Consider the following 57671-nt stretch of genomic DNA (forward strand, 5'->3'; position numbering starts at 1 on the left):
CGATCCGACCCGGTTGCTGACCAACCTGGCCACTGCGCACACGATCGGCCTGCCCGTCGACCTGACGGGGGTCCTCGCCGCGACCGACACCGTCGACCTGCCCACCTACGCGTTCGACTACCAGCGGTTCTGGCTCGACGCCCCCGCCCACCAGGTGCGGGACGTCAGCGCCGCCGGCCTCCAGGACGCCGCGCACCCACTGCTCAGCGCCGCCCTGACCTTTCCCGACAGCGAGCGGATGGTCTTCACCGGGCGGCTGTCGGTGCGTACCCACCCGTGGCTCGGCGAGCACCGGGTGATGGACAACATCCTGCTGCCCGGCACCGCGTTCGTGGAGCTGGCGGCGTACGCCGGGGAGCAGTCCGGCTGCCCGAGGGTGGAGGAGCTGACCCTGCTCGCCCCGCTCGTCCTGCCCGACCTCGGCGCGCTCCAGGTGCAGCTCACCGTGGGCGACCGGGACGACGACGGCCGGCGCGGCGTGCAACTGCACTCCCGCCCGTACCGGGACGGCTCCGACGAGATCCTCGCCGACGCGGGGTGGACCTGCCACGCCACCGGCCTGCTCGCCCCGCACCCGGCCGACGTGCCCGCGTTCGACCTCGGGGTGTGGCCGCCGCCCGGCGCGACCCCCGTCGACAGCGACCACTTCTACGCCGGCATCGAGGCGACCGTCTTCGGGTACGGCCCGGCGTTCCGTGGCCTGCGCGCCGCGTGGACCCGGGGGGACGAGGTCTTCGCCGAGGTGGAGCTGCCAGCCGACCACCACGCCGAGGCGGGCCGCTTCGGCGTGCACCCGGCGCTGCTGGACGGCGCGTTGCAGGCCATGTCGATCGGCGGCTTCCTCGGCAGGATGGGCGACGGCGCGGACGCCAGCGTGCCCCGGCTGCCGTTCGCCTGGACCGGGGTCACCCTGCTCGCCGCCGGGGCCACCGCCCTGCGGGTGCGCGTCTTCCCGGCCGGCCAGGTCGGGGTGGCCTTCCAGGTGGCCGACGCCACCGGTGCGCCGGTGCTGCACGCCGATTCGCTGATCATGCGCCGGGTCTCCGGCGACGCCCTCGGCGCGGCCCGCTCCGGCCGGCACGAGTCACTGTTCCAGGTGGACTGGCCGGTGCTGCCGGTGCCCGCAGGCCCGGTGCCGGCGGCCACCCGCTGGGTGGTGCTCGGCGGCGATGACCTCGCCCTCAGTGCCGCCTGCGAGTCGGCGGGCGTACGAGTGCGCGCCGACGTCGACCTGGACTCCCTCGGCGACCTCCTCGCCGGGGATGAGCCGGCCCCCGAGGCGGTTGTGGTCCCCGTCGGCGGGACCACGGATGACGACGCTGACCCGGGCCTCGCGGTGTGGGCGCGCGCCACGACGCACCGTACCCTCGCGGCGTTGCGGACCTGGCTCGCCGACGACCGGTTCGCCGGGTCCCGGCTGGTGCTGGTCACCCGCGACGCGGTCGCGGCGGGGGAGCGGCCGGCGGTCAACCTGCGCCAGGCGCCGGTGTGGGGCCTGGCACGCACCGCCCAGCTCGAGCACCCCGGCCGCCTCCAACTCATCGACCTCGACGACGACCCGGGCAGCGCCGGCGTGCTGGCCGCCGCCGTCGCCACCGCCGAGCCGCAGCTCGCCGTGCGGGCCGGGCAGGTCCGCACCCCGCGCCTCGGCCGGGTCCCCGCCGGCACGGAACCGCTGCCCGGCGGCATCGACCCCGACGGCACCGTGCTGATCACCGGCGGCACCGGCGTGCTCGGCCGCCTCCTGGCCCGGCACCTCGCCACCACCCACGGCGTGCGGCACCTGCTGCTGGCCGGGCGGCGTGGCGCGGCGGCCGACGGCATCGGCGACCTGGTCGCCGAGCTGGCCGGCATCGGTACGGAGGTGACCGTCGCCGCCTGCGACGCCGCCGACCCGGACGCTCTCGCGGCGCTGCTCGCCGGGGTGAGCGCCGAGCACCCGCTGACCGCCGTGGTGCACGCCGCCGGCGTCCTCGACGACGGGGTGCTGGAGTCGATGACCCCCGAACGGATCGACGCGGTGGCCGTGCCGAAGATCGACGCGGCGTGGCACCTGCACCGCCTCACCGAGGGCCTCGGCCTCGCGGCGTTCGTGCTCTTCTCCTCGGCGGCGGCCACCCTCGGCAGCGCCGGCCAGTCCAACTACGCGGCGGCGAACGCCTTCCTCGACGCCCTTGCCGCGCACCGACGGGCCCGTGGCCTCGCCGGCATCTCGCTGGCCTGGGGCCTGTGGGAGCAGGCCAGCGGCATGACCGGCCACCTCGGCGACGGCGACGTGCGGCGCATCGCCGAGCAGGGCACGGCGGGGCTGACCACCGAGCAGGCGCTGCACCTGTTCGACGCGGCCTGGCGGCTCGACGCGGCGGCCGTGGTGCCGATGCGGCTGGACGTCGGGACGCTGCGGGCGCAGGCCGGGGCCGGCGCCGTCGCTCCGATGCTCCGCGCCCTGGTCCGGGTGCCGCTGCGGCGCTCGGTCGACGCCACCGGCGCCCGCCCCGGCGGGGTGCCGCTCACCCAGCGGCTCGCCGGCCTGGCCGGCCCGGAGCGGTTCAAGGTGGTGCTCGACGTGGTCCGGGCGAACATCGCCGCCGTCCTCGGCCACGCCGGCGTCGACGCCGTCGACGCGAACCGGCTCTTCACCGACCTGGGCTTCGACTCGCTCACCGCCGTCGACCTGCGTAACCGGCTCAACGGCCTGTCCGGGCTGCGGCTGCCGGCCACGTTGGTCTTCGACTACCCGACGCCGACGGCGCTGGCCGAGCGGCTGACCGACGAGATCGCCGCCGATGCCGCGCCCTCCACCCAGCCGCTCTTCACGGGCATCGACACCGTGGAGAGCCTGCTCAGCACCATCCCGCTCGATCCGGTGGCCCGAGACCGGTTCACCGCCCGGATGCAGGAGCTGCTCGCCAAGGCGTCCGACCTGGCCGCCGGGCCCGCCCCGGAGGCGGACCGGCCCGACCTCGACTCGGCCAGCGACGACGAGATCTTCGACTTCATCAGCAAAGAGTTTGGAATCTCCTGAGATGACCGACTTCCGGATCGAGGCAGGTGCGGCCCGATGAGCGACGACAAGCTTCGGTACTTCCTCAAGCGGGTGACCGCCGACCTGCACGACACCAGGCGCAAGCTGCAGACCGTCGAGGCGCGCGACACCGAGCCCCTGGCCATCGTCTCGATGAGCTGCCGCTTTCCCGGCGGAGTGCGCTCGCCGGAGGATCTGTGGGACCTCGTCGCCGACAGCCGGGACGCCCTCACCGAGTTCCCCGACGACCGGGGCTGGGACGTGGAGGCGCTCTACGACCCCGACCCGAACAAGCCGGGTAAGAGCTACACCCGGGTCGGCGGGTTCCTCGACTCCGCGGGCGCGTTCGACCCCAACCTGTTCGGCATCTCCCCGCGCGAGGCCCTGGCCATGGACCCGCAGCAGCGGCTGCTGCTGGAGACGTCCTGGGAGGCCGTCGAGCGGGCCGGCATCGACCCGCTGTCGCTGCGCGGCAGCTCCACCGGCGTCTTCGTCGGGCTGAGCACCTCCAACTACGGGATGGGCCTGCCGTACGTCCCCGAGGGCGTCGACATGTACCTCGGCACCGGCAACACCACCAGCGTCGCCTCCGGCCGGATCTCGTTCACCCTCGGCCTCAACGGCCCGGCCGTCACCGTCGACACCGCCTGCTCGTCATCCCTGGTCGCCCTGCACCTCGCCGTGAACGCGCTGCGCCGCGGCGAGTGCGACCTGGCCCTCGCCGGCGGCGTCACGGTGATGGCCACCCCCGGCGTCTTCGTCGTCTTCTCCCGGCAGCGTGGCATGTCCGTCGACGGCCGGTGCAGGGCGTTCGCGGCCGGCGCGGACGGCACCGGCTGGGGCGAGGGCGGCGGCGTACTCGTCGTGGAGCGGCTCGCCGACGCCGAGCGCAACGGCCACCCCGTCCTCGCCGTGATCCGGGGCAGCGCCCTCAACCAGGACGGCGCGTCCAACGGGCTCACCGCTCCCAACGGCCCCTCCCAGCAGCGGGTCATCCGGCAGGCCCTCGCCAACGCCCGGCTCGGCACGGCCGACGTCGACATGGTCGAGGCGCACGGCACCGGCACCACCCTCGGCGATCCGATCGAGGCGCAGGCCCTCATCGCCACGTACGGGCAGGACCGCCCCGCCGACCGGCCGCTCTGGCTGGGCTCGGTGAAGTCGAACATCGGCCACACCCAGAGCGCCGCCGGCGTCGCCGGGCTGGTCAAGATGGTGATGGCGCTGCGCAACGGCGTCATGCCGGAGACCCTGCACGTCGACGAGCCGTCCACGCACGTGGACTGGACCGCCGGGGCGGTGTCCCTGCTCACCGAGCGCAGGCCGTGGCCGGAGCTGGACCGCCCCCGTCGCGGCGGCGTCTCCTCGTTCGGGGTCAGCGGCACCAACGCCCACGTGATCCTGGAGGAGTACCGGCCCCGCGTCGCCGGCCCGGAGACCGTGGAGGGCGAGGAAGCCGCCGAGCCCGCGCGTCGCCCCGGCCTGGTCGCCTCCGACGTGACCGTGTGGCCGGTGTCGGCCCGGTCCAGGGCCGCCCTCGCCGGCCAGGCCGCCCGGCTCACCCGGCACGTGCGCCGGCACGGCGACCTCGCCCCGGCGGCCGTGGGCTGGTCGCTGGCCACCACCCGGTCCACGTTCGACCACCGCGCCGCCGTGGTCGGCGCGGACGCCGAGGAGCTGCTGGTCGGCCTGGAGGCCCTGGCCGCCGGCCAGCCGGCCGGCAACCTCGTCACCGGCGCGGTCACCGGCACCGGTGCCGGCCCCGTCTTCGTCTTTCCCGGCCAGGGTGCGCAGTCGGCGCGGATGGCTGCCGGCCTGGTTGGTCGCACCCCCGTCTTCGACGAGCGGCTCGCGGAGTGCGGGCGGGCGTTGGCTCCGTACCTGGATGTGGATTTGGTGTCGGTGTTGACCGGCGATGACGAGTCGTGGTTGGACCGGGTGGAGGTGGTGCAGCCGGTGTTGTGGGCCGTCGGCGTCGCCTTGGCCGCCGTTTGGCGGGCGGCCGGCGTTGTGCCGCAGGCGGTGATCGGTCACTCGCAGGGCGAGATCGGTGCGGCGTGTGTGGCGGGGATCCTGTCCCTGGGGGATGCGGCGAAGGCGGTGGCGTTGCGTTCGCGGGCGTTGGTGGTGTTGCGGGGTACGGGGGCGATGGCGTCGGTGGATCTGTCGGCCGAGGTGGTGGCTGAGCGGTTGGCTGGTTTCCCCGGGGTGGGGGTGGCGGCGGTGAACGGCCCCGGCACGGTGGTGGTGTCGGGTCCGCCGCAGTCGGTGGCGGATCTGGTGCAGGCGTGTCAGGCCGGGGACGTGCGGGCGCGGTTGATTCCGGTGGATTATGCGTCGCATTCGGAGTCGGTCCAGGAGGTCGCCGAGCGGCTGCGCTCCGATCTGGCGGATGTGACTCCGTTGGTCGGGCACACCCGGTTGGTGTCGACGTTGACTGGTGAGTGGGTCGAGCCGGAGAGCATGACCGCCGATTACTGGTATGAGAATTTGCGGCGGACGGTGCGGTTCGATGCGGCGGTGCGGGTGGCGGTGGAGGCGGGGCACACCACGTTTGTGGAGATTAGTCCGCATCCGGTGTTGATGATGCCGGTGACGGCGATTCTGGATGATGCGGGTGTCACGGGGCATGTCCTGGGCAGTCTGCGGCGGGGTGACGACGATCCGACCCGGTTGCTGACCAACCTGGCCACTGCGCACACGATCGGTCTGCCCGTCGACCTGACGGGGGTCCTCGCCGCGACCGACACCGTCGACCTGCCCACCTACGCCTTCGACCACCAGCAGTTCTGGCTCGACGGCAGCGGCGGCGTCGAGCTGGAGGCCCCGCCCCAGGGCGCGGCCGACCCGGGCGACGCCGGCTTCTGGGCCGCCGTGGAACGCGGGGACGTCACCGCCCTCGCCGAGACCGTCGCCACCGAGGACATCCCGATCGACCAGGCCCTCGACGCGCTGCTCCCGGCCCTGCCGCTACTCACCTCCTGGCGCCGGCAGCGCCGCCGCCAGTCCGACATCGACAGCTGGCGGTACCAGGACACCTGGAAGCCGCTGACCGGCGTCACCACCCGGGGCATGACCGGCACCTGGCTCGTCGTCCTGCCCACCGGCGACATCGTCGAGCCCTGGCAGGACGCCTGCGTCGAGGCGCTCGAGGCGGCCGGCGCGACCATCGTCGCGGTTCCCGTCGCCACCACCGACGTCGACCGTGACCTGCTCGGAAAGCTGCTGCGGGAGGCCCTCGTCGCCGCCCCCGGCCAGGGCGACGAGCCCGCCGAGGTGACCGGGGTGGTGTCACTGCTCGCCTTCGACGAGCTGGCCCACCCGCTGTACCCGTCCGTGCCCGGCGGCTTCGCCGCCACCGTCGCGCTCTTCCAGGCCCTCGGCGACGTCGGGCTGCGCGCCCCCATGTGGGCCGTCACCTCCGGCGCCGCCTCCGTCGGCCGGACCGACCTGCTGCGTTCCCCGGTGCAGGCGCTGGTCTGGGGCTTCGGCCGGGTCGCCGCGCTGGAGCACCCGCAGCGCTGGGGCGGCCTCGTGGACCTGCCCGAGGCCGTCGAGGAACGCTCCGCCGGCCTGCTGGTCGCGGCCCTCACCGCCGCCGGGGAGGAGGACCAGATCGCGGTACGCCCCGGCGGCCTGCTCACCCGCCGGCTCACCCGCGTGCCGCTGGGCGACAGCCGGCCCTCGAACCAGTGGGAGCCCTCCGGCACTGCGCTGGTCACCGGTGGCACCGGCGCACTCGGTGGGCACGCCGCCCGCTGGCTGGCCCGCATCGGGGTGGAGAACATCGTCGTCGTCAGCCGGCGGGGCATGGCCGCGCCGGGTGCCCAGCAACTCGTCGACGACCTCACCACGCTGGGCGCGCGGGCGAGCGTGGTCGAGTGCGACGCCTCCGACCGGGACGCGCTGGCCGACCTGATCGAGTCGATCCCCGCGGAATACCCGCTCACCACCGTCGTGCACGCCTCCGCGGTGCTGGACGACGCCCTGATCAACGACATCCGGATCGAGCAGATCGAGCGGGTGCTCCAGGCCAAGGTCGACGTCGCGTACCACCTGCACGAGCTGACCCTCGACCTGGACCTCTCCGCGTTCATCATGTTCTCGTCGTTCGCCGGCAGCGTGGCCAGCTCCGGCGTCGGCAACTACGCCCCGAGCAACGCGTTCCTCGACGCGCTCGCCCAGCACCGGCGGGGCCTCGGTCTGCCCGCCACCTCCGTCGCCTGGGGCGCCTGGGCCGGCGGCGGCATGGCCGAGGGGCCGTTCGGGGAGCTGCTGCACCGGCACGGCGTACCGGAGATGGCCCCCGAGGCGGCCATCGCGGCGCTGCACCAGGCCGTGGAGCACGGCGAGGCGTTCCTCACCATCGCCGACATCTCCTGGGAACGCTTCTCCGTCGCCTTCACGGCCACCCGGCCCGGCCCGCTGATCAGCGACCTGCCGGACGTGCGCCGGCTCGCCGCCGCCGAGACGGTCGCCGGCGTGGAGGCGGGCGACGGCCCGGAGTCGTTGCAGGACCGGCTCGCCGCGTTGCCCGCCGCCGACCGGCTCGCCGCGCTGCTCGCCCTGGTCCGCAACCAGGTCGCCGCCACGCTCAACTACCCCTCCGCCGAGTCGGTCGACGAGCACCGGGCGTTCCGGGAGTTGGGCTTCGACTCCGTCACCGCCGTCGAGCTGCGCAACCGGCTCGGCTCGGCCACCGGGGTGGCCCTGCCCGTCACCCTGGTCTTCGACTACCCGACGCCGACGACCCTCGCGGAGTACCTCTTCGCCGAGGTCGCCCACGACGACGTGGTCACCCCGACCGTCCTGCTCGACGACCTCGACCGGATCGCCGACAGCCTCGACGTCGTGGCGCGCGACGAGGCGGCACGAATGCGGGCCACCGTGCGCCTGCAGGCGATGCTCTCCCGCCTCGGCCAGGCCAGTGGTGGCGCGGACATCGGCCGGCACCTCACCGAAGCCACCGACGACGAACTGTTCGCCATGGTGGACAAGGACCTCGGCATCTCCTGACCCGCTCCGGCTCTGTCCCGTCCCTCCCGAGGAAGCGGCACCCCCCGATGGCCAATGAAGACAAGCTCCGCGACTACCTCAAGCGGGTCATGGCTGATCTCCACGACACCCGCCGCCGACTCAGTGAGGCACAGTCCCAGGAGCTGGAGCCGGTGGCGATCGTGGCGATGAGCTGCCGGCTGCCCGGCGGGGTGCGCAACCCCGACGAGTTGTGGGAGCTGCTGAGCGACGGTCGGGACGCGATCGCGCCCTTCCCCACCGACCGGGGCTGGGACACCGAGCGGCTCTACCACCCCGACCCCGACCATTCGGGCACCTCGTACGCCCGGGAGGGCGGGTTCGTCGACGGGGCCGGGGACTTCGACTCCGCCTTCTTCGGCATCTCGCCCCGCGAGGCGCTGACCATGGACCCGCAGCAGCGGCTGCTGCTCGAGACCTCGTGGGAGGCCGTCGAGTCCGCCGGGATCGACCCCGCCGTGCTGCGCGGCAGCCGGACCGGGGTGTTCGTCGGCACCAACGGGCAGGACTACGGCACGCTGCTGATGATGTCGCCCGACGGCGACGAGGGGCACTCGATGACCGGGGGTGCGGCGGCCGTCGCGTCGGGCCGGATCTCGTACACCCTCGGGCTGGAGGGGCCGGCGGTGTCCATCGACACGGCCTGCTCCTCCTCGCTGGTGGCGTTGCACCTCGCCGTGCAGGCGCTGCGGGCGGGAGAGTGTGACCTGGCGCTGGCCGGCGGGGTGACCCTGATGGCCACCCCCGGCCTCTTTGTCGGGTCGAGCCGGCAACGCGCACTCTCCCCGGACGGGCGGTGCAAGTCCTTCGCGGCCGGCGCCGACGGCGCCGGGTTCTCCGAGGGCGTCGGCTGGCTGCTGGTCGAGCGGCTGTCCGACGCCCGCCGCAACGGGCACCGCGTCCTCGCGGTGGTCCGCGGCTCCGCCGTCAACCAGGACGGCGCGTCCAACGGGCTCACCGCCCCGAACGGGCCCGCGCAGCAGCGGGTGATCAGCCAGGCCCTCGCCTCGGCGCGACTCTCCACCGCGGACGTCGACGTGCTGGAGGCGCACGGCACCGGCACGACGCTGGGCGACCCGATCGAGGCGCAGGCGCTCATCGCCACGTACGGGCAGGACCGGGGGGAGGCCGCGCCGCTGCTGCTCGGTTCGGTGAAGTCGAACATCGGCCACGCCCAGGCCGCCGCCGGGGTGGCCGGCATCATCAAGATGGTGCTGGCCATGCGGCACGGGGTCGTCCCGGCGACGCTGCACATCGACGAGCCCTCCCCGCACATCGACTGGACGGCCGGCGCGGTGGAACTGACCACCGAGGCGCGGCCGTGGCCCGAGACGGGCCGGGCCCGGCGGGCCGCCGTCTCCTCCTTCGGCATTTCCGGCACCAACGCCCACGTGATCATCGAGCAGGCCGACGACGAGCCGGCCGCCGCCCCCACCACGGCCCCGGGGCTGGTCGCCTCGGACGTGACGGTGTGGACGGTGTCGGCCCGGTCCAGGTCCGCCCTCGTCGGCCAGGCAACCCGGTTGGCGTCGTACGTGCGGGGGCGCGACGGCCTGGACCCGGCGGCGGTGGGCTGGTCCCTGGCGGCCACCCGGTCGACGTTCGAGCAGCGGGCCGCCGTGGTCGGTTCGACCGTCGATGAGCTGCTGGCCGGCCTGGACGCCCTGGCCGCGGGTGCGCCGGTCGGCAACGTGGTCTCCGGCGCGGCGGCGGGCCCGGGCGCGGGCCCGGTGTTCGTGTTCCCGGGTCAGGGTGCGCAGTCGGCGCGGATGGCGGCCGGTCTGGTGGGTCGGACCCCGGTGTTCGACGCGAGGTTGGCGCAGTGCCAGCGTGCGCTGGCCCCCTACCTGGACGTGGATCTCGTCTCCGTGCTGACCGGCGAGGACGAGTCGTGGCTGGACCAGGTCGAGGTCGTCCAGCCGGTGCTGTGGGCCGTCGGGATCGCCCTGGCGGCCGTCTGGCGGCAGGCGGGGGTGGCGCCGCAGGCGGTCATCGGCCACTCGCAGGGTGAGATCGGTGCGGCCTGCGTGGCGGGGATCCTGACCCTGGACGACGCGGCGAAGACCGTCGCCCTGCGCTCCCGCGCCCTCGCGGTGCTGCGCGGCACGGGGGCGATGGCATCGGTGGACCTATCCGCCGACGCGGTCACCGCCCGCCTCGCGCGGTTCCCCGGCGTGGGCGTCGCGGCCGTCAACGGTCCGGGCACCGTCGTGGTGTCCGGGCCGCCGCAGCCGGTGGCGGACCTGGTGCAGGCGTGCACCGACGACGGGCTCCGGGCAAGGCTGATCCCGGTGGACTACGCGTCGCACTCCGCGTCGGTGCAGGAGGTCGCCGAGCAGTTGCGGGCGGACCTGGCCGACGTGGCCCCGCAGGCCGGTGACGTCCGGCTGGTGTCCACCCTGACCGGGGACTGGGTCGACCCGACCTCCATGGGCGCGCAGTACTGGTACGACAACCTGCGGCAGACCGTACGGTTCGACGCGGCGGTGCGGGTGGCGATCGACGCCGGTCACCGCGCCTTCGTGGAGATCAGCCCGCACCCGGTGCTGACGATGCCGGTGACGGCGATCCTCGACGACACCGCTACCACCGGGCACACCCTGGGCAGCCTGCGGCGCGGTGACGACGACGCGGTGCGGCTGCTGACGAACCTGGCCACCGCGTACGCCATCGGCCTGCCCGTCGACCTGACGAAGGTGCTCGCCGCCACGGCCACCGTCGACCTGCCCACCTACGCCTTCGAGCATCAGCGGTACTGGCCCGCGCCGCCGCTCTTCCTCGCCCAGCTCGACGACGAGCCGGACATCGACCGGTGGCGTTACCGGATCACCTGGCCGGCCCTGCCCGACCTGCCGCTGGACCGGCTCGACGGGACCTGGCTGGTGCCGGTCCCCGCCGCGCTGGCCGAGGACCCGATCGTCGTTGACGTGCTCGGCGCGCTCGGCAACGTCGGCGCGGAAGTCGTACCCGTCGAGGTGGACGCGACCACCGACCCGACCGCGCTGGCCGACCTGCTGCGCGCCGCGCTCCCCGCCGACGGCGCCCCCGTCACGGTGCTGTCGCTGCTCGGGCTCGACGAGCGGGCACACCCGGAACACCCCGCCACCACGCTGGGCGTCACCGGTACGGTCCTGCTGGTGCGGGCCCTCGGGTCGCTCGACGTCGCGGCGCCGCTGTGGTGCGCCACCCGGCGGGCCGTCGCCGTCGACGCCGGGGATTTGGCACCGAACCCGACCGCCGCCGCGGTCTGGGGCCTCGGCCGCGCGGTCGCCCTGGAACACCCCGTCCGCTGGGGCGGCCTGGTCGACCTGCCGGAGACCCTCGACCCGTGGACCGGGATCCGGCTCTGCGCCGCGCTCGGCGACAGCGGCGGCGAGGACCAGCTCGCCGTCCGCGACTCCGGGGTCTTCGCCCGCCGGCTCACCCGGATCACCGAGCCCGAACCGGCCACGTCCGGCGACTCGGCGGACGACGGCGGGCGGATGCGCGGCACCGTGCTGATCACCGGGGGCACCGGCGGGCTGGGCGGACACCTGGCCCGCTGGGCGGCCCGCTCCGGTGCCGCGCACGTCCTGCTGGCCAGCCGGCGCGGCCCGGCCGCCCCGGGCGCGGCCGAGCTGGAGGCGGAGCTGACCGACCTCGGCGTACGGGTCACCGTCGCCGCCTGCGACGTCACCGACCGGGGGCAACTCGCCGACCTGCTGGCCGGCGTCCCCGCCGACGTCCCGCTGAGCGCCGTGCTGCACACCGCTGCCGTCCTCGACGACGGGATCGTCGACACCGCCACCCCGCAGCGCCTGCACACCGTCGCCGCGCCCAAGTGCGTCGCCGCCGTCCACCTGGACGAGCTGACCCGCGACCTGGACCTGGACGCCTTCGTGCTCTTCTCCTCGGTCGCCGGCACCACGGGCAACGCCGGGCAGGGCGCGTACGGGGCGGCGAACGCCTTCCTCGACGCCCTCGCCGAGCGGCGCCGGGCCGAGGGCCGGCCGGCCCTCTCGGTGGCCTGGGGCGCGTGGAGCGGGGCCGGCCTGCCCGCCGACAACGAGCGTGCCCAGCAGCGGCTGCGCCGGGGCGGCATGGTCGGCATGGACCCCGACCTGGCCGTCGAGGCGCTGGCCAGGGCGCTGCATCGCGGCGAGACGACCACGCTGATCGCCGACATCGACTGGGGGCGGTTCGCCCCCGCGTTCACCCTGGTCCGGCCCAGCCCGCTGATCGCCGACCTCGACGAGGTGCGCGAGGCGACCCGGCAGGTCACCCCGGAGGCCGCCGAGGCCGACGAGGCGGACGTACCGTCGGCGCTGGCCCGGCGGCTCGCCGGGCACACCCCGGCGGAGCGCGCCGCGTCGCTGCTGGAACTGGTCCGCCAGTGCGCGGCGACCGCGCTGGGCTACGGGGCGGCCGACGACATCCCGGCCACCCGGCCCTTCCGGGATCTGGGCCTGGACTCGCTGACCGCCGTGGACATGCGCAACTTCCTGGCCACCGCCACCGACCTGCGGCTGCCCGCCACGCTCGCCTTCGACTACCCCAACCCGACGGCGCTCGCCGCGCACCTGGACGAGCTGCTCACCGGTGCCGCCCCCGACGTGGCCGCCCTGACCCCGGCGGCACCGGCCGTGGACGGCGAGCCGATCGCCATCGTGGCGATGAGCTGCCGCCTGCCCGGCGGGGCGGACAACCCGGAGCAGCTCTGGCAGCTCCTCGCCGCCGGCGGCGACGCGATCGGCGAGTTCCCCACCGACCGGGGCTGGGACCTCGACCGGCTCTTCGACTCCGACCCGGAGAACGAGGGCACCAGCTACGCCAGCGAGGGCGGCTTCGTCACCGGGGTCGCCGACTTCGACCCCGGCTTCTTCGGCATCAGCCCCCGCGAGGCCCTGGCCATGGACCCGCAGCAGCGGCTGCTGCTGGAGGCGTCCTGGGAGGCGATCGAGCGGGCCGGCATCGACCCGCAGGCGCTGCGCGGCAGCCCCACCGGCGTCTTCGTCGGCACCAACTACCAGGACTACCGCAACCTCATGTTCAGCGCCGAGGGCGCCGAGGGGCACCTGATGACCGGCAACGCCGGCAGCGTGCTGTCGGGCCGGGTGTCGTACGCCCTCGGGCTGGAGGGCCCCGCCGTCTCGGTGGACACCGCCTGCTCCTCGTCGCTGGTCGCCCTGCACTGGGCCTGCCAGGCGCTGCGACAGGCGGAGTGCTCCCTCGCCCTGGTCGGCGGCGTCACCGTGATGTCCACCCCCGGCGTGTTCGTCGGCTTCAGCCGGCAGCGGGGGCTGGCCCCGGACAGCCGGGTCAAGGCGTTCGCCTCCGCCGCCGACGGGACGAGCTGGGGCGAGGGCCTCGGCCTGCTGCTGGTCGAACGGCTCTCCGACGCCCAGCGCAACGGCCACCCCGTGCTCGCGGTGATCCGGGGCAGCGCCGTCAACCAGGACGGCGCGTCCAACGGCCTCACCGCGCCCAACGGGCCCTCGCAGCAGCGGGTGATTCGGCAGGCCCTCGCCAACGCCGGCCTCACCCCGGCCGACGTGGACGCCGTCGAGGCGCACGGCACCGGCACCAAGCTCGGCGACCCGATCGAGGCGCAGGCCCTGCTCGCCACGTACGGCCGGGAACGCCCCGCCGACCAGCCGCTCTGGCTCGGGTCGATCAAGTCGAACATCGGGCACACCCAGGCCGCCGCCGGGGTCGCCGGCATCATCAAGATGGTCCTGGCCCTGCGCTACGGCTACCTGCCGCAGACCCTGCACGTCGACGAGCCGACCGACCAGGTGGACTGGAGTGTCGGCGCGGTCGAGCTGCTCGACGAGGGCCGGCCGTGGCCGGTCACCGACCACCCCCGGCGGGCCGCCGTCTCCTCATTCGGGATCAGCGGCACCAACGCGCACACGATCCTGGAGCAGGCCCCCGAGCTGCCCGAGCCGGCCGAGCCGGCCGGGAACCCGGGCCGGCTGCCGGTGGTGCCGGTGCTGTTGTCGGCGCGTACCGCGGCAGGGCTGGCCGCCCAGGCGGGCCCGTGGGCGGACCGGCTCACCGGGCCGGAGGCCCCGCCGACGGTCGACGTCGGCTGGTCGTCCGTGGTGTCCCGGGCCGCCCTGGAGCACCGGGCCGTCGTCCTCGCCACCGACCGGATCGCGCTGCGCACCGGCCTGCGCGCCCTGGGCTCCGGCGAGGACTCGCCGCTGGTGGTCACCGGCGCGGTCGCGCCCCGGCCGAAGGTGGCGTACCTGTTCTCCGGGCAGGGCGCGCAGCGGCCCGGGATGGGCCGTGAGTTGGCCGCCGCGTTCCCGGCCTTCGCCGCTGCCCTCGACGAGGTGTGCGCCGCCCTCGACCCGCACCTGCCCGCGCCGCTGAAGCCCGTGCTGTTCGCCGAGCCCGGCTCGCCCGACGCGGCGCTGCTGGACCGCACCGAGTTCACCCAGCCGGCGCTCTTCGCCGTCGAGGTGGCGCTGTTCCGGCTGCTGGCGGCGTGGGGTGTGCGCCCCGACGCGGTCGCCGGGCACTCCATCGGCGAGTTCGCCGCCGCGTACGCCGCCGGGGTGCTCTCCCTGGCCGACGCCGCCGAGCTGGTCGCCGCCCGGGGGCGGCTGATGCAGGCGTTGCCCGACGGCGGGGCCATGCTCGCCGTCGCCGCCGCCGAGGCCGACGTGGTCGCCTCGCTCGGCGACCACGCCGACCGGGTCTCCGTCGCCGCCGTCAACGGCCCCGCCGCCGTGGTGGTCTCCGGGGCCGGCGACGCCGTCGAGGAGCTGGCCGCGCAGTGGTCGGCCCGGGGCGTACGCGTCCGGCGGCTGACCGTCAGCCACGCCTTTCACAGCCCGCTGATGGACCCGGTGCTCGACGACCTCGCCGCCGTCGCCGGCCGGCTTGCCTACCAGGACCCCACGGTGCCGATGGTCTCCACGGTCACTGGCGCGCCGGTGGACGCGGCGCGGCTCGGCGAGGCGGCGTACTGGGTGCGGCACGCCCGCGACACGGTGCGCTTCGCCGACGCCGTCGCGGCCCTGCGGGCCCAGGGCTGCACCGGATACGTCGAGATCGGCCCCGACGGGGTGCTCACCGCCCTGACCCAGGCAGTCCTCGCCGAGGGCGCCCCGGCCGGTGGCCGGGCCCCGCTGGTCGTGCCGACGCTCCGCCGGGACCGGCCGGAGCCGGCCGCCCTGCTGCGGGCCGTCGCGGCGCTGCACACCCATGGCGTCTCCCCGGACTGGTCGGCGCTGTACGAGGGCACCGGCGCCCAGGAGGCGGACCTGCCGACGTACGTCTTCGACCGGCAGCGCTACTGGCCCGAGCCGCCGGTGTGGGCCAACCGCACCGCCGAGGACGACAGCACCGAGGTCGAGCGCCGGTTCTGGGCGGCGGTCGAGGCCGAGGACTTCGACTCCCTGGCCCGTGAGCTGGACGTGGACCGGGACCAGCCGTTCGGGGCGGTGCTGCCGGCGCTGTCGGCGTGGCGGCGACGCGGCCGGGAACGGTCCCTGGTGGACGACGCCCGGTACCGGGCGGTCTGGGAGCCGCTCGCCGGGACGTCTACCGAGCAGGAACCCGGCTCCTGGCTGGTGCTGCTGCCCGCCGACCGGGCCGACGACCCGGGCCTGGACTCCTGCACCTGGACCCTCGGCGCCGACGTGACCATCGTGCCCGTCGACACCGCCGCCGACCCCGACGACCTGGGCGGACAGCTCGCCGACGTGGTCGGCGAGGCGCTTGAGGCGGCCGACGGGACGCTGTCGATCCTGTCCTTCCTCGGCCTGGACGACGCCTCGCACGCCGAGCACCCGGCGCTGACCCGGGGCCTCGCCGCGACCGTCCACCTGCTCCAGGAGCTGACCGACACCGAGGCGTCGGCCCGGCTCTGGTGCGTCACGCAGGGCGCGGTCGGCGTCGGCGACGGCGACGTGCCGGTGAACCCCCGCCAGGCGATGCTGTGGGGGCTGGGCCGGGTGGCCGCGCTGGAGCAGTCCGCCCGCTGGGCCGGGCTGGTCGATCTACCCACCACCGTGGAGAGCTGGACGGGGATGCGGCTCGGCGGCATCCTCACCGGCGGCGTCGCGGAGGACCAGCTCGCCGTCCGCGAGTCCGGTGTGCTGGTCCGCCGGCTCGTCCCGGCCGTCACCGCCGGGGACCCCGCGCCGTGGCAGCCCCGGGGCACGGTGCTGATCACCGGCGGCACCGGCGCGCTCGGCGGGCACGTGGCCCGCTGGGTGGCGAGGGCCGGCGCGGAACGGGTCGTGCTGACCGGCCGGCGCGGCGCCGCCACCCCCGGCGCGGCCGAACTGCTGGCCGAGCTCGAGGGCCTCGGCGTCGAGGGCCGCATCGCCCGGTGCGACGCCGCCGACCGGGACGCCATGACCGACCTGGTGGCCGAGCTGCGGCGGGAGGGCCCGCCGCTGCGGGCGGTGGTGCACGCCGCCGGCGTCAGCGAGGTGGTGCCGCTGGCCGACACCACCCTGGAGGACCTCGCCTACGTCATCGCCCCGAAGCTGGTCGGCGCCGAGCTCCTCGACGAACTCCTCGACGGCGTCGAGCTGGACGCGTTCGTGCTCTTCTCGTCCATCGCGGCCGTGTGGGGCAGCGGCGGGCAGGGCGCGTACGCGGCCGGCAACGCGTACCTCGACGCGCTGGCCGAGCACCGGCACGGCCGGGGACTGCCGGCCACGTCGGTGGCCTGGGGCCCGTGGAGCGAGTCGGGCATGTTCTCCGACGGAGCGCCCGAGCAGCTGCGCCGCCGCGGCCTGCGGGTGATGCCGCCGGGCGTGGCGATGGCCGGACTGCGGCACGCCCTCGCCGCCGGGGACGTCACCGTCGCCGTCGTCGACGTCGACTGGGCCACCTTCCACCCGCTCTTCACCGCGCTGCGGCCCAGCGCGTTGCTGGCCGACCTGCCGGCCCTGCGGGCTGTGCCGGCGACTGTCGCCGACGGCCCGGCGCCGGCCGATTCGGCCACCCGGGACCTGCTCGCCGGGCTGCGCCCGCTGCCCGCGGAGGAACGGCGGGCCGCCCTGCTGGAGATGGTGCGGGTGGACGCGGCGAAGGTGCTGGGCCACTCCTCCGGCGACGTGATCGACACCGACCGGGGCTTCCTCGACCTCGGCTTCGACTCGCTGACGGCCGTGGAGCTGCGCAACCTGCTCACCGCGGCGACCGGGCACGAGCTGCCCACCACGGTCGTCTTCGACTACCCGACCCCGGCCGGCCTCGCCGACCACCTGCACGAGGAGCTGTTCCCCGACGGCGGGACGGGCGCCGGTGACGGCGGGGACGAGGAGTCGGTCCGCCGGGTCCTCGCCGCGATCCCGCTGGACCAGCTCCGCCAGGCCGGCCTGCTCGACCAGCTCCTGCAGCTGGCCCGCACGGTCACCGGCCCGGCCGCCCCGGTGTCCGCCGCGTCGCCTGCGCCGGAGGCGGAGATCCGTGAACTCGACGTCGCCGGCCTGGTCCGGATGGCCATGGAAGGCACCGACTCGTGACCCGGCTGGCCGCAAGGAGTCCCCGATGAGCGTCTCACTGGACGAGGTCGTCAGCGCGCTACGCGCTTCCCTGCTCGACAACCAGAAACTCAAGCAGCAGAACCAGCAGCTCACCGCCGTGCTCAGCGAGCCCGTGGCGATCATCGGGATGAGCTGCCGGTTCCCCGGCGGGGTGAGCTCACCGGAGCAGCTGTGGGACGTGGTCGCCGCCGGCACCGACGCGATGGTGCCGTTCCCCGACGACCGGGGGTGGAACCTCGACGCCCTCTACGACACCGACCCGGACAGCCGGGGCACCTCGTATGTGCGCGAGGGCGGGTTCCTCAACTCCGCCGGCCACTTCGACCCCGCCTTCTTCGGCATCAGCCCTCGCGAGGCCCTGGCCATGGACCCGCAGCAGCGGCTGCTGCTGGAGGCCGCGTGGGAGGCATTCGAGCGGGCCGGCATCGACCCGACCACGCTGCGCGGCGCACCCACCGGCGTCTACGCGGCCACCAGCAGCCAGGGCGACTACGCGGCCCTGCTGGCCGGGGTCAGCGGCGGCGTCGAGGGGTATCTCGGCACCGGCAGCGCCGCCGCCGTGGCCAGCGGCCGGATCTCGTACGCCCTCGGCCTGGAGGGGCCAGCGGTCACCGTGGACACCGCGTGCAGCTCGTCGCTGGTCGCGCTACACCTCGCCTGCCAGGCGCTCCGGCTCGGCGAGTGCACCCTGGCGCTGGCCGGCGGGGTGTCGGTGATGGCCACCCCGACGGTCTTCGTGGAGTTCTCCCGGCAGCGCGGGCTCTCCACCGACGGGCGGTGCAAGTCGTTCGCCGCCGCCGCCGACGGCACCGGCTGGTCCGAGGGGGTCGGCATGCTGCTCGTCGAGCGGCTCAGCGACGCCCGCCGCAACGGTCACCGCGTCCTCGCCGTGGTGCGCGGCAGCGCCGTCAACCAGGACGGGGCGAGCAGCGGGCTGACCGCCCCGAACGGGCCCTCGCAGCGGCGGGTCATCCGGTCAGCCCTGGCCAACGCCGGGCTGACCGCCGACCAGGTCGACGTGGTCGAGGCGCACGGCACCGGCACCACCCTCGGCGACCCGATCGAGGCGCAGGCGCTGCTGGCCACGTACGGCAGGGAGCACCCGGTCCAGCGACCGTTGCTGCTCGGCTCGGTGAAGTCGAACATCGGCCACACCCAGGCCGCCGCCGGCGTCGCCGGCATCATCAAGATGGTCCTCGCCATGCGGCACGGGGTGCTGCCACCCACCCTGCACGTCGACCGGCCCACCCCACACGTGGACTGGTCCGCCGGGGCGGTGACCCTGTTGACCGAGACCACCCCGTGGCCGGAGACGGGGCAGCCGCGCCGGGCCGGAGTGTCCGCATTCGGCGTCAGCGGCACCAACGCGCACACCATCATCGAGCAGGCCGACCCCGCCGACGCCGGCCCGGTCCGGCCCGCCGGGACGCCCGCTCCGCCGGTCCCGTGGATCGTCTCCGCCCGCTGTGCCCCGTCGCTGGCCGGGCAGGCCCGCCGGCTGCTGGAGCACCTCGCCGCTCACCCCGACCTGCGTCCGGCCGACGTGGCGTACTCGCTGGTCACCACCCGGGCGGCGTTGCCGCACCGGGCCGCAGTGACCGGCGACGACGTCGACGCGCTGGTTGCCGGCCTGCGCGCGGTCGCCGAGGACCGGCCGGCCCCCGGCGTGCTGCGCGGGGTGGCCCGCCCCGCCGGCAAGCTCGCCTTCCTCTTCACCGGCCAGGGCGCGCAGCGTCCCGCCATGGGTGTCGAGTTGCACCGCCGGTTCCCGGTCTTCGCCGCCGCCTTCGACGAGGTGGCCGCCGAACTCGACCGGCACCTGCCCCGCCCGCTGCGCCAGGTCGTCTTCGCCGAGCCGGGCTCGCCCGAGGCGGCGCTGCTGGACCGCACCGAGTTCACCCAGCCGGCGCTGTTCGCGTACGAGGTGGCGGCGTACCGGCTGGTCACCGCGTGCGGGCTGCGCCCGCAGTTCCTGCTCGGCCACTCGATCGGCGAGCTGGCCGCCGCGCACGTGGCGGGGGTGCTGTCGCTGTCCGACGCTGCCGCCCTGGTCGTCGCCCGGGGTCGGCTGATGCAGGCCCTGCCCGCCGGCGGGGCGATGCTGGCGGTGCGGGCGTCCGAGGCCGAGGTGGCCCCGCTGCTCGACGACCGGGTCGCCCTGGCCGCCGTCAACGGCCCCGCGTCGGTGGTGCTCTCCGGCGACGCCGACGCTGTGCTCGCGGCCGGCGAACGGCTCGCGGCCCAGGGGCAGCGGACCCGCCCGCTGAAGGTCAGCCACGCCTTCCACTCCGCCCGGATGGACGCCATGCTGGCCGACTTCCGGGTGGTCGCGGAGAAGGTCACCTGGCACCCGCCGACCCTGCCGGTGGTCTCCGACCGCACCGGTGACCTGCTCACCGCCGAGCAGGCCACCGACCCGGGCTACTGGGTCGACCACGTCCGGGACACCGTCCGCTTCTACGCCGGCCTGGCCACCCTGTCCGCCGCCGGGGTGGGCACCTTCCTGGAGCTGGGCCCCGACGGCGCGCTTACCGCGCTGGGCCGGGAGTGTCTGCCCGACGCCGACGCGGCGTCGTTCGTGCCGGTCGGCCGCCGGGACCAGCCGGAGGCGGCCGGGCTGCTCGGCGCGCTCGCCGCCGCCGACCTGCGCGGGGCCGGCGTCGACTGGACCGCCCTCTTCGCCGGCACCGACGCCGGCCGGGTCGAGCTGCCCACCTACGCCTTCGACCACGAGCGGTACTGGCCGGAGCCGATGGTCATCGACTTCACCCGCGGACCGGCGGAGAACACCGCCGACCGGGCGTTCTGGGACGCCGTGGAGACCGACGAGCCCGCCACGCTGGCCGCCGTCCTCGGCGTTGACGCCGACCGGCGGGACGCGCTGACCGACCTGCTGCCCGCCCTCGCCGCGTACCGGGGCCGGCAGCGCCGCCGGTCCGAGCTGGACGCCCTGCGCTACCGCACCGGCTGGACCCGGACCGATCCGCCGCCCCCGGCTGCCCCGGCCACCGGCCACTGCCTGGTCGTCGCCGACTCCGGCGTCGACGTCGGGCCGGTGCTGGCCGCGCTGCGCGCCGCCGGCCTGTCACCGGCGCCCGCCCGCCCCGACGAGCTCGCCGGGGCGCTGGCCGGACCCGCCCCGGCCCTGGTGGTTTCGCTGCTCGCCGTGGGGGAGCCGGACTTCGGCTTCGGGACGGGCGCACTGGCCGGCACCGCCGTGCTGGTCCGGGCCCTCGCCGACGCGGGCGTCACCGTGCCGCTCTGGTGCGTGACCCGGGGTGCGGTGGCCGTGGACGCCGACGATCCCGCGCCGGACGTCGCCGGCGCGTACCTCTGGGGCCTGGGCCGGGTGCTGGCGTTGGAACAGCCCCGGCTCTGGGGCGGCCTGGTGGACCTACCGGCGGAGGCCGACGACGCTGCCTTGGCCGCGCTGGCCCGGGTGATCGTGGCCGACGCCGCCGAGGACCAGCTCGCGGTCCGCGCCGGCGGGGTGTACGCCCGGCGGTTGGAACCCGCCCCCACCGGCCCGGCCGCAGCCGACGAGGACTGGCGGCCCCGGGGCGCCGTGCTGGTGCATGGGACGGCGGCCGTGCGCGCCCCGCACGTGCTGCGCTGGCTCATCGGGCGCGGCGCGACCCACCTCGTCCTCGCCGGCCCCGCCGCGCCCGCCGAACCGGCCGGCGACGGCGTCACCGTCACGACCGTCGACGACCCCGCCACGCTGCCCGAACTTCTGGACCGGCTCGCCGCCGCCGGCTCGCCGGTGCGCACCGTCGTCCACGTCGCCGACTCCGGCGGCACCGGCGACCCGGTCACCGTCGCCGACCCGGCCGGGCTGGCCGCCGCCGTCGCCGAGCGGGTCACCGCCGTGGCGGCACTCGACGCCGCCTGCGCCGACCGGCCGGTCGACGAGTTCGTCATCTTCTCCTCCACCGCCGCCACCTGGGGCAGCGGCGGCGCGGCGGTCGCCGCCGCCACCGGCGCCGGCCTGGAGGCGCTGGCCGCCCGCCGCCGCGCCGCCGGCCGACCGGCCACCGTCGTGGCCTGGGTGCCGTGGGTCGACGAGGTCGCCGAGCCGGCGCAGCTGCGCCGCCGGGGCGTCCGGCCGCTGGACGCCGAGCTGGCCGTGGCCGCGTTGCAGCAGGCGGTCGGGCGCGGCGACGACCAGCTCGCCGTCGCCGACGTCGACTGGCCCACGTTCGTGCCGGCTTTCACCGCGGTACGCCCCAGCCCGTTGCTGCGCGGCGTGCCCGAGGCGACGGCCGTCGCCGGGGCGGACGGGCGGCCCGTCGGCGAGGTGACCGACCCGGCCCGGGTACTGCGCGACCGGCTCGCCGGCTGCTCCGCCGCCGACCGGCACCGGATCCTGCTCGACCTGCTCCGGGCGCACGTGGCCACGGTGCTCGGGCACGCATCGCCCGGGGCGATCGAGGCCGACCGGGACTTCTTGGAGCTGGGCTTCGACTCGCTGACCGCGCTGGAACTGCGCGACGCGCTGCGCCACGAGACCGGCGCGGAGCTGTCGGCCACCCTGCTGTTCGACTACCCCACCCCCACGGTGCTGGCCCGGCACCTGCTCGGCCAGATCCTCGGGGCGGGCGCGGCCGGTGACGCGGAGGCCAGCTCCGGTGCCGGCACCCCGGAGGGGGCTGGCGGCATCCTGGGCGGGCTGTTCCGCCAGCCCAAGGCCCGAGATGACGCCGCCGGGTACGCCGAAGTGCTGGTCAAGCTCGCCCAGTTCCGGCCCAGCTTCACCGAACCGGCGCAGCTCGCCCGTCCGGCCGGCATCCTCCGGCTGGCCGAGGGGCCCGGCACGCCGGTGGTCTGCTGCTGCACCATGTCGCTGCTGTCCGGCCCACACGAGTACGCCCGCATCGCCGCCGGCTTCCGGGGTGACCGGGACGTGTGGGCGCTGCCCAACCCCGGCTTCGGGGTGGGCGAGGAACTCCCCGCCGACCGGGGCGCGCTGCTGCGGGTGCACGCCGACACGGTGCTGCGCGCCGTCGGGGGCGGCCCGTTCGTGCTGGCCGGCCACTCCGGCGGTGCGATGGTGGCCAACCTGCTCGCCGGGGAGTTGGAGCGTCAGGGTCGCCCGCCGACCGCGGTGGTGCTGATGGACACCTACCCGGCCAACAGCGAGGTGCTCGGCGGCTGGACGTCGCAACTGCTCGACGGGATGGTCGAGCGGGACAGCGCGTATACGCCGATGGACGACTACCGGACCACCGCGTGGGCGGGTTACCTGCCGCTGTTCCTGGACTGGCAGCCCGCCCCCATGGACGCGGCGACCCTGCTGGTCCGGGCCGGCCAGCCGCTGGGGCAGTGGCACGGCGAACCCGACGGCTGGCGGTCCCGCTGGCCGTACCCGCACGAGGTGGTGGACGCGGCCGGCGACCACTTCACGATGGTCGGCGAGCGGGGCCCGGAACTGGCCGCGACCGTGCAGGAGTGGCTGATCGCACAAGGGTTGTGAGGAGGGCCGGCCGGGGCGGGTCGGTGGGGCGCGGTGCCCCTGGTGAGCCCCTAGCAGCCCCTATCGAAGTGATGGACATCTGTCCCATCAGGGACCAGGACGGGAGCATGTCGACGTGGACGAGGCAGTGGTGGTCGAGGAGCTGGTCAAGCGGTACCAGCCCAACATGCCACCGGCGGTGGACGGACTGAGCTTCTCCGTCGCCGCGGGTGAGGTCTTCGGTCTTCTCGGGCCGAACGGCGCGGGCAAGACCACGACGATCGGGGTGCTGACGACCCGGGTGCGGGCCACTTCGGGACGGGCCACCGTCTGCGGGGCGGACGTGGTCCGCTCGCCGGCCGGAGCTCGGCGTCTGCTGGCGGTGGTGCCACAGCGGGTGAACCTGGACCGGGCGCTGAGCGTCCGGCAGAATTTGCTGTTCCACTCGGCGTACCACCGGGTGTCCCGGGCGGCGCGCACGAAGCGGGCGGACGAGCTGCTGGAGCAGATGGGGCTCAAGGACTTCGCCAACGCCCGCACCGACTTCCTCTCCGGCGGCCTGGCGCAGCGCACGATGATCGCCCGGGCGCTGATGCACGCGCCCAGGGTGCTCTTCCTGGACGAGCCCTCCGCCGGCCTCGACCCGCAGTCCCGGCTGTTCGTGCACGACCGGATCGCCGAGCTGAAGCAGTCCGGGGTCACCGTTGTGGTGACCACCCACGACATGGACGAGGCGGAGAAGCTCTGTGACCGGGTCGGCATCGTCGACCACGGCAAGCTGCTCACCCTGGACACCCCGGCCGCGCTGACCCGGACCCTGCCCGGCAGCAGCACCCTGACCCTGGTGGTTGCGGCCGGCGCCCCCGTCGAGGAGGTGCAGGCCGCCCTCGGCAACGTTCCCGACGTCGAGCGGGTCGAGCGGCTGCGCGTCGGCGGGGCGCCGGGCGGGATGCCGATGTTTCCCGGCATGCCACCGATGCCGATGCCCGAGGCTCCCGCGGACCCGGACGCCACCCTGTCCTTCCGCCTCTACACCGACACCGCGCCGGCCAACGCCGTGCCGATGGCGTTGAAGATCCTCAGCGACCTGGGCTGCGAGGTCCGCGACCTCAGCATCGGTCAGCCGAGCCTAGAAGACGTCTTCATCCACCTGACCGGAAGGGAACTTCGGTGAGCGTCACCGTACCCGTCACCTCATCGACCGCGGTCGCGCTGGCCGCGCCGGTGCGCGTACTGGACCAGCTCGCCACCTTCCGGGCGGTGCTCTGGCGCGACCTCTTCGTCACCAGCCGGGAGCTGGGCGCCTTCTTCGCCCAGGTCTTCCTTCAGCCGTTGTTCATGCTGCTGATCTTCGGCAAGGTGCTCACGGGCCTCGGCTACGCCAGCCCCGAATTCGCCAACGTGCTGCTGCCTGGCGTGATCGCGCTCAACGCGTTCCTGATCGGCCTGGAGAACACGGCCCTACCGCTGGTGATGGACTTCTCCTTCACCCGCGAGATCGAGGACCGGCTGCTCTCGCCGATGGCGATCCCGCTGGTCGCGTTCGAGAAGATCGTCTTCGGCGCGATCCGGGGCGTCATCGCCGGTGTGGTGCTGATCCCGATCGGCATGCTCCTGCTCGGCGTCACCTGGCCGCTCTCCACGCTGCTGCCGGTGATCGGGGTGCTGGCCGCCGGGGCGATGGTCGGCTCGGCGATGGGGTTGACCTTCGGCACCCTGGTCCCGCCGCAACGCATCCAGATCATGTTCACCGTGATCATGACGCCGCTGATGTTCACCGGCGCCACCCAGTTTCCGCTGCGTGCCCTCGACTCGCTGCCCTGGTTCCAGTTGATCTGCGCGATCAACCCGCTCACCTACGTCAGCGAGGCCACCCGGTCGCTGGTCGCCCCGCCCGGGGTGCAGTCGGTGCCGCTCTGGCTGGACCTGATCGTCCTCGCGGGCGTGTTCGTGCTCTTCTCCGCGATCGGCATCCGCGGCTTCATGCGTCGGGCGATGGACTAGGGGGCCGGTGCGATGACGGCCACCGAGGGCCCACTGCTGATCGTCACCTCAGGCAGCTCCGGGCTGTTCAATCCGCTGTTCACCCTGGCCGGCGAGCTGAAGCGGCGGGGGGTGCGCCGGGTCTGGTTCGCCTGCACCGACGAGCGCCGGGCCGACGTGGAGGGCCTTCCCGGCGACGGCGAGGTGCGCTTCGTGTCGCTGGGCGAGGCCCGGCTGGACGTGCGCCCGGAACACTGGGACGACGAGAAACACCGGCGGATGTCCGCCGGTTCGCGGGTGGAGAACTTCGCCAGCTACGTGGACACCTCCGTCGACTACGACTACCTGCACGAGCTGTACGAGCGTTGCCTGGCCCTGATCGATGAGGTGTCGCCGGCGCTGGCCGTGGTGGACTCGTTCGCCTCGTTCGGCATGGACGCGATGACCACGCTGGGCGTCCCGTTCGTGATCAGCGTGTCGGTGCCGCCGTCGAACTTCCTCCAGGACAACCTGCCGCCGACGTACCCGACGCCGCTGTCCGGCCTGCCGCTGCACATGAGCCCGAGCCAGCAGGCCGCCAACCGCCGGCACCGGGACGCGCTGCTACGTACCCTGATGGAGCCGGAACGGCTGGCGCGCAGCACCGCCGCCGCGCAGCGCCGTGGGGCCGCGGGCATCGACAACGTGGAGCTGCGCCCCTCGATGTACGCCGACGCGGCGGAGGCGCTGATGGCGTACACGGTCTTCGGGCTGGAGTACCCGTTCGCCACCGCCCCCACGAAGCTGCGAATGGTCGGCTCGATGGTGCCCCGGGAGATCGCCGCAAGCCCCGACGGCGCGGAGCTGCGCGGCTGGCTGGACGCCCACGAGTCGGTGGTCTACATCGGCTTCGGCACCATCATGCGACCGAACGCCGCCCAGGTGGCCGCGCTGGTCGAGGTCGCCGCCCGGCTCGCCCCGGAGCACCATGTGCTGTGGAAGCTCCCCGCCGACCGGCAGCGCTTCCTACCGTCGGCCGACTCACTGCCGGCCAACCTGCGGGTCGAGTCGTGGCTCCCGTCGCAGGTGGAGGTGCTGGCGCACCCACACGTGCGGGTCTTCTTCAACCACGCCGCCGCCAACGCGATTCACGAGGCGGCCTGGTTCGGCGTGCCGCAGCTGGTGCTGCCGTTCTGGCTGGACTGCCACGACGGCGCGGTCCGGGTCGTCGACGCGGGCATGGCGCTGGCCGTCGAGCACGACGACACCCTCGACGTCGCGGACATCGTGGCGAAGCTGCGCCGGCTGCTCACCGAGGGGTCCTTCCGGGACCGGGCCGGGCTGTGGAGCCGACGGCTGCACCAGGCCGGTGGGGCCGCCGCCGCCGCCGACCTGGTGCTGCGGCACCGCGCCGGGGCGGCGTCGCGCCGGGCCGGCGCCCCGGTCGTCGGCTGAGGGCCCCTCCTTTCGTACGCGAGAAGGGGGCGCCGCGGTGGTCACCCACCGTGGCGCCCCCGTCGGGTCGGTCAGGACGCGGCGCCCTGGGGCTCCTCCGCCAGCGGCTCCGCGTACGCGACGAGCCGGGCCGGCAGGTCGGTGCGCCGTTTCACGTCGAGCTTGCGGTAGACCCGGGTCAGGTGCTGCTCCACCGTGCTCACCGTGATGAACAACTTGCTGGAGATCTGCCGGTTGGTGTGCCCCTGGACGGCCAGCGCGGCCACCCGGCGTTCGGCCTCGCTCAGCCCGTCGTCCGGCTCCGGCACCTCGCTGCTCGCCGGGTACGCGGGAAGCAACCCGCCGCCCGACTCCCGCCGGATCAGCCGCTGGGCCAGCACCGAGGCTCCGCAGTCCTGCGCGAGCTGGTAGGCCCGGCGGACCAGCAGCCGGGCGCGCGCCGAGTCACCGGCCCGTTGCAGGGTCTGCCCGGTGTCGCCGAGGGCCCGGACCAGCTCCAGCCGGTCGCCGCAGCCCTGGAGCAGGTTGACCGACTCGGAGAGCAGCTTGCGCCGATGGTCCGGGGCGGCGGTGGTGGCGAGCAGCCGCAGCGAGCGGCCCCGGGTCCGGTCGTCGACCCCGTGCGGCACGCGCAGCTGTTCCTGGAGCAGCTGGGTGGCGTGTGTCTTGTTGCCCACGCTGAGCTGCACCCGGGCCAGCTCCAGCCGCCACGGCACCAGCCCGGCCACGTCGATGCCCCAGGTGCGCATCAGCTCACCGCACCGGCGCAGGTCGGCGATCGCCGCGTGCGGCCGGCCCATCACCAGGTGGTGCCGGCCCCGGGCGGCCAGGTAGTGCACGCCCAGCGGGGTGCGGAACATGCCCGCCGGGACCGCGTGGGCCAGCCAGCGGTCGGCCTCGGAGAAGCGGCCGGCCTCGGTCGCGGACGCGATCAGCGTGGCCAGCGGGCCGGCGATCGCCACCCCCCAGGCCGGGGCGGGGATGTCCTCCAGCGCAGCCCGGGCATGGTGCTCCGCGCCCGGCAGGTCGCCCAGGCGCAGGGCCGCCTCCGCCCGCACCGCCCGGACGACGGCCCGCCAGACCGGGGCGTGCCGGACTGCCGTCCGGTCGAGCAGCACGTCGCTCCAGACCACGACCCGGTCCGAGCGGCCCGTCCAGAGCAGTGCCAGCAGCGGGGCCGTGAGCAGCCCGAGCGCGCCGTCGTCGGTGTGGTGCCGGTGCAGCAGCTGCTCGGCGGTGGCCACGGTGTCGTGCTCGCCCGTCGGCATCAGCGCCGTGCCGAGCACCGTCACCGCCTGGAGCTGCGGGCTGATCGTGGTCGGCGCGGTCGCCGCCCGGCTCCAGGTGCTCGGGGTCTCCCGTACGGAGGCCAACTGGTCGGGGTGGGAGAGGGAGACCAGCAGCTGCATGGCCCGCAGGCGACCCGCGGTGCTGGCGGTGGGGCCGTGGTCGTCGTCGGGGGAGAATCCGCTGACCGCCTCGGTAGCCTCCTCCATCCGCCCCTGCCAGAGCAGGTACGGCACGGTGGACAGGGCCGCGCCGGTGGACCACCCGTCGGCCCGGGCGCTCTCCACCAGCTCGGTCAGCTGCCCGTTCACGGCCAGCGGGTTGACCTGCCAGCGGGCGTTGACCACCATCGCGGTCGTCGCGCTGCGCTGCTGGTCGTCCATCTCGGCGCGGGCGACCAGCCGCAGGCAGGCCGACGCCACGTCCGGTCGACCCGACGCCAGGGCGTGCGCGGCGGCGTCGGAGAGCACGGGCACCACCCAGGCGGCGTCCGCCCACGCGGCGGCGACCAGGTGCTCGGCCACCACGCCGGGCTCGGCGCCGTGCTCGTGCAGCACCTCGGCGGCCCGCTGGTGCAGGCTGCGGCGCTCCTCGGGGGACATGTCGGCGAGGATCGAGCGCAGGATGCGCGGGTGGCGCAGCTCGTCGGCCTCCATCAGACCGGAGGTGCGCAGCACCCGTACCGCCGGTGCGGCGCACTCGGGCACCATGTCGAGCAGGTGACCGAGCAGCTCGGTGGGGGCGGGGCGGTTCAGTACGGCCAGTGCGTGCGCCACCCGGCGTACCCCCGGCTCGTGCCGGTAGAGGCAGCCGAGCACGGCCTGGTCGAACGCGTCGCCGTTGCTCGCGTCGGGCACCCGGTCGTCGTCGGCCTCGCCCCGGGAACGCTCGTCGATCAGAGCCCGGGTGAGCAGCGGGTTGCCGCCGGTCATCCGGAGGCAGCGCTCGGCCGTCTCGCGGGCGGCGGCCCCGCCGTCGGGGTCGACCAGCCGGGCGATCGCGTCGACGGTCAGCGGCGGCAGGGTGATCCGCGAGAAGTACGGCTGACTGAGCAGTTCGGCGCGGAACTGCGGGTGCGGTGGACGCTGCGTCGATGCCTCGGCCAGCAGCACCATGATCCGGGCGTGGCGTAGCCGGCGGGTGACGTACAGCAGGCAGTGCAGTGACGCCGGGTCGGCGTGGTGCACGTCGTCGACGGCCAGGACCAGCGGCCCGGCGTCGGCGAGGTCGAGCAGGACGGTGAACAGGCCGTGCAACAGGGGCGCCCAGACCCGGTCGCCGGCGACCGGCTCGCCGTCGGGCTCGGGCAGCGGCAGCGCGAAGGCGGTGTCGCGCATCAGGTTCTCGACCCGTACCGCCGCCTCGTGGTCCAACCGGGCACTGTGGAACAGCTGTCCCAGGACCCCCAGGTGCAGTCCGTGTTCCGCCCGGGAGCCGGCGGCGCTGAGCACCCGCCCCCCGGCCGCCCCCGCCCACTCGCTGAACGTCTCCAACAAGCTCGTCTTGCCGCTGCCCACCGCTCCGGTCACCAGCGCGACGTGTCCGCGTTGCTGCTCCTCACAGGCGCCGAACGCCTTTCGGAGACGGGCGGTCTGTTCTTCTCGCTGCACCAGCACCACTCGTGTCAGCCCTTCTCGTACGCGGTGTCGAACCGGGACCACCGGTACCGACCGACACCGCCTCCCCCAGGCCAGACAGCCGCCCCTCCGCCACCTACCCGCCATTGGGTGGGTGGCTGAGCGCACCGGGCCGCCATGCCGGGTGGACCTGGACGTTCCCCTGCCGGACCGCGCTCCCCAGCGAGCGATTCGACGTCCAGGCGAGTCTGGCACCGGGCTGGTGGTGCGACAACGGGAGCGAGACCCCATCGTTTCGTGGCCAAACCTGCGGATCTCATTGCCTATTAGGGGTTGCGATCGCGCCACAAGGGGTGCAGGGGTCGACCGAACGGTGTCGCGAGTAGACACGATCGACGACGGTTGTCGACGATGCGGGGTGATGGTGTCATATGGTCGTTCGTTCCCGGGGCGCCAGCTGAGGGCTCGCCCCGGCCGCCGGGCCCGGCAGTGACTCTCGGTCAGGCCGGGACGTCGCCGTCCGGGCACCGGCCGACGCGGGGGACCCCCAGGTGCTCGGCCGGCGTCGCGCCGGGCCGGCTCAGGCGCAGCCGGGCGGCCAGCTCACCGCGGGAGTTGACGTCGAGCTTGCGGTAGATCCGGGTCAGCCGTTGCTCGATGGCGCTGACCGTCAGGAAGAGCTTCTCGGCGATCTCCCGGTTGGTGTGGCCCTGCGCGGCCAGGGTGGCCACCCTGGCCTCCGTGTCGCTGAGTCCCGCCACCACGACCGTCACGTCGGGGTCGGCCTCGGTCGACCCGCTGCGGGCGGTGGCGATGCCGGGCCGTAGCACCGGGATGCCGCACTCCTGCGCCAGCGTCCGGGCGGCCCGCGTCGCCTTGCGGGCCTGCCGCAGGTCACCGGCCTGCTGGTAGGCGTGCCCGAGGTCGGTGAGGCTGTGCGCCAACTCCATCCGGTCGCCGCACTGGCGCAGCAGGCGGACCGAGCTGCGCAGGTGCGGGATCGGGTCCCGACCGTCCTCCGCGGCGGCCAGCACCCGCAGGGCGGCGGCCCGGTTTCGGACGTGCGTGGGCCGTAGCCGGCGCAGCTCCTCCCGGACCAGCTTCTCGGCCTGCCGACTGCGGCCGAGCTGGAGCAGGGCCCGGGCCGACTCGGTCCGCCAGGGGAGCAGGGCCGGCAGGTCCAGTCGCCACGACGTCATCAGCTGCCCGCAGAGCTGGAAGTCGGCCAGGGCGCTCTCCGGGCTGCCGGAGGCGAGCGCGTGCAGCCCACGGGCATGCAGGTAGTGCAGACCGAACGGGGTCTCGAAGAGCATCGGCGGCACCGGGATCTGGAGGCAGGCCGCCGCCGCGTCGAGCTCGTCCATGAAGGTCAGGGCGCGCAGCCGGATGGCCAGCGGAATCCCGATCACCACGCCCCAGCCCTTCGGCGAGAGTTGGGCCAGGGCGGTGTCGGCGAGCTTCTGCGCCCGGGGCAGGTCGCCGCGAAGGCCGGCGATCCCCGCCTCGAGGGCGGCGAGCATCGCCGCCGGGGTGGGTTGCCGGTTCGTGGTGGCGGTGCGGCCCAGTCGGCCGCACCAGTCGGCGGCCAGGTCCAGCCGGTCGGCGTAGATCAGCGTGATCAGTGCGCAGACGGCGGTCCACATGTTCCGCTCGTCGTTCAGTCTGATCGTGGCCAGCGTCCGCTCGGCGTCCTCGACGGCGCCGGCGTCGCCCCGTTCGAGCACGGAGATCACCATGGTGATGCCCTGGAGCCGCCGCTTGACCTTGGCGATGGTGAGCGGGTCCCGGCTGGTCAGGGTGGGCGCCGACCGGTCGATACCCACCCCGGGGTAGAGGCTGGTCAGCCAGCCCTTGGTGACGAGCAGTTCGGCGGCGGAGCGCGGGTCCCTGCTGTCGGGCCGGTCGCCGAGGTGGTGGACCAGCTCGAGGGCCCTGTCGAGCTCACCGTGCCAGAGCAGGTACTGAATCGGCCCCGCGGCCAGCCGACTGTTCAGGTGCCCGGCCCGGACGGCGCTGGCCACGCCCAGCAGGTGGGGGACCACGGCCTGCGGGTCGAGCCGCCACTCGGCGCGGGCGAGCGCGGAGCGGATCCGCGCTCGGACGGAGTCGTCGGCGCAGTCCCGGTTGGCGCGGCGCAGGAAGCGCAGGGCGGTGTCGACCTCGCCTTCCAACAGCGCCTGCTCACCGGCATCGAGCAGCGCCTGGGCCATCCAGGGCTGGCCGAGCTCGTCCGTCCTGGCCAGGTGCCGGGCGACTCGGACCGGTGGCGCGCCGTCCTCGTGCAGCAGGCAGGCGGCTTCCCGGTGCAGCCGGGCGCGCTCCTGCGCGGTCATGCCGTCGAGCACGGCCCGGCCGACCACGGGGTGCAGCCCGGCGTCGCCGATCAGGCCGGCACTGGTCGACTCATCGATCGCCCGCAGGCTCGACCCCGAGCGGACGTCGACGAGTTGGGGCAGCAGGCTGCCGTGCAGGGGCTCCTCGGTCACCGCGAGCACCCGGGCGGCCTTGAGCACCAGGTGCTCGCAGCGGTAGAGGCAGCTCAGCACGGCCTCCCGGAAGGCCTCGCCGACCTCCGGCCGGCTGGTGCGGTGCGGTGCGTCGGCCAGGTGGTCGTCGGCGAGCGCCTGCACCAGTAGGGGGTTGCCGCGGGTGACCCGGTGCGAATCCTCGGCGATGGCCCGCGCGGTCGGCACGCCGAGCCGGACGGCCAGGGCCCGGTAGGTCCCGTCGCGGGTGAGTAGGGGGAGCCGGAGGCGGTGCAGCCGCGCGGGTTGTAACAGCTCGGCGTATACCTCGGGGTGCCACGGACGGGTCCGGGGCGCCTCGGTCAGCACGATCAGCACGGCGAGGCCGGAGACGCGCCGGGCCAGGTAGTCCAGGCAGCGCAGCGACGGCATGTCGGCGTGGTGGACGTCGTCGACCGCGATGACCAGCGGGCCCCGCGCGGCCAGTTCCAGCAGGGCGCCACCGATCGTCGCGGTGATCCGGGCGGGCCCCTCCCGGTCGTCGTCGTCCATGTCGGCCCAAGCGAGGGTGGCCTCGTCGAGCAGCCGCTCGAGGCGGGCGCGTTCGTCGGCCTCGAGCGGTGCCGCCCGGACGAGCTGGCGGACGACCTCCAGTGGGACGGTGCGCTCGGCGCGGGAGGCGCTCGCCCCGAGGAACCGGGCGCCGGCCCCGGTGGTCCGACGGGCGAAGGCCTGCAGCAGGCTGGTCTTGCCGGCGCCGACGCAGCCGGTCAGCACGGTGACCGGCCGCTGTTCGGCGAGGGGGTCGGCGGGGCTGAGCAGGCCGACGAGCCGGCGCGCCAGCAGGTCGAGCTGGCAGGACCGTTCGATCAACTCCATGGACGTGGCCTCGGTCGGGGCGCATGGTTCGCCGTCACCGGGTGCGCCACCTTCCCTGGTTTGCCATCGCGCCGGACGAAAGCGGGGATCGGCAATTGCCGACCCATTCCCGTATTGGCGAATGCGGACGAGTGTCACACTCCGTGGATGAACCATCGATTAACTTGACTGACCGGTTTTTCTGCACCTGGCTCTACCAGCACCTTCGACAATTCTCGGACCCGCTCGGCCACGTCCCTCGTGTTATCGACCGCCGTACATGCTGGGAGTATGGCAGTCTGGCAATTGGGCGGCAAGCGGAAGTTCTGTAAAGGATGAGCAAACATTGGCCGGGGGCGTCGCCGGCCGGCCGGCGCGGTTCGCGGGAGCCGACAGCGGAACGTCATCGAGTGAATTCATAACGTGATGAGTGAGCGATTGTTTGGCCGGTTGATACCCTTTTCGGGGCTTGCCGACAATTGGGTGGAAAGGGCGGCGAGGTCCGCGTCGACCGGGGTGAGCGCTCGCTGCGCGAAGCTGGTGCGCTGATCCCTCCCCGCCGGCCCCCGGCACACGGCTTGGCCTGGCCCTGCGGGTGGTCGGGGTGGGGCGGCGACCCCGCCCCACCCCGAGGGCCCGGCGGTCCGTTCGCCGGCAACCGTCGCCCGGTGTCCGGCGGGTGGGCAAGTTCATCCCGGGCCGGGGGATCGGGTGCGGCCGGACCTCGGGGAGCAGAAGGGCGGGGCCGGAGCCGGGCCACTGGCCCGCCCTCGTTCCCGTCGGGCGGGGTGGCCGGCGTTCCCAGGTCCGCGACGGTGCCCGGCGGGACCGCCGCAGGGCTGTTGCCGCCGCCCGGTGGCGCGGGACCGTTGAGCGCCGATGGGTGTCGGCCCGGCCCGGTGGCGGGTGCGATCCCCGACCGGTGGCCGACGCTCCCTCCCGGGACGGGGCGCGGGAGCGAGGGCACCCTCGGTGGCGTCGGCGCCCCTTGGCTGATTCGGGCATTTGCAAAACAATCATCGCTTTGTTGGTTAATGGCGGATTGTCCGTGAGCGCGGGGCTCGCCCGTCGGCTACCGAAGCGATCGCGGTCTGCCTGGCAGAATCAACATGATGACCGGTGGCAATATGTAGATCATCCGATATGAATGGTGGGCAATTTCGCTGCGGGAGCCGCCGCCATAATTTTCGGCGACCGCCGGTCGGTGCCGACCGTGATCCGTCGGCGGGCGGGGCCACGCGTTTCCGTCAATGGGCACGCGGAGGCTGGCACGGTGGCGGTCCCGCCTGGCGCATCGGCCCGGAAGGGGGTGGACGTTGCGCTGGCGCACTCAGCGGCACGGCTAGGGAAAATGCCGTGTAGCCAGAGTCCCGGGCCGGCGGTAAATCCGCTGGGCCCGTACGGTCGATGGCGATGATCGTGGGGTTGTCGGCGTCCGGAGATCGCTCGGATGACCAGGAGGTGCTGATGCGGGTCCGACGTAGGGGCAGGAGGCCGGCCCGGAGCGCACGGCCGACGGCACCGACGAGATCGATGGTGGCGTGCGGGCCATCGCCAGCCGCACCGTCTGCGTAGGTGGCCGACAGGACGTGGGCTCCATGGCTTGCCCCGGGCGCGGCACCCGCCCACCCGAGGACGGGAACTCCACCCCAGGCGCGTGCGGCGGCGGAACCGGCTGTCCTTGGCGCCGATGGGCAGGTCAGCGCGGTGCCGGCGAGCTGTCCGGTCCCTTGGCACTGGCACCGGCCCGGGTGCCGAGGGTCCCGCAGGCGATCGGCGCCCGCGAGTTCACCGTGGGCAGGTCCCGTGCCCCGAGCCTGCACCGACCGGTTGCCCCCACACCGCATCGACCACCTCGCACGGCACCCACGACGTCAACTCACCCGGCGGCCCCCGGGCGGACCGTCCTGCCGCCGCTTTGACCAGGCGGGTTAAAGGCTAAAGTGCCACCACGGCGGTGCTCCCGGTTCGCGGCTGTCTCACAGTGGCAAAGCTCTATGCCGAGACCGGGCCGTCCGCATCCAGCGACACGCCGCTCGACAACGTTCCCACCACCTGACTACGCGGCATTGCGGCTAGGGGTTGTGCCCGGCGATAGCGCAGCCTAATTTCGGGTCACCCGCAGCGAGCGGGGATGGCCGATATGGGGCTACCCGCGCCCATGACGCGAAGGGCTCTGTGGCCGCGATGTCCCCACCACTGCCGACACTCGTCAACGTCCTCGACAGAGGTTAGGGCGGATGACACTGCTGCCGGCACTGGGGGGATCCGGCGTGGACAGGGCCGACGCGGTTCGGGTGGCCGGACGCACGCTCTCCAGCGAAGCCCTGCTCGGCTGCGTGAACGCGGTCGCCGACCGGATCCGGGGCGCCGAGGCGGTTGCGGTCGACGCGACACCCAGCCTGGAGGCGGTGGTCGGCATGGCGGGCGCCGTTCAGGCCGGTGTGCCGTTGGTGCCCCTGCCACCCCAGGCCGACACCACGGAGCGCGCCCGGGTTCTGCGGGAGTCCGGCGCGACCGTGCTGCTCGGTCGCGACGCCATCCACGGGCTGCCCACCGTCCCGATCGACCTGCGGCAGCAGTCCTGGACCCACCAGCCGGAGCCACCCCCGCATGCCGACGCGGTGATCCTCTACACGGGGGGCGCCAGCGGCCCACCGCGCGGAGTGCGGATCTCCCGGCGGGCCATCGCCGTCGACCTGGACCTGCTGGCCGAGGCGTGGCGCTGGAACGGGGAGGACGTGGTGGTCCAGGGCGCCCCGCTGTTCAGAGCGTACGGCCTGGTGGTGGGCCTGCTCGGCGCGCTGCGGGTAGGCAGCCGGTTCGTCCACCTCGACCGGGACGACCCCGCCGGCCCGGCCGGCACCATGTACCTGGCCCTGCCCTGCCAGTGGGCCCGGATCGCGCAGGACCGCCTGTGGGCCCGCTCGCTGGCCCGGGCGCGGGTCCTGGTCTCCGCCGATGCCCCGCTGTCCTCGGCGGTGATCGAACGGATCCGGCTGCTCACCTCGCACTCGCTGATCCAGGGGTACGGCACGACCGAGACCCTCGTCGCGGTGGCCGGGCGGGTGGACGAGCCCCCCGCCGCCGGGGTCGTCGGGACGCCCCTACCCGGTGTCGAGACCCGGGTCCTGGACCGGCAGGGCCGGCCGGTACCGGCCGACGGCGACTCGGCCGGCGAGTTGAGCATCCGGGGGCCCACGTTGTTCAGCGGGTACGTCGACGCGTGCCGGCAGCGGGCGAGCGTCGGGTGGCACGCCACCGGTGACCTGGCGACCGTGGCACCGGACGGGTCGCACCGGATAATCGGGCGGCGCAGAACCGACCTGGTGCACGGTCGCGCCCGCCGGGTGCACACCGGGCAGGTCGAAGAGGTGCTGCTCAGCTACCCCGGGGTCCGCGAGGTGGCCGTCGTCGGTACCCCGCACGGCAGGCTGGGCGAGCAGGTCACCGCGTTCGTCGTCGCCGCCGAGGGGCTCACCGCCCAGGTGCTCATCGACCACGTGGGCCGGTACCTGTCGGCCGGCCAACGGCCCCGCCGGGTGCACTTCGTCGACGAACTGCCGCGCAGCGCGCAGGGCCGGATAAGGAAGTCGCTGCTCATCACCGCCGGCTGACCCGGGCCCGAGGGCCACCGGAGGGGACCAGCCAGCCCCGCGACGCGGGGACGCTCAGCCCTCCACCCAGCCGTGCCGTCGAGCCAGCGCCAGCATCCGCGCGCGCACCGCCACGATCTGCGCCCCGGTCAGGTCCGGCACGGCGGTCAGCAGCGCCTCGGTCGTCTCGGTGGAGAAGGCCCGATCGGAGAGCACGTCGCAGAGGCCCTCCTCGTCGTCGGCCCCGCCCGAAATCTGCCCCGCCTCCCGGCCCCGCCCCGCCGTCGACGTAGTGCCGGGCGCGACCCGGGCCGGCACAGCCCGCTCGCCCGCCGGGGCGGGTCCGAGCACGCGCACCGTCAGGGCCTTGGGGCCGCGGTCGTTCTCCACCGACTCGTACTCCACCGGGACACCGGGGGCCAGTGCCCATTTGTCGCCGTCCACCGTGTTGGCGTGCACGAACACATCGTCTCCGCCGTTGTCCGGGGTGATGAAGCCGTAGCCCCGCACCTCGTCGAACCGCACCACCCTGCCACTCAACATCACTGTCCCGCATCCGTCAGACCGCTGTACGCCCCCGACCTGCCGGGCCGGGGCACCCTCAGATTGGCACCCGTCCCCGTCGCTCTCCACCCGTATCCCACCCCTATCGACGCGATCGCGCCCCGGCGACGGGTCGGCGCGCGCCACCGAAGCGCCTAGCATCGGCGGTTGTGATCGAGCAGATTCTACCCCCGGCCGTGGTGGTGGCCGAATCCTTCACCGACCCCGCCGGCCTGACTCTCTTCCCCGAGGAGGAGAAGCTCGTCGCGAACGCGGTGGAGAAGCGCCGCCGGGAGTTCACCACCGTGCGGCACTGCGCCCGCCGGGCCCTCGGGGAGTTGGGCATCGCCCCGGTGCCGATCGTCTCGGGCGCGCGCGGCGCGCCGGTCTGGCCCGGCGAGGTCGTCGGCAGCATGACGCACTGCGAGGGCTACCGGGCGGCTGCTGTCGGTCGTACGACGGCGTTCGCGACCCTCGGGGTGGACGCCGAGCCGCACGCGCCGCTGCCCGAGGGGGTGCTCGACGCGATCGCCCTGCCGGCCGAGCGGGCCCGGACGGCCGCGCTGACCGCCGCCCACCCCGCCGTCTGCTGGGACCGCCTGCTGTTCAGCGCCAAGGAGTCGGTGTACAAGGCGTGGTTCCCGCTCACCGCCAAGTGGTTGGACTTCGCGGAGGCAGACATCGTGGTCGACGCCGCCGGGACGTTCGTCGCCCACCTGCTGGTGCCCGGCCCGGTCCTCGACGGCGCTCCGGTGGCCGCCTTCCGGGGCCGGTTCCTCGTCGACCGGGGCCTGGTCCTCACCGCCATCAGCATCCCGGCGGCCACCGGCTGACGCCGGTCAGTCCGCCGTCAGCCGCGTCTTCTGCACCTTGCCCAGGGCGTTGCGGGGCAGCGCGTCGACCAGCCGCACCTCGCGGGGGCGCTTGTGCGCCGACAGTTGCCGGGCCACGAAGTCGATCAGCTCCGGCCCGGTCACCCCGTCGCCCACCACGAACGCGGTGACCTGCTGGCCGAGGTCCGGGTGCGGGGTGCCGACCACGGCGGCCTCCCGGACCCCGGGGTGGGCCAGCAGGGCATCCTCCACCTCGCCGGCGCCGATCCGGTAACCGCCACTCTTGATCAGGTCGGTGGCGGCCCGCCCGACGATCCGGTGCCATCCGTCCGGGTCGACCGTGGCGATGTCCCCGGTGCGGAACCAGCCGTCCGGGGTGCGGGTGGCCGTGTCGGCGTCCGGCCGGTTGAGGTACCCGTCGAAGAGGGTCGGGCCGCTGACCTGTAGCTCACCCATCGCGGTCCCGTCTGCGGGCAGCGGCTCGCCGTGTTCGTCGACCAACCGGGTGCGCACCCCGGGCAGCGGCACCCCCACCGTCCCCGGCCGGCGCGGCCCGTCGGCGCGCGCGCTCACCGTGATCAGGGTCTCCGTCATCCCGTACCGCTCGACGACCCGGTGGCCGGTGAGCGTGGCGAGGTCCGCGAAGACCGCTGCGGGCAGGGCGGCGCTGCCCGAGACGAGCAGCCGCGCCGGGCGTAGCGCCCGGGCCGAGTCCGGGTCCGCGGCGATCCGGGACCAGACCGTGGGTACGCCGAAGTAGATCGACCCGGCGGCGGCGGCGTACCGCTCGGGGCGGGGCCGACCCACGTGGTGCAGTCGGCTGCCCAGCCGCAGCGGGCCGAGCACCCCCAGCACCAGGCCGTGCACGTGGAACAGGGGCAGCCCGTGCACCAGCAGGTCGTCGGGCGTCCAGGCCCAGGCCTCGGCGAGCCCGTCCAGGCAGGACGCGACCGCCCGCCGGGAGATCACCGCGCCCTTCGGGGCCCCGGTCGTGCCGCTGGTGTAGAGGATCAGCGCGGTGGCGGCCGGGTCCGGCTCGGGGTGGACGGTGTCCGACCGTCGGGCCAGGTCGATCGGGACCGCCCGTGGGCCCGTGCCGTCGGCCGGACGGTCGTCGTCCGCCGGGACGAGCAGGGCCGTCGCGCCGCAGTCGCGCAGGATGTGGTCGCGTTCCATCGGGCCGGCGTCCGGCGGCACCGGTACGACCGCCGCGCCGGCCAGCAGCGCGCCGACCACGCCGACCACGGTCTCCAGGGTGGACGTCGCCGCTACGGCCACCCGGTCGACGCCGTGCAGGTCGTCGGCCACGGCCGAGGCGAGCCGGCGCAGCTCCATCCCGGACACCGCCCGGTCGTCGACCCGGATCGCGTCCGGGCGGTCGTCGGCGGACTCGGACAGCCAGCTCAGCAGCGGCATGTGGGCGCACCTCTCCAGCGGCTCGGACCCGCGCCCGACCGGCGACGCGCCAGCCGACCACGGCGGACCCGCAGAGCGGGCCGGACCGCCCGGGACGCCGGTAGGGTTCGCGGGGCGCCGGTGCGGTCACGGTGGTCGCCGGAGGCCCGGCACGGCGGGTCCCGGACGATCCGACCGTAGTCGGGGTGCCCCCGGGCCGGCCACCCCTACCGACCGTCGCCGGCCGGTAGGTCGGACGTGGGGTGGGAGGTGGCGTGGTGACCGGTGCGACGATGCGGTGGCGCAGCGCGCCCGAGGTCGTCCGGGGTGCTCGGCACGCTGCGCGGGCGGGGGATCGGGCTGGCGGTGGCGACCGGCCGCAGCGGCGCGCGGGCCCGGGACCTGCTGGGCCGGCTGGACCTGCTGCGACTGCTCGACCACGTGCCGGTACCCCTGTCGGCGGACCCCGTACCCCGATTCGTCAGCCGATGGGTTGATTCGTGCCTCGGATGGCCGGATGATATCCGGCGGCGACCGGCCGTGCGTCGGTCGATCCCCCCGCACCGGGCCTCCCCAGCACCGCGAAATCCCCAGCACCGCGAAATCCCCAGCACCACGGCACCGCTCAGCACGGCGGCACCGCGATTCCCCGAGGGCGCGCCCTCCGGACGACAACCCGCACCCGAGGAGGACGACGCCCATGCCCGTCATCGAAGTCGAGCACCTGCAGAAACGCTACGGCGACAAGATCGCCGTCGACGACGTCTCCTTCACCGTCGACCAGGGCGAGATTTTCGGTGTGCTCGGGCCCAACGGGGCGGGCAAGACCACCACGGTGGAGTGCGTGCAGGGGCTGCGCCGCGCCGACGGCGGGACCGTCCGGGTGCTCGGCCTCGACCCGGTGCGAAACCGCACCGAGGTGCGGCACCGCGTCGGCGCCCAGTTGCAGGAGAGCCAGCTCCCCGACAAGCTGCGGGTCCGCGAGGCGCTGGACCTGTACCGGTCCTTCTACCGCAACCAGGCCGACATCGACGAACTGCTGGACGACCTTGGCCTGACCGCGCAGCGCGACGTAGCCTTCCAGAAGCTCTCCGGTGGGCAGAAGCAGCGGCTCTCGGTGGCCCTGGCGCTGGTCGGCCGCCCGGAGATCGCGATCCTGGACGAGTTGACCACCGGCCTGGACCCGCAGGGCCGGCGCGACACCTGGGAACTGGTCGAGCGGATCCGTGACCGAGGGGTGACCGTCGTGCTGGTCACCCACTTCATGGAGGAGGCCGAGCGGCTCTGCGACCGGCTGGCCATCATCGACGCCGGCCGGGTGGTGGCCATCGACACCCCCAGCGGCCTGCTCGCCCGGGTCAGCACGGAACACCGGGTGTACTTCCGCCCCCTCGACCCGGTGGAGGACTCCCTGCTCGCCGGGCTGCCCGACGTGACCGGGGTGCGTCGCAACGGCGACGAGATCACGGTCACCGGCCCCGAGCAGGTCCTCCAGACGGTGCTCTCGACGCTGTCCGAGCAGAAGATCCGGTACACCGCGCTGCGGGTCGTGCAGCCCACCCTGGACGACGCCTTCGTCTCGCTGACCGGCCGCGGCGTCCGGGCCGCCACTTCGCCGTCGACCGACGAGAGGTCCTCGTGAACGCCCTGTCCAAGCTGATCGCCGTCGAGGCGAAGCTGTTCCTGCGCGAGCCGGTGTCGCTGTTCTTCATCTTCGCCCTGCCGCTGGGCCTGATGCTGGTCTTCGGGCTGCCGCAACGGGGCGCATCCGAGGGGGGCGCCGGGCAACACGCCGAGCTGACCTTCCTGCCGTCCCTCGCGCTGGGCCTCACCATCGGCATGCTGGCGCTGTTCACCCTGCCGATGGCGCTGGGCATCTACCGGGAGCGGCGGGTGCTGCGTCGCCTCGCCACCACGCCGGTCAACCCGGCCCTGTTGCTGGTGGCGCAGGTGGTCGTCAACCTGGTGATGGGCGTGGCCGGGGCGGTCGTCACCGCGATCGGCGTGCGGTTCCTGCTGGACCAGCCGGCCCCGGCCAACGTGCCCGGCTTCGTGCTGGCGTTCCTGCTCGGAGTGGCCTGCCTCTTCTCCATCGGCCTGCTCATCGCGGCGCTCGCGCCGTCCGCCCGGGCGGCCCAGTCCATCGGGCCGACGCTCTTCTTCCCGCTGCTCTTCCTCGCCGGTGCCTGGCTGCCGCGCGACCAGATGCCGGCCGTACTGGCCCGGATCGGCGACTACTCGCCGCTCGGCGCGACCGTCGACACGATTGCCGCGGCCTGGGCGGGCGACAGCCCGGCCTGGCCGCAACTGCTCGCCCTGGCGATCACCGCCGTCCTCGGCAGCGTGCTCGCCATCCGTTTCTTCCGCTGGGAGTAAGCCTTCCCCATGCCTTCCGTGGGGGAGGGTTCCCCGCTCACGGCGCCGTGCCGGTCCTGGCCGACACGGCGCCGTTGTGCGCGCGGCCCCTCTGCTAGGGGTGGTTAAGGGTGTCCGTCGAGTGTGATCTGTATTACGTTTGGCGCGGACGGGACGTCAACCGGCCAGCGGGAGGGCGTTCTCCCGCCGCCTGTTCCGTCTCCGCGGACGGGGTGCCGCCCCCGCCGGTAACCCGCGCCGCCACCAGGCCGGCGTCCGAGGCGGAGCGACGAGCGACGGAGGTCGTGCGATGACAGTTTCCGATCCCGCCCCCACCCTCTCGACGGCGGGCCCCATCGTCAACGGCGACGATCGGTTCGCCCGGCCGGTTCCGGCCAGGACCATCAGCGACGAGGCCGCCAGCATCATCGACGTGGTGCTGGAGGGTGGGCCGGTCAACCTCCCGGGCGACCTGCGCAGCCGCCAGGTCTCCCCGGTGGAGCACAAGATCAAGGTGCGCCACTACGGCGGTTACGAGCACTTCGAGCGGGACATCTCCGGGGTCACCGGCGAGGTGCCCGTGGTCTTCCACTGGACCGGCCGTACCCGGATCGCCGAGTAACGGGAGCAGGCGGTGCGATGATCCGCGGCCCGGCCCCCGGCTCAGGGCCGGCCGGGGGAGAGCCGGTGGGTCAGCGCCGTGTGCCGGCGGCCGGTGCCCGCGGTCCGCACCGCTATCGCCAGTGCCCTGCGCGAGCCGGCCAGCACGACCAGCTTTCGGGCGCGGGTGACGGCGGTGTAGAGCAGATTCCGCTGCAACATCGGGTACGCGCCCATGGTCACCGGCACCACCACCGCCGGGTACTCGCTGCCCTGCGACCGGTGCACCGTGATGGCGTACGCGTGCTGCAACTCGTCGAGCTCGTGGAACTCGTAGCTGACGTCCTCGTCCTCGTCGGTGCGTACGACCAGGGTCTGGTCGTCGACGTCCAGGGCGGTGACCACCCCGACGGTGCCGTTGAAGACCCCGGCCGTGCCCTTGTCGTAGTTGTTGCGGACCTGGATCACCTTGTCGCCGATCCGGAAGACCCGCCCGCCGTGCCGCCGCTCCGGCGTGCCCTCGCGGTGCGGGGCGATCGCCTGTTGCAGCAGGGTGTTCAGGTTCCCGGCACCCGCCGGCCCACGCAGCATCGGGGTGAGCACCTGCACGTCGCGGGGGCGCAGGCCGAACCGGCGCGGGATCCGTCGGGCCACGATGTCGACCACCTGCTCGGCGGTGACCTCCGGGGAGTCGCTGGGGAAGAGAAAGAAGTCGGGGTGCTCGCCGAACACCGGCGCCTGCCCGGCGTTGATCCGGTGCGCGTTGACGACCACGCCCGACTCCTGCGCCTGCCGGAAGATCCGGGTCAGCCGCACCCGGGGCACGGTGTCGGCGGCCAGCACGTCGCGCAGCACCTCGCCGGCGCCCACCGAGGGAAGCTGGTCGACGTCGCCGACCAGCAGCAGGTGCGCACCGGGCGGGATCGCCTTGACCAGCTTGTTGGCCAGGATCAGGTCGAGCATCGAGGCCTCGTCGACCACCATCAGGTCCGCGTCGACCGGGTTGTCCCGGTCGAAGGTGGCCTCCCCGCCGGGGCGTAGCTGGAGCAGGCGGTGCACGGTGGTGGCCGGGTGGCCGGTCAACTCGGTGAGCCGCTTCGCCGCCCGGCCGGTCGGCGCGGCCAGCACGATCTTCGCGTTCTTCGCCGCGGCCAGCTCGATGATCGACCGTACGGTGAACGACTTTCCGCAGCCGGGGCCCCCGGTCAGCACGGCCACCCGGGAGGTCAGCGCCAGCCGTACCGCCTGTTCCTGCTCCGCCGCCAGCTCGGCGCCCGTGCGGGCCCGCAGCCAGGCCAGCGCCCGGGGCCAGTCCACGTCGGCGAAGGCCGGCATCCGGTCCACCGGGTCGCGCAGCAGCCGGACCAGGCTCGCCGCGAGGGCCGACTCGGCCCGGTGGAACGGGACCAGGTATATCGCCGGGATGACGGCGCCCTCGTTGCTCCGGTTCGGCACCGCCTCGGCGACCACGCCATCCTCGGTTGCCACCAGCTCCGCCAGCGCGGCGGCGACCAGCGCCGCCGGCACCTCCAGGATCGCCGCGGCGTCGGCGACCAGGTTCGGCTCCGGCAGGTAGCAGTGGCCGTCGTCGGCGGCCTCGGAGAGCGTGAAGCGGATGCCGGCGCGCACCCGCTGCGGGCTGTCATGCGGGATGCCGACGGCCTTGGCGATCCCGTCGGCCGTCCGGAAGCCGATGCCCCACACGTCGGAGGCCAGCCGGTACGGGTCGTCGCGGACCACCGCGATCGAGTCGTCGCCGTACTGCTTGAAGATCCGAACGGCGTGCGAGGTGGAGACGCCGACCCCCTGGAGGAAGATCATCACCTCCTTGATGGCCTTCTGCTCCTGCCAGGCCGCGCCGATCGCCGCGGTGCGCTTCTTCCCGAGGCCGTGCACCTCGACCAGCCGGCCGGGCTCCTCCTCTATGATCCGCAGCGTGTCCACGCCGAAGGCGGCGACGATCCGGGCCGCCATCTTCGGGCCGATCCCCTTGATCAACCCCGAGCCCAGGTAGCGCTCGATGCCCTGGATCGTCGCCGGCAGCACAGTGGAACAGCTGTACACCTCGAACTGCCGCCCGTACTTCGGGTGCGACCCCCACCTGCCGACCAACCGCAGTCGCTCCCCGGGTTGCGCGCCGGGCAGGGCGCCGACCACGGTGAGCAGGTCGTCGCCGGAGCGGTCCGTGGCGACCCGGGCGATGGTGTACCCGGTCTCCTCGTTGGCGTACGTGACGCGCTCCAGCACCGCCTCGAGCACGGTGCCGCGCGCGGGGGCGCCGGGGGCCGTCGGCGGATGGGCGACCGGCGCGGTCGGGTTCGCGGGCATCGCCACGATGATGGCAGAGGCTTCGTCGTGCGCGGCCACCGCGACCCGCCGGCCGGGAACCGGCGCCGAAGGTCAGCGGCGGGTGGTGATCACCAGGCCGCCGTGGCGACGGCGGTGCCGCCAGTAGAGGTCGCGCCGGGCGCCCTTGGGGAAGCCTGCCTGCCAGGGCTTGATCGGTCCGGCGGGGTGGACGACCGCCGAGTCGGAGAGCTTCCCGCCGAACTCCGGCTCCCGCCGCCAGGCCATCAGGTCGTTCCACTGCCGGGGCAGCCGCAACCAGTTGCCGTACACCGCGTAGTTGAGGGCGTCCTGGTCCGGATACCGCGACTCACGGGCGTGCCGGGCAAGGTACGACAGCGACTTCTCGGTGACCTCGTACTCCTTCCACCGCAGGACGTCGATGAGCAGCACCCCGGAGTTGAAGTACAACGCCCACGGGTCCAGGTCCGGGTACCCCGCGAGGCCCGGGATGCCGCCCATGTCGAGCAGCCGCCGGTTGAACGGGTCCATGACCGCGCCCAGCGGGGTGCCGCCCATGTCGACGTCGAAGAGGGGGGCCAGCGTGTTCGTGCACATCGTGTCGCAGTCCAGGTAGAGCACCCGCCGCACATCGGCGGGGAGGGCGGCCGGGACCAGCAGGCGCAGGTACATCGCCGAGGACAGGTACGACATCACCGGGTCGCTGCTCCTGGGCAGGCTGACCCGGGAGGCGTCCACTCGGAGGTACTTCACCGAGGCGTCCGGCCCGGCCGCCTCCGTCAGGATGGCGCGCGCCGCGGTGGTCACGTTGTCGGCCGCGATCAGCCAGTACCGGATCGACCGGCCCGGGTTGGACTCGGCGACGGTCGACATGACGACCGCCGCGTGGGAGGCGTAGGCGGCGTCGAAGGTCAATGTGATATCCACGGGCTCTCCTCCGCGCGGCTAAGCGTGAACCCCGTGAAATTTATTGTCGAATTGCGGGCTCCGCAAGAAAGTAGCGCATTCAATCACCCGTATCTTCGCTGCTGGTAGGGCTGGGGTGATCTCCCCTGCATTGACCCCTGAATATCTCTTCGGCGCTTGACCGCGAGCCCGGCGGTCGGTGCGGGCCGGGCGGTCGACGACCGGGCGGCCGGGCGGGCCCGACGGCTCGGCGCAGGTTCCTTGCGCCGGCCGCAGGTTTGCCGGGCCGCTCCTGCGGTACTGCGCGGGGGAGACCCGACGCCGAGGAGGACCGCATGGACGTGACCGACGTGCTGACCGAGACCTACGGCCGGCTGCCCGGCCTGGTCCGCGCCGCCGTGCAGGGGTTGTCGCCGGAGCAGTTGCGCCGGGTGCCCGCGCCCGGCGCCAACCCGATCGGCTGGCTGGTGTGGCACCTGACCCGGATCCAGGACCACCACGTCGCCGACCTGCTCGGCGCCGAGCAGATCTGGGTCACCGGCGACTGGGCGGGCCGGTTCGGGCTCTCCGCCGACCCGGACGACACCGGATTCGCGCACACCCCCGAGCAGGTCGCCGCCGTCCGGCCGGAGAGCGCGCGGGCACTGCTCGACTACTTCGACGCGGTCGCCGAGCGGACCCGGGGCTTTTTGGCCGGACTCCGGCCCGGGGACCTGGACCGGGTGGTCGACGAGGACTGGGACCCGCCGGTGACCCTCGGCGTCCGGCTGGTCAGCGTCGCCGAGGACGACCTCCAGCACGTTGGTCAGGCCGCCTACGTGCGCGGCCTGCTCGACGCCGACTGACCGGCGGGCTGCGGCCGCGAAACCGGCCCGGCCCGCCGCCGGTCACGGCACGATGACGGCCCGCCCCTCCAGGGACCCGTCCTGCATCTGGCGGTACGCGTCGACGGCGTCCTCCAGGGCGAACCTCGTGATCTTCGGTCGGACCAATCCGCGTGCGCCGAGGTCCAGCACCTCGATCAGCTCGGGCCGGCTGCCCCAGTACGTGGTCTGGATGCTGAGCTCGTACGGCACGGAGAAGAACGAAACCGGCAGCGTGCCACCGCCGATCCCGACCACGGTGAGGTCCCCGAGGGTGCGGGCGGCGGCCACACCGAGCGTCATCGTGGCGTCCGCGCCGACGAAGTCGAGGACCACGTCCGCGCCTCGGCCGCCCGGGGTGGCCTGCCGGATCTCCTCGGCGGTCCGCGCGCCGGAGCGCAGCGTCAGGTCGGCCCCGTACTCCTCGGCGAGCTTCAGCGCGTCGGCGCGGGTGTCCACCGCGATCACCCGGGCCGCCGTGGTGGCCTTGAGGATCTGCACGCCGACGTGCCCGAGCCCGCCGACGCCGATCACCACGGCGGTGCTGCCCGGCGCCAGCTTCTGCCAGGACCGGCGGATCGCGTGGTACGGGGTGAGACCGGCGTCGGTCAGCGGCGCGGCCAGCACCGGGTCGAGCCCCTCGGGCAGCGGCACGACGTGCCGGGCCTGGTGGACCAGCTCGTACTCGGCCATCCCGCCGTCCAGGCCGAGCCCACCACCCCCGCCGGGCACCGGCGCCGCGGCCGGGTTCTCGCAGTACGGGTCGTTGCCCACCCGGCAGCGGTCGCAGGTGCCGCAGCCCCACGGCCCGTAGACCGCCACCGGCTGGCCGACCTCCAGGCCGGTCACCCCGGCGCCCAGGGCGTGCACCCAGCCGGCGTTCTCGTGGCCCAGGGTGAACGGCGGGTTCCAGGGCACCGCGCCGGCGTCGAAGTCGTGCATCAGATGCAGGTCGGAGTGGCAGGCGCCGGCCGCGCCGATCTTCACCACCACCTGCCCCGGACCCGGGGTGGGCTCGTCGACCTCGACCAGTTCGGGCTCGGACTTCCATTTCGGCAACCGCAGCGCGCGCATTCGGGTCCCCCCGTTCCTCCGGCGTCAACATTCCGCCTGTGAGCTGCCCGTTCAGCGCCCAGGCAAACGGCTGGCGGCACCCGGAGCCGGCGATCCGGCGGGGCCCGCCGGTACCCGGGGCCGGGCCCGGCCGAGGGTGTGCCGGCTGCGGGGTTCAGGCCCAGTTGTCCGGAGTCGCCCCGATCGGGTGGGTCCGGTTTTCGCCCGGGCGGGCGCGTCGGGACAGGCCCCGGTCCACGCCCACGAGGAGCAGCCCGAGCAACCAGAACGCGAACGCGAAGAACAGCGAGCTGAGCCCGACGCCGGCGTAGCCGAGCTGCCCGGCGTCGACGAACGGGTACGGGTACCGGTGCACGATCAGGCCCCGGACCAGCGCGAATCCCAGGTACGCCAGCGGGAAGGCCAACCACCAGGCGGCGTGCCGCAGCCTCAGCCGGCCGCGCGGGTCGAACAGCGTCCAGTCGGCGACCGCCAGCAGCGGCACGACGGTGTGCAGGAACTGGTTGCCCCATGCCTCGCCGAGCGTGCGGTCCGGCTGCGCCATGGCGAACGGGCTGGCCGGGTTGGCCAGCACCAGGTGGTACACCACCCCGGTGATGGTGATGTAGAGGGTGAGCGCGCCCTTGAGCACCGACGGCGGGTCGGGCCGGCCCCGCCATGCCTGCCAACCGGCGTAGCCGGCGGGGAGGCCGGCAGCGACGTTGCTCTGGATCGTGAAGTACGGCAGCAGCCCGGTGATCGTGGCCGGGCCGAGGGCGGTGAGCGCGATCCCGGCCAGCACGCTGATCACGATGGCCAGGCGCAGGGTGACCGCCACGCGTCGACGCCGCAGACTCATCGGGGCAAGTTACCAGCCGGGAACCCGCCGGCCACCGGCCGAAGGTGCCCGGCGGAGGCGGACCGGGTGGGTCGACATCCTTACAGTCCGCCGCCTGGCCTCCCCTTCGGTGCGAGACTCCGCCCCAGGCAACGTCGGTGGAGGAGAAGCCATGTCAGACCCGAAAGCGCAGACCACAGGCTCCGACGAGCGGTTCGACCGGGTCGGTGAGACCCTCTCGGAGGCGGTGACCCGGGCGGCGTCCGTGTTGGAGGAGGAACTGGCCGGGGGCGTCGAGAGCGCCCGACGGCTCACCGAGCGGCTCACCGCGGACCGGCGGGTCGACCCGGCGGCGTTCGACGAGGTGGTGGGGCGGGTCCGCAAGGACACCCACGCCCTGATCGACATGGTGGTCGGCCAGCTTCCCACCCCGGCCTCCGGCGACGACCTCACCCGTCGGTACGCCGCGGACGCCCACGACGCGCTGGACAGCCTCCTCGACCTCGCCCGGCTCACCCCCGAGTTCGCCAACGGGCTGCTCGACCGGGTCTCCGCCGGCACCCGCCGGGCCGAAGGGGACCCGGTGGCCCCGGGCGCCAAGCCGGGCGTGCCCGCCGACGGCCGCTGAACCGGTGACCGCCACCGTGACCGACAGCCCGGTCGACGTGCTGCTCGCGCGCTACCGGGCCCGCACCATGGCCACCCTGCTGGCCGAACTGCCCACCGGCGGCCCCCGGTATCTGTACGACCTGGTGGCCGACTACCCCGGCCGGGCGGGCAAGGGACTGCGGGCGGCGCTGTGCGTGGCGACCTGCCGCGCGTTCGGCGGCACCGACGACGACACCGTGGTGAACGTCGCCGCCACCGTCGAGCTGTTCCACAACGCCTTCCTCATCCACGATGACATCCAGGACGGCAGCGAGCAGCGTCGGGGCGCCCCCACCCTGTCGGCCCGCTACGGGGTTCCGGTGGCGCTGAACGTGGGCAACATGACGAATCTGCTCGCCCTGGACCGGCTGCTGGCCAACCGGGACGTCCTCGGCTCCGGCACGACCTGGGAGTTGGTCGAGCAGACCCGGTTGATGCTGCGCCACTCCCTGGAGGGGCAGGCCATCGAGGTCGGCTGGATCCGGGACAACGCCTGCGACCTGACCGCCGACGACTACTACCGGATGTGCCTGAAGAAAACCTCCTGGTACACGTGCGTTTATCCGTGCCGCACCGGCATCCTGGCCGTCGGCGACGGCCGGCCCGGGATGGACCGGCTGGACCGGTACGGCTGGTTCCTCGGTGCGGCCTTCCAGATCCAGGACGACGTGCTCAACCTCGTCGGCGACTACGCCCGCTACGGCAAGGAGATCTCCGGCGACCTGTGGGAGGGCAAGCGGACGCTGATCCTGATCGACTTCCTGGACCGGTGCACCGCGGCCGAGCGGGAGCGGGCGGTGCGCTTCCTCGGTGCCGCCCGCGTCGCCCGGACCGCCGCGGAGGTGCGTTGGCTGCACCGCCGGCTACTCGCGTACGACAGCGTGACGGTGGCCCAGGGACAGGCCCGGGACCTGGCCGACGCCGCCCGCACGGAGGCCGCGGCGGCGCTGGGCGAGCGGGCGGACTCCGAGGACGGCCGGTTCCTGCTTGCCCTCGCCGACTACGTCGTCGACCGGTCCGGGTGAGCCTCGGGCGGGTCAGCCCATCGTCTTCGCCCCGTCGATCGCCTCCCGGATGATGTCGGCGTGCCCGGCGTGCTGGGCCGTCTCGCCGATGATGTGCAGCAGCACCTGGCGCACCGACCAGCTGGCTCCGGGCTCGAACCAGGGCTCCTCCGGCAGTGGGTAGGCCGCGTCCAGGTCCAGCGTGGCCACCAACTCGTCGGTCGCGGTGGCCACCCGGGAGTAGTCGTCGAGCAGGCCGGCCAGCGTCTCCCCGTCGGTCATCCGGAATTGGCCGGCCCAGTCGACCGGGGTGGCCTGCATCGCCTCCGCGCCACCGACGGTGAACCGCATCCACCGCTTCTCGGTGGTCGCGACGTGCTTGATCAGGCCGGCGAGGCAGAGCTCGCTGACGGTGCTGCGCGCGGCGGCCTGCGCGTCGGTGATGCCGTCCACGGTGTGCCGTAGGAACGCGCGGCGCTGGTGCAGGGCGTTCAGCAGGTCGGCCCGCTCGCCGGTGAGGAGCTGCTCGGTACTGGTCATGCCACCGTCCTTGGTGTCGAGGTCAATGGCACCCTAGCCACCCCCACCGACAGCTCCGGCCACTCCGCACCGTGGTCCGCTTCCACGGCCGCAGCGCCGCGTGGGCCAGCGGCACAACTGCTGCGGAGACCAGGAGCGCGACACCGCCCGCCTGGTCGAGGTCCTGGCGCCGGCGACCGTGCCGGCCTGCGGGATGCGGGTCAGCCGCGCCGGCTAATGCCCTCCGGGTGCATGCCGGTCGACTCCTCCAGGGAGTTGTCCGGCAGGTCACCGCCGGCGGTGTCGTCCGGGAACGTACGCCGCGACGGTGCCGGATCGGGTGGCGCGCCAGGGCCCGCCTCGGTGACCGGGGTCTTCTCGACGGTGCCGAACCCGTGCCGCCCCTCGGGCGGCGTGGGCGAAGCCGGTGCGCCGGCCCGCCGGTCGCCGAGGTTGCCCGGTGGCACCGCGGTCTCCTCGCTGCCCTCGTTCATCGGTGAGTCCTCACCGGCGCCCCACGGCGGATCGGCGTCGAACCCCTCGCTGGTGTCGGTCGGGGCGGCGGACCGCGGTCCGCGTGCCTCCCCGCCGGTCGTCGATCCGTCCCTGTTCGTCATGGCCACCTCGCTGGTCGGTCTGCGCCACCGGGCGCTGGTTTCCCGCCCGCGCGCGCCGCCCATGCCCCGCCGATCCGGCCCGGCGCGGCACGGGTGGCGCCGCGGTCAGCGGCCGGACATCGCCATGTGACGCCTGACCGCGTCCATCGCGACCATGTTTCCCATCATCTTGTGCGTGTTGCCGAACCCGCCGACGCGGCCCAGGATCCCCCGGAAGACCTGGCCCGGTTTCTGCTGCTCACCCATGTACGCCGTGACCACCACCATCGCGCCGGTGAGCGCCGGAATGGCCCACTGGAGCATCTTCAACTGCCGTTGGCAGGTGGCCACGTCGGTCGGCGTCTGCGGGTTCGGCTCGGTCGTCCCCTCGACGGATGGGCCGCCCGCCTTCTGTAACCGCATCCCGAGCAGTCGGCTGTATGCGGTGACCGCGAGCGCGCTGACCGTGAGGGCCGTCTTCACCACGCTCACCCTGGCCACCCCGGACTGGGCGACCACCCGGGGGCTCTCGGTGACCAGCTCGCCGACGGCGCCGACCAGGTGCGCACCGATCGCCGCCGCGTTGACCGGCGTCCACCGGGCCCACCCCGCCGAGGCAGTCGGGAGCCGCTGGGTCGAGTCGTTGACCTGCGCCGCCGCGCCGTTGACGCCGAGCGCCCCCATCAGCGAGCCGCCGAACCAGGCCGCCAGGCCCAGATCGTGCATCGAGCGCAGTGTGGTGTGCCGTTCGGACATCTGATCCCCTTCCAACGGTACGGGCAGGGCGGCATACCCGCCGATCGCGGGAATAGGCACCGTGACGCGTCAGCGGCCGTAGCGGCTCTTCAGGTGGCGCCACCAGTCGCGGAACATCCACTTGTCGAACTCGGTGATGGTCGTCGCGCTGCCGGCCTGCATCAGGAAGCCACCGACGCCGGTGGGCGTCCAGTCGTAGAAGTCGTCGAGCCCGAAGGTGTGGCCTACCTCGTGCAGCAGGATGTGCATCGAGTCGGTGTTGAGGTTGGCCATGAAGTACTCGCGGCCCACCCGCTGGCCCCAGTCACCGCCCGCGCCGCCGCCGAACCCGTCGGTCAGCCACAGCGACTGGTCGTAGTGGTGGCCGGCCCCGCCGGGGCAGTTCGGGTACTGGCCGCTCTGGTTGAAGAACCGGCCGCAGGGCTCGGCGCACTGCGGGGCGTTCTCGCGGATGTTGTTGACGTAGATGTCGACGGAGCTGTCCGACCACTGCAACTGGTTGCGGTCGCGGACGGCCCAGCCGACCACCTTGACCGGCACGTCGCCGTACGGCCAGCCGTTGTGGCCGGCCATGACGTCCATCCACTTCTTGTACTGCCGGGAGAGCGCGGCGTGGATCTGGTCGCGCTGGGCGGCGGTGACCGTGGCGCTGGAGTCCCACCGCACGCAGAAGTTGAGGTAGCCGCGGTTGGCGAAGACCTGGTCCCAGCCGTAGTTGCGGAAGCCGTACAGGTTGTTGTAGGTGCTCTCCTGGTGAGCCCACACCTCGTTCAGCGGGGTAACCAGGTTCGCCGGGGGGCTCCATCCGGTGCTGGGTGGCCCGGTGGGCGTCGGAGCCGGAGTCGTCGGGGCCGGGGTGGTGGGGCCGGGCGTCGGGGTGCCGGTGCACGTCACGCCGTTGACGGCGAAGGACGTGGGGGCCGGGTTGCTCGCCGTGTTCCAGGTGCCGTTGAAGCCGAACGAGGTGCCGCTCCCGGTGGGCAGATTGCCGTTGTGGCCGACGTTCGTCGCCGTGACCCGGGCATCGCTCTGGGTGACGGTCGCGTTCCACGCCTGGGTGACGGTCTGCCCGGTGGTGAAGGACCAGGTCAGCGCCCAGCTGGTGAGGGTGTCGCCGAGGTTGGTCAGGGTGACGTTCGCGCCGAAGCCACCGGGCCACTGATTGGTGAGCTGGTAGTCGACGCGGCAGCCGCCGGCCGCGGCCTGGGCGCCGGTGACCGCGAGGCCCGCGCCGGCTGCGGTGGCGAGGGTGGCGACGGCGGCCGTCGCCAGCCGGGCGCCTGTTCGGGACAGCGTCATGGGATCCTCCTCCGCCTGGGCCCGGTGACCCGCCCCGGGATGGCCACCAGGTAGAGATTGAATGTTGTGAATCTAAACTAACCCGAGCGGCGGGAGCCTGGCAAGCCGGCGGCGAAGGCGGCCACCCGCGCGGCCACCGGCGCGCCGGCGCGTACCCAGAGGAAGTGGTCCAGCGGGACGCCGGCCTGCACGGTCGTGTAGCGCTCGCGCGCGATGGTGGCCGCGGCGAGCTTGCCGCAGAGGTGGTCCAGGGTGGGGTGCGGGGTGTACTGGTCGTCGTCCACGCTCAGCGCGAGGACGGGGACGTCGAGCGCGCCCAGCGACGCCTCGACGTCCACCCCGTCGAGGGCGGGGAAGCGGCCGGTGCGCGCTGTGTACGCCCAGTCCCGGATCACCCCGCGGGCCTGCCGACCGCCGAAGCCCCAGCCCGGCCAGACGCCGAGCAGCCGGGCGGTCGCGGCGATCCCCTGCGTGTACGGCAGCACCCCGTACCTGCGGGGGGCCGGGTAGTCGCGCCAGTACGGCACGCCCACGGCGATCAGCGCCAGCCCGTCCACCGCGCCCGTGCCGTGCAGGGCCAGGTGCAGCAGCGCCGCCTGGCCGCCGAGGGAGTGCCCGAGCAGGATCGTCGGCCGGCCGTCCAGTCGCGGCTTCAGCGCGGCCAGCACCGCGCCGACGTCGGCGGCCAGCTCGGCGTAGCCGTACCGGCAGGCCCGGCTCGGGGCGGGCGTGCTCGCGCCGGTGCCCCGCAGGTCGGCGACGATCACGGCGAGGCCGGCGGCCCGCAGCGCTGCGGCGAACGGCCGGTAGTACCGGGCCCGCACCCCCATCGCCGGCCAGATCACCACCACCGGGGCGTCGGCGGGGCCGTCGGGCTCCGGGTACACCTGCACCCCGAGCCGGGCGCCCTCGACGTCGACGAACTCCTGCGTATACTCCTCGGCCGTGTTCACCGGCCCAGCGTACGGCGGTAAGCTACCGGCGAGTAGCAAGGGTGGCGCGGGTGCCCGGCCGTCAGGCCGCTGCGGGGGCCGGCACCGGGCGGGCGACGGTGGCGACCGCCTCGTACACGATGTTGAGCTGCTCGGCGCAGCGCTGCCACGAGTAGCGGCTGCGAATCCGGTCCAGCGCCGCGGTGGCGTACGTGAAGCGCCGCACGTTGTCGCCGAGCAGCCGGCGGATCGCGGTGCCCAGGGCCCGGGGGTCGCGCGGCGGCACCAGCTCGCCGGTGAGCCCGTCGACGACGGTGTCGGCGATGCCGCCCACCTCGCTGCCGATCACCGGAACGCCGCAGGCCATGCCCTCCAGCGCGGTCAGGCCGAACGGCGCGTGCCACGGGGCGGCGACCAACAGGTCGGCCGAGCGGTACCAGGCGCCCAACTCCTCGCGGGGCACCGCGCCGACCAGCTTCACCCGGTCGGCCACCCCGCACGACCGGGCGAGCGCGTCGAGGCGCCGGGCGAAGCCGTCGGCGGGCAGCAGCCCGGCCGGCGGGCCGCCCACCACCACGCACTCGGCCTTCGGCGTCATGACCATGGCTCGGATGACGTCCTGGAAACCACTGCTCTCCACCATCCGGCCCACGGTCAGCACGCGGGACAGGGTCGGGTCACGCGGGGCGACCGGGCCGTCCGGGCGGAAGAGCCGTTCGTTGACCCCGGTGGGCACCAGCGCCATCCGGGATCGGGGCACGCCGAGGCGGATCAGCTCGCCGATCTCCTCCTGGCACTGCACCACCACCAGGTCGACCGCCCGGCCGAGAGCACGCTCGTAGCCGATCCGGCTCGGTGGGCCGGTGTCCCGGCTGCCCGGGTGCCGCTGCGGCGCCGTGCCGAGGGAGTGGTACGTCAGCACCACCGGCACCCCGGCGCGCCGGCCGGCGTGCACGGCGGCGAGGCCGCTCCTCCAGAAGTGCGCGTGCGCCACGTCGGGCAGCCAGGCCCCGTCGCGCCACTGGCCGGCCAGCCACCGGCCGAACTCGCCCGCGTACGGCAGCAGTTCGTCCCCGGGCAGCCGGTGCGCCGGACCGGCCGGCACGTGCAGCACCTCGTAGCCGTCCGGGGTGGCGACCGCGTCGGGCAGGGTGGGGGAGTCGCGGCGGGTGTAGACGCGCACGTCGTGGCCCTGGTCGACCAGTTCCGCCGCGAGCTCGGCCACATGCGTGCCCTGCCCGTCGGTGCTCGCCCCGCGCGGGGCGGCGAGCGGGCTGGCCTGCTCCGAGATCATGGCGATCCGCATCAGTTCCTCCTCCATCCGCCCGTCCCGGCCGGCGGGAAGCCCATCGAGCCGGCAGGGTTCCCTGGAACGCGCACCACAGGTCCCTACCCCCGCCTTCGCCTCCTAACCTCCTCGGGCCGACCCGCCGTCGCGCCACGACCGGTCGACGAGCAGGCCGGCGGAGCCCGAAGCCCGGTGGCCGTTGCTGGTGGCCGACGCGCCGTCGTCGTCCGCAGTGGCGACGCGGGCGGCGGGTCAGGCCCCGTCGCGGAGCATGCCGGGGCCGAAGACCTCGTAGGCGATCCGGTCGCTGGGAACCCCACGACGCAGCAGGGCGCTGCGGACCTGGTTCATGAAGGGCAGCGGGCCGCAGAGGTGGATGTGGGCGTCGGGAGTGAGCGGGATCAGCTCCGGATCGACGCGCCCCGGGCTGATCCGCATCGGCAGCTCGGCGAGCGGCACGTCGGTGGCGGCGACATCCTCGTACCAGAGCGCGGTACGCAGGTTGGGCAGGGCATGGTGCAGCCGGGGCAACTCGTCGCGGAGCACGTGCGCGGTGCCGGCCCGGTCGGCGTGCACCAGCGTCACCGGTCGCTGCGGCGCGGTGACCGCGAGGTGCTCCAGTGCGGCCATCGCGGGGGTGAGCCCGATGCCGGCGCTGACCAGCACCAGCGGCCCCTCCCCGGCCACGGCGCTCACCTCGCCGAACGGCGGGCTGAGTCGCAGGGTGTCGCCGACGGCCACCCGCTCGTGCAGGAACGTGGAGACCAGGCCGTCGGGTGCGTCGGCGGTGCTGCGGACCCGCTTCACGGTGATCCGCCACTGCGCCGCGCCGGGCCGACCGGAGAGGCTGTACTGCCGGATCTGCTGCCCCCGGCCGCCGTCGAGATCGACCGCGACGGAGACGTACTGGCCGGGAACGAACTCCGGCACCGGGCCGCCGTCGGCCGGCTTCAGACCGAACGACACGACGTCGGCGGTCTCCCGGACCCGCTCGGCCACCCGCCAGGCCCGCCAGACCGGCTGCCCCTCGGCCACCCCGGCGCCCTGGTAGAGCCGGGCCTCCCGGGCGATCAGTTCGCAGGCCAGCAGCCAGTACGTCTCGTCCCAGGCCGCGGCGACCTGCGGGGTGACCGCGTCGCCGAGCACCTCGCCGACGGCGGCGAGCAGGTGCCGGCCCACGACGGTGTACTGCGCCGGGGTGATGCCGAGCGAGACGTGCTTGTGCGCGATCCGGTCCAGGATCGGCCCCCACGGTGCGTCGCTGGCGCCGACCAGGTGCTCCGCGTACGCGACGACGGCGGCGGCCAGCGCGGCCTTCTGCTGCCCGTTGGCCTGGTTGCCCCGGTTGAACAGGTCCAGCAGCTCCGGATGGGCGTCGAACATCCGCCGGTAGAACCGGCCGGTGATCGCCTCGGCGTGCGCCTGCACGGCGGGCAGGGTCGCCCTTACCACCGCCGCTGATGACTCCGTGAGCATGACGTGTCCTCCTGCGATCGTCCGGTGTCGTCACCTTTCGTCGACGACGTGCCCAATAAACAGGAATCTGAGATTCCTCTTCAGGGTCGAAGGTCCCGGGTGCTGAGTTGCCCGGATCACACCGGAGGCGGGTCGCCCGGCCCGGGTCACGGCGCGCTCGCGGTGGCTAGGGTCGGTGCGTGAAGCTCAACCGGTCCACCGACATGGCCCTGCGCATCGCCATGCTGACCGCCGCCTCCCAGGCCCGTACGACGGTGGACGAACTGGCCGAACAGCTCGCGCTGCCGCGCAGCCACGTCGCCAAGGTGGTGCAGCGGCTGCAGAAGATCGGGGTGCTGGTGACCATCCGGGGCCGCTCCGGCGGGGTGGCCATCGCCGAGGCGGCCGGCGAGCTCACCGTCGGCGCGGTCGTGCGGGCCTTCGAGGGCGACGACGAGGTGGTCGCCTGTGAACAGCCGGCCTGCCCCCTGGTCACCGGCTGCCGGCTGCGTGGCCAACTGCGCCGCGCCCAGGAGGCGTTCCTCGCCGTCCTCGACGAGACGCGGCTCGGCGACCTGGTCGACGGCCCGACCGGCCCCCTCCTGCTCATCCTCGGCCGGAGATGACGAAAGGGCCCCCTGTTGCCAGGGGGCCCTTTCGTGCCGGCTGCGGGCGGTCAGCTGACCCTGATCGTCCCGTCCCCGGAGCGGACGCAGGTCACCGTGCGGGCGGCGGCGGTGACGGCCCCGGCCAGGCAGCGACCCAGCACCTGGTGTCCGGCCGCGTTCGGGTGCCACGACTCCTGACAGGTCTGGAAGTAGCTCACGCAGGTGTTGGCGATCCGCTGGATGTCGATCTTGTCCTTGCCGGCGAGGCTGGTGACGAAGGTGCCGCTCGCACCGTCCTGGAGCCGGATCGGCGTGGCGAGCGAGCCGGACGGGCTGGTCGACTGCTCACAGAGCCGGGCCCCGTCGAACGCCCGCTGCACGTTGAGGTAGACCAGGTCGGCGGCGGGGAACTCGCCGGCCAGGGTGCTGCGCACCGAGCCGACCAGGGTGCCCAGCCCGGAGGAGAAGCGGTGCCCGGGCAGCAGGCTCGCCCGGTGGATGGGGCAGCCGGCCGCGTACCGCTCGGCGCCGAGGTCCCGGAACTTGTCCCGGGTGTCGTCCCGGCTGTCCTCCTCCCAGTAGTTCGAGGCGAGGTCGAACGGCAGTGGGTTGGTGTAGTCCTGGAACACGATCCGGTGCTGGCCGTCGGCGTCGATCTGGTCGAGCGT

At 74.1% G+C, this 57671-nt stretch carries 32 protein-coding genes (1 of these 32 running past the window's edge); 16 read left to right on the forward strand and 16 right to left on the reverse strand.

Going from position 1 to position 57671, the window contains the following annotated elements; all coding sequences use genetic code 11:
- The 7 genes from SNR22_RS22245 to SNR22_RS22275 form a co-directional block, all read left to right on the forward strand.
- On the forward strand, positions 1-3025 hold a 3025-nt coding region (locus SNR22_RS22245), incomplete at its 5' end, for an SDR family NAD(P)-dependent oxidoreductase (RefSeq protein WP_320068574.1).
- A 36-nt stretch (positions 3026-3061) separates the two neighbouring features.
- The gene (locus SNR22_RS22250) at positions 3062-8041 is read left to right on the forward strand and encodes a type I polyketide synthase (RefSeq protein WP_320068575.1); all 4980 of its coding nucleotides are present in this window, start codon (positions 3062-3064) and stop codon (positions 8039-8041) included.
- Positions 8042-8088: 47 nt separating this feature from the next.
- Positions 8089-17532, forward strand: a complete 9444-nt coding sequence (locus tag SNR22_RS22255; RefSeq protein ID WP_320068576.1) for a type I polyketide synthase — start codon at positions 8089-8091, stop codon at positions 17530-17532.
- A gap of 25 nt (positions 17533-17557) precedes the next feature.
- On the forward strand, positions 17558-23026 hold the full coding sequence (locus SNR22_RS22260; protein WP_320068577.1) for a type I polyketide synthase: 5469 nt from the start codon (positions 17558-17560) through the stop codon (positions 23024-23026).
- Between the two features lie 115 nt (positions 23027-23141).
- Positions 23142-24179, forward strand: coding sequence for an ABC transporter ATP-binding protein (locus SNR22_RS22265; RefSeq protein WP_320068578.1), 1038 nt, complete (start codon positions 23142-23144; stop codon positions 24177-24179).
- On the forward strand, positions 24176-25009 hold the full coding sequence (locus tag SNR22_RS22270; protein WP_320068579.1) for an ABC transporter permease: 834 nt from the start codon (positions 24176-24178) through the stop codon (positions 25007-25009). The genes SNR22_RS22265 and SNR22_RS22270 overlap by 4 nt, the downstream gene beginning before the upstream one ends.
- Before the next feature lie 12 nt (positions 25010-25021).
- Positions 25022-26422, forward strand: coding sequence for a glycosyltransferase (locus tag SNR22_RS22275; RefSeq protein ID WP_320068580.1), 1401 nt, complete (start codon positions 25022-25024; stop codon positions 26420-26422).
- A gap of 71 nt (positions 26423-26493) precedes the next feature.
- On the opposite strand, the gene SNR22_RS22280 is transcribed toward SNR22_RS22275, so the two are convergent.
- Complete coding sequence (locus SNR22_RS22280) at positions 26494-29319, reverse strand: helix-turn-helix transcriptional regulator (RefSeq protein ID WP_320068581.1); 2826 nt, start codon at positions 29317-29319, stop codon at positions 26494-26496.
- 467 nt (positions 29320-29786) lie between these two features.
- Complete coding sequence (locus SNR22_RS22285; protein WP_320068582.1) at positions 29787-32630, reverse strand: AAA family ATPase; 2844 nt, start codon at positions 32628-32630, stop codon at positions 29787-29789.
- A 2219-nt stretch (positions 32631-34849) separates the two neighbouring features.
- Between SNR22_RS22285 and SNR22_RS22290 the strand changes: the two genes are divergently transcribed.
- Positions 34850-36226: an AMP-binding protein gene (locus SNR22_RS22290; protein ID WP_320068583.1), complete on the forward strand. Its 1377-nt coding sequence runs from the start codon at positions 34850-34852 to the stop codon at positions 36224-36226.
- 54 nt (positions 36227-36280) lie between these two features.
- Here SNR22_RS22290 and SNR22_RS22295 read toward each other — a convergent pair whose 3' ends face one another.
- Entirely contained in the window at positions 36281-36748 is a 468-nt protein-coding gene (locus tag SNR22_RS22295; RefSeq protein ID WP_320068584.1) for a cold shock domain-containing protein, read from the reverse strand.
- Positions 36749-36918: 170 nt separating this feature from the next.
- Between SNR22_RS22295 and SNR22_RS22300 the strand changes: the two genes are divergently transcribed.
- Positions 36919-37581: a 4'-phosphopantetheinyl transferase family protein gene (locus SNR22_RS22300; protein ID WP_320068585.1), complete on the forward strand. Its 663-nt coding sequence runs from the start codon at positions 36919-36921 to the stop codon at positions 37579-37581.
- A 6-nt stretch (positions 37582-37587) separates the two neighbouring features.
- Here the strand turns inward: SNR22_RS22300 and SNR22_RS22305 are convergent, their stop codons facing one another.
- Positions 37588-38997 carry an acyl-CoA synthetase gene (locus SNR22_RS22305; protein ID WP_320068586.1) on the reverse strand — a complete coding sequence of 470 codons (1410 nt, stop codon included), beginning with the start codon at positions 38995-38997 and terminating at the stop codon, positions 37588-37590.
- 679 nt (positions 38998-39676) lie between these two features.
- Here SNR22_RS22305 and SNR22_RS22310 point away from each other — a divergent pair.
- The 3 genes from SNR22_RS22310 to SNR22_RS22320 all read left to right on the forward strand — a co-directional run bounded on the left by SNR22_RS22310 (position 39677) and on the right by SNR22_RS22320 (position 41953).
- Positions 39677-40618 (forward strand): ABC transporter ATP-binding protein, encoded by a 942-nt coding sequence (locus tag SNR22_RS22310; RefSeq protein ID WP_320068587.1) that lies wholly within the window; start codon positions 39677-39679, stop codon positions 40616-40618.
- Entirely contained in the window at positions 40615-41352 is a 738-nt protein-coding gene (locus SNR22_RS22315; protein ID WP_320068588.1) for an ABC transporter permease, read from the forward strand. Before SNR22_RS22310 ends, SNR22_RS22315 begins: the two co-directional genes overlap by 4 nt.
- 289 nt (positions 41353-41641) lie before the next feature.
- The gene (locus SNR22_RS22320) at positions 41642-41953 is read left to right on the forward strand and encodes a DUF5988 family protein (protein WP_320068589.1); all 312 of its coding nucleotides are present in this window, start codon (positions 41642-41644) and stop codon (positions 41951-41953) included.
- A gap of 41 nt (positions 41954-41994) precedes the next feature.
- On the opposite strand, the gene SNR22_RS22325 is transcribed toward SNR22_RS22320, so the two are convergent.
- Together SNR22_RS22325 and SNR22_RS22330 are read right to left on the reverse strand one after the other, a co-directional pair.
- Positions 41995-44259, reverse strand: coding sequence for an ATP-dependent RecD-like DNA helicase (locus tag SNR22_RS22325; RefSeq protein ID WP_320068590.1), 2265 nt, complete (start codon positions 44257-44259; stop codon positions 41995-41997).
- A 72-nt stretch (positions 44260-44331) separates the two neighbouring features.
- A complete protein-coding gene (locus SNR22_RS22330) occupies positions 44332-45165 on the reverse strand; it encodes a glycosyltransferase family 8 protein (protein ID WP_320068591.1) in 834 nt (277 codons plus the stop codon).
- Positions 45166-45479: 314 nt separating this feature from the next.
- On the opposite strand from SNR22_RS22330, the gene SNR22_RS22335 reads away from it, so the two are divergent.
- Positions 45480-45989, forward strand: a complete 510-nt coding sequence (locus tag SNR22_RS22335) for a mycothiol transferase (protein ID WP_320068592.1) — start codon at positions 45480-45482, stop codon at positions 45987-45989.
- Between the two features lie 42 nt (positions 45990-46031).
- On the opposite strand, the gene SNR22_RS22340 is transcribed toward SNR22_RS22335, so the two are convergent.
- Together SNR22_RS22340 and SNR22_RS22345 are read right to left on the reverse strand one after the other, a co-directional pair.
- Positions 46032-47081, reverse strand: coding sequence for an NAD(P)-dependent alcohol dehydrogenase (locus SNR22_RS22340; protein WP_320068593.1), 1050 nt, complete (start codon positions 47079-47081; stop codon positions 46032-46034).
- Between the two features lie 154 nt (positions 47082-47235).
- On the reverse strand, positions 47236-47919 hold the full coding sequence (locus tag SNR22_RS22345) for a Pr6Pr family membrane protein (RefSeq protein ID WP_320068594.1): 684 nt from the start codon (positions 47917-47919) through the stop codon (positions 47236-47238).
- A 151-nt stretch (positions 47920-48070) separates the two neighbouring features.
- On the opposite strand from SNR22_RS22345, the gene SNR22_RS22350 reads away from it, so the two are divergent.
- Positions 48071-48526, forward strand: coding sequence for a hypothetical protein (locus tag SNR22_RS22350; protein WP_320068595.1), 456 nt, complete (start codon positions 48071-48073; stop codon positions 48524-48526).
- Positions 48527-48530: 4 nt separating this feature from the next.
- On the forward strand, positions 48531-49571 hold the full coding sequence (locus tag SNR22_RS22355; RefSeq protein WP_320068596.1) for a polyprenyl synthetase family protein: 1041 nt from the start codon (positions 48531-48533) through the stop codon (positions 49569-49571).
- Between the two features lie 12 nt (positions 49572-49583).
- Here SNR22_RS22355 and SNR22_RS22360 read toward each other — a convergent pair whose 3' ends face one another.
- From SNR22_RS22360 to SNR22_RS22390, 7 genes are all read right to left on the reverse strand, one after another.
- Entirely contained in the window at positions 49584-50090 is a 507-nt protein-coding gene (locus SNR22_RS22360; RefSeq protein ID WP_320068597.1) for a DinB family protein, read from the reverse strand.
- A gap of 200 nt (positions 50091-50290) precedes the next feature.
- Complete coding sequence (locus tag SNR22_RS22365; protein WP_320068598.1) at positions 50291-50686, reverse strand: hypothetical protein; 396 nt, start codon at positions 50684-50686, stop codon at positions 50291-50293.
- A gap of 105 nt (positions 50687-50791) precedes the next feature.
- Positions 50792-51421: a hypothetical protein gene (locus tag SNR22_RS22370; protein WP_320068599.1), complete on the reverse strand. Its 630-nt coding sequence runs from the start codon at positions 51419-51421 to the stop codon at positions 50792-50794.
- Between the two features lie 69 nt (positions 51422-51490).
- Entirely contained in the window at positions 51491-52720 is a 1230-nt protein-coding gene (locus SNR22_RS22375) for a cellulose-binding domain-containing protein (RefSeq protein ID WP_320068600.1), read from the reverse strand.
- Positions 52721-52797: 77 nt separating this feature from the next.
- The gene (locus tag SNR22_RS22380) at positions 52798-53673 is read right to left on the reverse strand and encodes an alpha/beta fold hydrolase (RefSeq protein WP_320068601.1); all 876 of its coding nucleotides are present in this window, start codon (positions 53671-53673) and stop codon (positions 52798-52800) included.
- A gap of 61 nt (positions 53674-53734) precedes the next feature.
- On the reverse strand, positions 53735-54958 hold the full coding sequence (locus SNR22_RS22385; RefSeq protein WP_320068654.1) for a glycosyltransferase: 1224 nt from the start codon (positions 54956-54958) through the stop codon (positions 53735-53737).
- 234 nt (positions 54959-55192) lie between these two features.
- The gene (locus tag SNR22_RS22390) at positions 55193-56416 is read right to left on the reverse strand and encodes a globin domain-containing protein (protein ID WP_320068602.1); all 1224 of its coding nucleotides are present in this window, start codon (positions 56414-56416) and stop codon (positions 55193-55195) included.
- A gap of 179 nt (positions 56417-56595) precedes the next feature.
- On the opposite strand from SNR22_RS22390, the gene SNR22_RS22395 reads away from it, so the two are divergent.
- A complete protein-coding gene (locus SNR22_RS22395) occupies positions 56596-57021 on the forward strand; it encodes an Rrf2 family transcriptional regulator (protein WP_320068603.1) in 426 nt (141 codons plus the stop codon).
- A gap of 50 nt (positions 57022-57071) precedes the next feature.
- On the opposite strand, the gene SNR22_RS22400 is transcribed toward SNR22_RS22395, so the two are convergent.
- Positions 57072-57671: the 3' end of a hypothetical protein gene (locus tag SNR22_RS22400; RefSeq protein ID WP_320068604.1), read on the reverse strand. It continues 657 nt past the right edge of the window; only the last 600 of its 1257 coding nucleotides appear in the window; the start codon falls outside the window, past its right edge; its stop codon occupies positions 57072-57074.

This window comes from Micromonospora sp. RTGN7 (assembly GCF_033804645.1).
In the GTDB taxonomy this organism is placed as follows: Bacteria; Actinomycetota; Actinomycetes; order Mycobacteriales; family Micromonosporaceae; genus Micromonospora.

Excerpts from the sequence above, each read along its gene's own strand:
- SNR22_RS22250 (WP_320068575.1), top strand. The coding sequence starts at position 3,062 with ATGAGCGACGACAAGCTTCGGTACTTCCTCAAGCGGGTGACCGCCGAC.
- SNR22_RS22255 (WP_320068576.1), top strand. The coding sequence starts at position 8,089 with ATGGCCAATGAAGACAAGCTCCGCGACTACCTCAAGCGGGTCATGGCT.
- SNR22_RS22260 (WP_320068577.1), top strand. The coding sequence starts at position 17,558 with ATGAGCGTCTCACTGGACGAGGTCGTCAGCGCGCTACGCGCTTCCCTG.
- SNR22_RS22275 (WP_320068580.1), top strand. The coding sequence starts at position 25,022 with ATGACGGCCACCGAGGGCCCACTGCTGATCGTCACCTCAGGCAGCTCC.
- SNR22_RS22285 (WP_320068582.1), bottom strand. The coding sequence starts at position 32,630 with ATGGAGTTGATCGAACGGTCCTGCCAGCTCGACCTGCTGGCGCGCCGG.
- SNR22_RS22290 (WP_320068583.1), top strand. The coding sequence starts at position 34,850 with ATGACACTGCTGCCGGCACTGGGGGGATCCGGCGTGGACAGGGCCGAC.
- SNR22_RS22295 (WP_320068584.1), bottom strand. The coding sequence starts at position 36,748 with ATGTTGAGTGGCAGGGTGGTGCGGTTCGACGAGGTGCGGGGCTACGGC.
- SNR22_RS22305 (WP_320068586.1), bottom strand. The coding sequence starts at position 38,997 with ATGCCGCTGCTGAGCTGGCTGTCCGAGTCCGCCGACGACCGCCCGGAC.
- SNR22_RS22310 (WP_320068587.1), top strand. The coding sequence starts at position 39,677 with ATGCCCGTCATCGAAGTCGAGCACCTGCAGAAACGCTACGGCGACAAG.
- SNR22_RS22320 (WP_320068589.1), top strand. The coding sequence starts at position 41,642 with ATGACAGTTTCCGATCCCGCCCCCACCCTCTCGACGGCGGGCCCCATC.
- SNR22_RS22325 (WP_320068590.1), bottom strand. The coding sequence starts at position 44,259 with ATGCCCGCGAACCCGACCGCGCCGGTCGCCCATCCGCCGACGGCCCCC.
- SNR22_RS22335 (WP_320068592.1), top strand. The coding sequence starts at position 45,480 with ATGGACGTGACCGACGTGCTGACCGAGACCTACGGCCGGCTGCCCGGC.
- SNR22_RS22340 (WP_320068593.1), bottom strand. The coding sequence starts at position 47,081 with ATGCGCGCGCTGCGGTTGCCGAAATGGAAGTCCGAGCCCGAACTGGTC.
- SNR22_RS22345 (WP_320068594.1), bottom strand. The coding sequence starts at position 47,919 with ATGAGTCTGCGGCGTCGACGCGTGGCGGTCACCCTGCGCCTGGCCATC.
- SNR22_RS22350 (WP_320068595.1), top strand. The coding sequence starts at position 48,071 with ATGTCAGACCCGAAAGCGCAGACCACAGGCTCCGACGAGCGGTTCGAC.
- SNR22_RS22360 (WP_320068597.1), bottom strand. The coding sequence starts at position 50,090 with ATGACCAGTACCGAGCAGCTCCTCACCGGCGAGCGGGCCGACCTGCTG.
- SNR22_RS22365 (WP_320068598.1), bottom strand. The coding sequence starts at position 50,686 with ATGACGAACAGGGACGGATCGACGACCGGCGGGGAGGCACGCGGACCG.
- SNR22_RS22370 (WP_320068599.1), bottom strand. The coding sequence starts at position 51,421 with ATGTCCGAACGGCACACCACACTGCGCTCGATGCACGATCTGGGCCTG.
- SNR22_RS22375 (WP_320068600.1), bottom strand. The coding sequence starts at position 52,720 with ATGACGCTGTCCCGAACAGGCGCCCGGCTGGCGACGGCCGCCGTCGCC.
- SNR22_RS22385 (WP_320068654.1), bottom strand. The coding sequence starts at position 54,958 with ATGCGGATCGCCATGATCTCGGAGCAGGCCAGCCCGCTCGCCGCCCCG.
- SNR22_RS22390 (WP_320068602.1), bottom strand. The coding sequence starts at position 56,416 with ATGCTCACGGAGTCATCAGCGGCGGTGGTAAGGGCGACCCTGCCCGCC.